The 56416-nt window shown below is 71.5% G+C and carries 53 protein-coding genes, 1 tRNA gene and 1 pseudogene (2 of these 55 running past the window's edge); 33 read left to right on the top strand and 22 right to left on the bottom strand.

Translation table 11 applies throughout. The features are described from left to right. A protein-coding gene (locus ACIP9H_RS26890; protein ID WP_401961233.1) for a BTAD domain-containing putative transcriptional regulator crosses the window boundary here: on the top strand, positions 1–1388 show its 3' end. 1927 nt of this gene lie to the left of the window's left edge; only the last 1388 of its 3315 coding nucleotides appear in the window; its start codon lies beyond the left edge, outside the window; its stop codon occupies positions 1386–1388. A 56-nt stretch (positions 1389–1444) separates the two neighbouring features. Beyond that, positions 1445–3040 carry an MFS transporter gene (locus ACIP9H_RS26885; RefSeq protein ID WP_401961230.1) on the top strand — a complete coding sequence of 532 codons (1596 nt, stop codon included), beginning with the start codon at positions 1445–1447 and terminating at the stop codon, positions 3038–3040. A 124-nt stretch (positions 3041–3164) separates the two neighbouring features. On the opposite strand, the gene ACIP9H_RS26880 is transcribed toward ACIP9H_RS26885, so the two are convergent. Next, the gene (locus tag ACIP9H_RS26880) at positions 3165–3932 is read right to left on the bottom strand and encodes a DUF5324 family protein (RefSeq protein WP_401588300.1); all 768 of its coding nucleotides are present in this window, start codon (positions 3930–3932) and stop codon (positions 3165–3167) included. A gap of 214 nt (positions 3933–4146) precedes the next feature. Here ACIP9H_RS26880 and ACIP9H_RS26875 point away from each other — a divergent pair, with 214 nt between their 5' ends. Together ACIP9H_RS26875 and ACIP9H_RS26870 are read left to right on the top strand one after the other, a co-directional pair. Further along, positions 4147–4674 carry a peptidylprolyl isomerase gene (locus tag ACIP9H_RS26875; protein WP_401588302.1) on the top strand — a complete coding sequence of 176 codons (528 nt, stop codon included), beginning with the start codon at positions 4147–4149 and terminating at the stop codon, positions 4672–4674. Between the two features lie 73 nt (positions 4675–4747). Then, positions 4748–5602 (top strand): rhomboid family intramembrane serine protease, encoded by an 855-nt coding sequence (locus ACIP9H_RS26870; RefSeq protein WP_401588305.1) that lies wholly within the window; start codon positions 4748–4750, stop codon positions 5600–5602. Positions 5603–5843: 241 nt separating this feature from the next. Here ACIP9H_RS26870 and crgA read toward each other — a convergent pair whose 3' ends face one another. Further along, entirely contained in the window at positions 5844–6098 is a 255-nt protein-coding gene (crgA, locus tag ACIP9H_RS26865; RefSeq protein ID WP_319663327.1) for a cell division protein CrgA, read from the bottom strand. A gap of 136 nt (positions 6099–6234) precedes the next feature. Here crgA and ACIP9H_RS26860 point away from each other — a divergent pair, with 136 nt between their 5' ends. Genes ACIP9H_RS26860 through ACIP9H_RS26835 form a run of 6 tightly spaced genes read left to right on the top strand, consistent with a single transcriptional unit; the run spans position 6235 to position 10742 of the window. Then, positions 6235–6993, top strand: a complete 759-nt coding sequence (locus ACIP9H_RS26860; protein WP_401961229.1) for a DUF881 domain-containing protein — start codon at positions 6235–6237, stop codon at positions 6991–6993. Beyond that, a complete protein-coding gene (locus ACIP9H_RS26855; protein ID WP_401588856.1) occupies positions 6993–7703 on the top strand; it encodes a class E sortase in 711 nt (236 codons plus the stop codon). Before ACIP9H_RS26860 ends, ACIP9H_RS26855 begins: the two co-directional genes overlap by 1 nt. Before the next feature lie 41 nt (positions 7704–7744). Then, the gene (locus ACIP9H_RS26850; protein WP_360904574.1) at positions 7745–7921 is read left to right on the top strand and encodes a hypothetical protein; all 177 of its coding nucleotides are present in this window, start codon (positions 7745–7747) and stop codon (positions 7919–7921) included. Further along, positions 7918–8553: an aminodeoxychorismate/anthranilate synthase component II gene (locus tag ACIP9H_RS26845; RefSeq protein ID WP_401588310.1), complete on the top strand. Its 636-nt coding sequence runs from the start codon at positions 7918–7920 to the stop codon at positions 8551–8553. The genes ACIP9H_RS26850 and ACIP9H_RS26845 overlap by 4 nt, the downstream gene beginning before the upstream one ends. 4 nt (positions 8554–8557) lie before the next feature. Continuing rightward, a complete protein-coding gene (locus tag ACIP9H_RS26840; protein ID WP_401961226.1) occupies positions 8558–9982 on the top strand; it encodes a class E sortase in 1425 nt (474 codons plus the stop codon). Between the two features lie 31 nt (positions 9983–10013). Next, the gene (locus ACIP9H_RS26835; protein WP_401961223.1) at positions 10014–10742 is read left to right on the top strand and encodes a class E sortase; all 729 of its coding nucleotides are present in this window, start codon (positions 10014–10016) and stop codon (positions 10740–10742) included. A 91-nt stretch (positions 10743–10833) separates the two neighbouring features. Here the strand turns inward: ACIP9H_RS26835 and pknB are convergent, their stop codons facing one another. The 6 genes from pknB to ACIP9H_RS26805 all read right to left on the bottom strand — a co-directional run bounded on the left by pknB (position 10834) and on the right by ACIP9H_RS26805 (position 18881). Then, positions 10834–12837 (bottom strand): Stk1 family PASTA domain-containing Ser/Thr kinase, encoded by a 2004-nt coding sequence (gene pknB, locus ACIP9H_RS26830; RefSeq protein ID WP_401961221.1) that lies wholly within the window; start codon positions 12835–12837, stop codon positions 10834–10836. 151 nt (positions 12838–12988) lie between these two features. Then, positions 12989–14452, bottom strand: coding sequence for a peptidoglycan D,D-transpeptidase FtsI family protein (locus tag ACIP9H_RS26825; protein WP_401588321.1), 1464 nt, complete (start codon positions 14450–14452; stop codon positions 12989–12991). Continuing rightward, a complete protein-coding gene (locus tag ACIP9H_RS26820) occupies positions 14449–15837 on the bottom strand; it encodes an FtsW/RodA/SpoVE family cell cycle protein (protein WP_401588324.1) in 1389 nt (462 codons plus the stop codon). The genes ACIP9H_RS26825 and ACIP9H_RS26820 overlap by 4 nt, the downstream gene beginning before the upstream one ends. Before the next feature lie 28 nt (positions 15838–15865). Beyond that, positions 15866–17437, bottom strand: a complete 1572-nt coding sequence (locus tag ACIP9H_RS26815) for a PP2C family protein-serine/threonine phosphatase (RefSeq protein ID WP_401588858.1) — start codon at positions 17435–17437, stop codon at positions 15866–15868. A gap of 57 nt (positions 17438–17494) precedes the next feature. After that, a complete protein-coding gene (locus tag ACIP9H_RS26810) occupies positions 17495–18013 on the bottom strand; it encodes an FHA domain-containing protein (RefSeq protein WP_360904592.1) in 519 nt (172 codons plus the stop codon). Positions 18014–18023: 10 nt separating this feature from the next. Next, positions 18024–18881: an FhaA domain-containing protein gene (locus ACIP9H_RS26805; RefSeq protein WP_401588327.1), complete on the bottom strand. Its 858-nt coding sequence runs from the start codon at positions 18879–18881 to the stop codon at positions 18024–18026. A gap of 363 nt (positions 18882–19244) precedes the next feature. Between ACIP9H_RS26805 and ACIP9H_RS26800 the strand changes: the two genes are divergently transcribed. Continuing rightward, a tRNA-Leu gene (locus tag ACIP9H_RS26800) sits at positions 19245–19328 on the top strand. A 193-nt stretch (positions 19329–19521) separates the two neighbouring features. Here ACIP9H_RS26800 and ACIP9H_RS26795 read toward each other — a convergent pair. Both ACIP9H_RS26795 and ACIP9H_RS26790 read right to left on the bottom strand, forming a co-directional pair. After that, positions 19522–20205, bottom strand: a complete 684-nt coding sequence (locus ACIP9H_RS26795; protein ID WP_401961216.1) for a hypothetical protein — start codon at positions 20203–20205, stop codon at positions 19522–19524. Between the two features lie 489 nt (positions 20206–20694). Then, positions 20695–21171 (bottom strand): ArsI/CadI family heavy metal resistance metalloenzyme, encoded by a 477-nt coding sequence (locus ACIP9H_RS26790; protein ID WP_401588332.1) that lies wholly within the window; start codon positions 21169–21171, stop codon positions 20695–20697. A gap of 91 nt (positions 21172–21262) precedes the next feature. On the opposite strand from ACIP9H_RS26790, the gene ACIP9H_RS26785 reads away from it, so the two are divergent. The 3 genes from ACIP9H_RS26785 to ACIP9H_RS26775 are packed head-to-tail and all read left to right on the top strand — an operon-like array spanning position 21263 to position 22769. Beyond that, positions 21263–21628, top strand: a complete 366-nt coding sequence (locus ACIP9H_RS26785) for an ArsR/SmtB family transcription factor (RefSeq protein WP_401588335.1) — start codon at positions 21263–21265, stop codon at positions 21626–21628. Next, complete coding sequence (locus ACIP9H_RS26780; protein ID WP_401588337.1) at positions 21625–22338, top strand: aquaporin; 714 nt, start codon at positions 21625–21627, stop codon at positions 22336–22338. Before ACIP9H_RS26785 ends, ACIP9H_RS26780 begins: the two co-directional genes overlap by 4 nt. 20 nt (positions 22339–22358) lie before the next feature. Next, positions 22359–22769, top strand: coding sequence for an arsenate reductase ArsC (locus ACIP9H_RS26775; protein ID WP_401588340.1), 411 nt, complete (start codon positions 22359–22361; stop codon positions 22767–22769). A gap of 50 nt (positions 22770–22819) precedes the next feature. Here ACIP9H_RS26775 and ACIP9H_RS26770 read toward each other — a convergent pair whose 3' ends face one another. Then, the gene (locus ACIP9H_RS26770; protein ID WP_401961213.1) at positions 22820–23839 is read right to left on the bottom strand and encodes a cation diffusion facilitator family transporter; all 1020 of its coding nucleotides are present in this window, start codon (positions 23837–23839) and stop codon (positions 22820–22822) included. 573 nt (positions 23840–24412) lie between these two features. Here ACIP9H_RS26770 and ACIP9H_RS26765 point away from each other — a divergent pair. The 4 genes from ACIP9H_RS26765 to ACIP9H_RS26750 all read left to right on the top strand — a co-directional run bounded on the left by ACIP9H_RS26765 (position 24413) and on the right by ACIP9H_RS26750 (position 29345). After that, entirely contained in the window at positions 24413–24784 is a 372-nt protein-coding gene (locus tag ACIP9H_RS26765; RefSeq protein ID WP_401588345.1) for a hypothetical protein, read from the top strand. Positions 24785–24901: 117 nt separating this feature from the next. Then, a complete protein-coding gene (locus ACIP9H_RS26760; RefSeq protein ID WP_401588348.1) occupies positions 24902–26056 on the top strand; it encodes a PLP-dependent cysteine synthase family protein in 1155 nt (384 codons plus the stop codon). After that, entirely contained in the window at positions 26053–27324 is a 1272-nt protein-coding gene (locus tag ACIP9H_RS26755) for an MFS transporter (RefSeq protein ID WP_401588351.1), read from the top strand. Before ACIP9H_RS26760 ends, ACIP9H_RS26755 begins: the two co-directional genes overlap by 4 nt. 944 nt (positions 27325–28268) lie before the next feature. Next, positions 28269–29345, top strand: a complete 1077-nt coding sequence (locus ACIP9H_RS26750; RefSeq protein WP_401588353.1) for a PP2C family protein-serine/threonine phosphatase — start codon at positions 28269–28271, stop codon at positions 29343–29345. Positions 29346–29458: 113 nt separating this feature from the next. Here ACIP9H_RS26750 and ACIP9H_RS26745 read toward each other — a convergent pair whose 3' ends face one another. From ACIP9H_RS26745 to ACIP9H_RS26730, 4 genes are all read right to left on the bottom strand, one after another. Further along, positions 29459–30064 carry a cadmium resistance transporter gene (locus tag ACIP9H_RS26745; RefSeq protein WP_401588356.1) on the bottom strand — a complete coding sequence of 202 codons (606 nt, stop codon included), beginning with the start codon at positions 30062–30064 and terminating at the stop codon, positions 29459–29461. A gap of 151 nt (positions 30065–30215) precedes the next feature. Further along, a complete protein-coding gene (locus tag ACIP9H_RS26740) occupies positions 30216–32294 on the bottom strand; it encodes a heavy metal translocating P-type ATPase (RefSeq protein ID WP_401961208.1) in 2079 nt (692 codons plus the stop codon). Then, positions 32287–32700 carry an ArsR/SmtB family transcription factor gene (locus ACIP9H_RS26735; protein WP_401588361.1) on the bottom strand — a complete coding sequence of 138 codons (414 nt, stop codon included), beginning with the start codon at positions 32698–32700 and terminating at the stop codon, positions 32287–32289. Before ACIP9H_RS26735 ends, ACIP9H_RS26740 begins: the two co-directional genes overlap by 8 nt. Positions 32701–33209: 509 nt before the next feature. Next, on the bottom strand, positions 33210–33827 hold the full coding sequence (locus ACIP9H_RS26730) for a TetR/AcrR family transcriptional regulator (protein WP_401961205.1): 618 nt from the start codon (positions 33825–33827) through the stop codon (positions 33210–33212). A gap of 141 nt (positions 33828–33968) precedes the next feature. Here ACIP9H_RS26730 and ACIP9H_RS26725 point away from each other — a divergent pair, with 141 nt between their 5' ends. Together ACIP9H_RS26725 and ACIP9H_RS26720 are read left to right on the top strand one after the other, a co-directional pair. Further along, positions 33969–34820 carry an alpha/beta fold hydrolase gene (locus ACIP9H_RS26725; protein WP_401588366.1) on the top strand — a complete coding sequence of 284 codons (852 nt, stop codon included), beginning with the start codon at positions 33969–33971 and terminating at the stop codon, positions 34818–34820. Continuing rightward, a complete protein-coding gene (locus ACIP9H_RS26720) occupies positions 34813–35274 on the top strand; it encodes a DUF4260 domain-containing protein (RefSeq protein ID WP_401588369.1) in 462 nt (153 codons plus the stop codon). The genes ACIP9H_RS26725 and ACIP9H_RS26720 overlap by 8 nt, the downstream gene beginning before the upstream one ends. Before the next feature lie 230 nt (positions 35275–35504). On the opposite strand, the gene ACIP9H_RS26715 is transcribed toward ACIP9H_RS26720, so the two are convergent. Then, positions 35505–37259 carry a hypothetical protein gene (locus tag ACIP9H_RS26715; RefSeq protein WP_401588371.1) on the bottom strand — a complete coding sequence of 585 codons (1755 nt, stop codon included), beginning with the start codon at positions 37257–37259 and terminating at the stop codon, positions 35505–35507. Positions 37260–37803: 544 nt separating this feature from the next. Here ACIP9H_RS26715 and ACIP9H_RS26710 point away from each other — a divergent pair. The 4 genes from ACIP9H_RS26710 to ACIP9H_RS26695 are packed head-to-tail and all read left to right on the top strand — an operon-like array spanning position 37804 to position 41579. Beyond that, complete coding sequence (locus tag ACIP9H_RS26710; protein ID WP_401961200.1) at positions 37804–38466, top strand: hypothetical protein; 663 nt, start codon at positions 37804–37806, stop codon at positions 38464–38466. Continuing rightward, positions 38453–39592 (top strand): hypothetical protein, encoded by a 1140-nt coding sequence (locus ACIP9H_RS26705; protein WP_401961198.1) that lies wholly within the window; start codon positions 38453–38455, stop codon positions 39590–39592. Before ACIP9H_RS26710 ends, ACIP9H_RS26705 begins: the two co-directional genes overlap by 14 nt. Beyond that, a complete protein-coding gene (locus tag ACIP9H_RS26700) occupies positions 39589–40362 on the top strand; it encodes an ABC transporter ATP-binding protein (RefSeq protein ID WP_401588379.1) in 774 nt (257 codons plus the stop codon). Before ACIP9H_RS26705 ends, ACIP9H_RS26700 begins: the two co-directional genes overlap by 4 nt. After that, entirely contained in the window at positions 40359–41579 is a 1221-nt protein-coding gene (locus tag ACIP9H_RS26695; RefSeq protein WP_401961195.1) for an ABC transporter permease, read from the top strand. The genes ACIP9H_RS26700 and ACIP9H_RS26695 overlap by 4 nt, the downstream gene beginning before the upstream one ends. A gap of 69 nt (positions 41580–41648) precedes the next feature. On the opposite strand, the gene ACIP9H_RS26690 is transcribed toward ACIP9H_RS26695, so the two are convergent. Then, positions 41649–42494: an alpha/beta fold hydrolase gene (locus ACIP9H_RS26690; RefSeq protein ID WP_401961193.1), complete on the bottom strand. Its 846-nt coding sequence runs from the start codon at positions 42492–42494 to the stop codon at positions 41649–41651. 187 nt (positions 42495–42681) lie between these two features. On the opposite strand from ACIP9H_RS26690, the gene ACIP9H_RS26685 reads away from it, so the two are divergent. Continuing rightward, the gene (locus ACIP9H_RS26685) at positions 42682–43173 is read left to right on the top strand and encodes a MarR family winged helix-turn-helix transcriptional regulator (RefSeq protein ID WP_401588388.1); all 492 of its coding nucleotides are present in this window, start codon (positions 42682–42684) and stop codon (positions 43171–43173) included. 85 nt (positions 43174–43258) lie between these two features. Here the strand turns inward: ACIP9H_RS26685 and ACIP9H_RS26680 are convergent, their stop codons facing one another. Then, positions 43259–44524 carry an ABC transporter substrate-binding protein gene (locus ACIP9H_RS26680; protein ID WP_401588390.1) on the bottom strand — a complete coding sequence of 422 codons (1266 nt, stop codon included), beginning with the start codon at positions 44522–44524 and terminating at the stop codon, positions 43259–43261. A gap of 371 nt (positions 44525–44895) precedes the next feature. Between ACIP9H_RS26680 and ACIP9H_RS26675 the strand changes: the two genes are divergently transcribed. From ACIP9H_RS26675 to ACIP9H_RS26660, 4 genes and pseudogenes are all read left to right on the top strand, one after another. Continuing rightward, entirely contained in the window at positions 44896–46125 is a 1230-nt protein-coding gene (locus ACIP9H_RS26675) for a PucR family transcriptional regulator (RefSeq protein WP_401961190.1), read from the top strand. Further along, entirely contained in the window at positions 46122–47345 is a 1224-nt protein-coding gene (locus ACIP9H_RS26670) for a PucR family transcriptional regulator (RefSeq protein WP_401961187.1), read from the top strand. Before ACIP9H_RS26675 ends, ACIP9H_RS26670 begins: the two co-directional genes overlap by 4 nt. A 47-nt stretch (positions 47346–47392) precedes the next feature. Continuing rightward, positions 47393–47842 (top strand): annotated as a pseudogene (locus ACIP9H_RS26665) (TetR-like C-terminal domain-containing protein); the annotation flags it as partial. A 131-nt stretch (positions 47843–47973) separates the two neighbouring features. Then, entirely contained in the window at positions 47974–48549 is a 576-nt protein-coding gene (locus ACIP9H_RS26660; RefSeq protein WP_401588398.1) for a TerD family protein, read from the top strand. A 166-nt stretch (positions 48550–48715) separates the two neighbouring features. Here the strand turns inward: ACIP9H_RS26660 and ACIP9H_RS26655 are convergent, their stop codons facing one another. Then, complete coding sequence (locus ACIP9H_RS26655) at positions 48716–49333, bottom strand: FMN-dependent NADH-azoreductase (protein ID WP_401588401.1); 618 nt, start codon at positions 49331–49333, stop codon at positions 48716–48718. Between the two features lie 129 nt (positions 49334–49462). Between ACIP9H_RS26655 and ACIP9H_RS26650 the strand changes: the two genes are divergently transcribed. After that, on the top strand, positions 49463–49849 hold the full coding sequence (locus tag ACIP9H_RS26650) for a winged helix-turn-helix transcriptional regulator (protein ID WP_401588404.1): 387 nt from the start codon (positions 49463–49465) through the stop codon (positions 49847–49849). 187 nt (positions 49850–50036) lie between these two features. Here the strand turns inward: ACIP9H_RS26650 and ACIP9H_RS26645 are convergent, their stop codons facing one another. Next, a complete protein-coding gene (locus ACIP9H_RS26645; protein ID WP_401961185.1) occupies positions 50037–50183 on the bottom strand; it encodes a hypothetical protein in 147 nt (48 codons plus the stop codon). A 38-nt stretch (positions 50184–50221) separates the two neighbouring features. Further along, on the bottom strand, positions 50222–52747 hold the full coding sequence (locus tag ACIP9H_RS26640) for a SpoIIE family protein phosphatase (RefSeq protein WP_401961183.1): 2526 nt from the start codon (positions 52745–52747) through the stop codon (positions 50222–50224). Positions 52748–52926: 179 nt separating this feature from the next. On the opposite strand from ACIP9H_RS26640, the gene ACIP9H_RS26635 reads away from it, so the two are divergent. The 3 genes from ACIP9H_RS26635 (at position 52927) to ACIP9H_RS26625 (ending at position 55787) form a co-directional block, all read left to right on the top strand. After that, positions 52927–54339 (top strand): DUF2252 domain-containing protein, encoded by a 1413-nt coding sequence (locus ACIP9H_RS26635; protein ID WP_401588410.1) that lies wholly within the window; start codon positions 52927–52929, stop codon positions 54337–54339. 257 nt (positions 54340–54596) lie between these two features. Further along, positions 54597–55406, top strand: a complete 810-nt coding sequence (locus ACIP9H_RS26630; protein WP_401588413.1) for a hypothetical protein — start codon at positions 54597–54599, stop codon at positions 55404–55406. A gap of 48 nt (positions 55407–55454) precedes the next feature. Further along, positions 55455–55787 carry a rhodanese-like domain-containing protein gene (locus ACIP9H_RS26625; RefSeq protein WP_401588416.1) on the top strand — a complete coding sequence of 111 codons (333 nt, stop codon included), beginning with the start codon at positions 55455–55457 and terminating at the stop codon, positions 55785–55787. A 53-nt stretch (positions 55788–55840) separates the two neighbouring features. On the opposite strand, the gene ACIP9H_RS26620 is transcribed toward ACIP9H_RS26625, so the two are convergent. Then, a protein-coding gene (locus ACIP9H_RS26620) for a 2Fe-2S iron-sulfur cluster-binding protein (protein WP_401588418.1) crosses the window boundary here: on the bottom strand, positions 55841–56416 show its 3' portion. The gene runs 504 nt beyond the window's last position; the window shows 576 of its 1080 coding nt (coding positions 505–1080); its start codon lies off the right edge, out of view — the gene reads right to left on this strand; its stop codon occupies positions 55841–55843.

Below are 56416 nucleotides of genomic sequence, written 5' to 3'. Positions count from 1 at the left end.
GGGAGAGCGAGCCGCTGCGCCGCGCGCACGCCGCGTACTTCCTCGGCCTGGCACTGACCGCCGACCCCCATCTGCGGCGCGCGGAACAGCTCGACTGGCTGGGCCGCCTGGCCGCCGACCACGACAACCTGCACTCCGCCCTGCGCGGCGCGGTCGCCGCGGGCGACACCGCCGCCGCCCTGCGGCTGCTCGCCTCCCTGTGCACCTACTGGATGCTCCGCGGCATGCGGTACGAAGGCGCCCAGCCCGCGGCCGAACTGCTCCGGGCGACCGGGACGGGCCCGCCGGAGGGGCTGGACGAGGAGTACGCCCTGTGCGTCATGACGGCCGCGGCCGCCACCGCGGACCAGGGCGAACTGGCCGCGCACTTCGCCTCCGTGGCCGAGGTCGTCCGCCGGCTCGGCGGCCTGCCGCGCCGGTTCCCCGTGCTCAACCTGCTGTGGGCGCCCTTCTCCGGCGTCCCCGACACCGAGACGTACGCGGTGTACCGGCGGGAGCTGGCGGGACAGGCCGAGGACCCCTGGCAGACCGCGCTCATGCACATCGGCTCGGGGTTCCAGCTGTGGATGGCGGAGGGCGACATCGACGCGGGAGAGGCGGAGTTCACCGCCGCGCTCGCGGCCTTCCGCACGCTCGGCGACCGGTGGGGCAGCACCATGGCCCTGACCCAGCTGGCCTGGCTCTCCGGGGCCCGCGGTGACCAGCCGCGCGCCCTGCGGCTCGTGGACGAGGCGCTGGCCGTCGCGCGGGAACTCGGCGCCACGGAGAACGTGGCCGAACTGCTCGGCGAGCGCGGCAAGAGCGCCGTCCACGCAGGCCGTACCGACCGGGCACGGGCCGATTTCACCGCGTGCCTGGAGCTCGCCCGCAGGTCCGGCGCCCGGGAGCTGCTCGCCGGCGCCCATCTCGGCCTGGGCGAGTGCGCGCGGCTGGAGGGCGACCTCGCCGAGGCGCGCCGGCTGTGCGAGCTGGCCCTGTCCGAGTGCCTCACCGGCTGGTACACCGGCGAAGGCGCCCGCACCGAGGCACTCATCGCCCTGGGCCGGATCGCCCTGGCGGAAGGCCGTCCCGAGCAGGCCCGCGCCCGATTCCTGGCCGCCGACCCCGCGCACGGCGCCCGGAACCTGCCCCTGGCGGCGGCCCTCGCCGCGGCCCAGGCCGAGCTCTCGCTCGCCGAGGGCGACCCCGCCGCGGCCGCCGAACGCCTCGGCATCGCCAGCGCCCTGCGCGGCCCGTCGGTGCCCGCGCTCCCCGATGCCGACCGCACCGACGCCGCCGTGCGGGCCGCCCTGGACTCCCCCGCGTACGAGGCGGCCTACGCACGCGGTGCCCGGCTCCCCGTGGACCGGGCCCTGATGACGCTGACCGGGCAGGACGCCGGCGCCTGACCGCCGGTCAGCGCGCGGTACGCGGCCGGTCAGTGCGCCCGGCCACCGTTGCCCCCATGACGACGACACACACCACCCCGACCCCGCGGGCCCCGGGCCCCGCCCGCCACCGGTGGGCCGCACTGGCCGTCTGCTGCCTGGCCGCCATGCTCCTCGGCATCGACAACAGCGTCCTCAACTACGCCATCCCGTCCCTGCTCAGGGACATGCACCCGAGCGGCACCCAGATCCTGTGGATCTCCGACGTCTACGGCTTCGCGATGGGCAGCCTCCTGGTCGTCATGGGCAACCTCGGCGACCGCCTCGGCCGCAAGCGCCTGATGCTGCTGGGCGCCGCCGCCTTCGGCGGTGCCTCGCTGCTCACCGCGTACGCCCCCGACCCGCAGCTGCTCATCGCCGGGCGGGCCCTGCTGGGCGTGGCCGGCGCGATGATGGTGCCCTCCACCCTGTCCCTGCTGCGCCACGCCTTCACCGACCCCAAGGAGCGCACCACCGCGATCGGCATCAGCAGCGGCATCGGCGCGGCGAGCTTCGCCCTCGGCCCGGTCGTCGGCGGGCTGCTGCTGGACCACTTCTGGTGGGGTTCGGTGTTCCTGGTCAACGTTCCGCTGATGGCCGTCGTCCTGGTCGCCGGGGTGCTGGTGCTGCCCGAGTCGCGCAACCCGCGTCCGGGGCGGCTGGACTGGCCGGGTGTCCCCCTGTCGATCGTCGGTGTGCTGGGTGCCATTTACGCGATCAAGACCGGCTTCCGGGACGGCGCCGGCCACGCGCCGGAGTGGATCGCGGCGGCGGTGGGGGTCGCGGCCCTGCTGCTCTTCGCCCGCCGCCAGGTCCGCGTGGAGGAGCCGCTGATCGACCTGCGGCTGTTCCGCAACCCCGCCTTCAGCGGTGCGGTCGGTGCCAACCTGGTGATGATCTTCGCCTCGTCCACGCTGTCGCTGGCCTTCGCGATGTACTTCCAGACCGTCCGCGGCTGGTCGCCGTTCACCGCTGGCCTCGCCCTGCTGCCCGGCCCGCTCGCCGCGGCGTTCGCCGCACCGCTCGCCACCGCCCTGATCCCGCGTCTCGGCCGGGCCACGGTCGTCGCGCTGGGCCTCGGCATGGTGGCCGTGAGCACCGCGGTCCTCGGGCAGCTGTCCGACCCGGGCACGTCCTACGGTGCGCTGCTGGCGCCGCTGGTCGTCAACGGCATGGGGATCATCCTGATCGTCTCGGTCACCAACGACACGATCCTGGCGAGCGCTCCCAAGGACCGCACCGGCGCGGCCGCGGCCGTCTCGGAGACGGCGATGGAGATGGGCGGCTCGCTGGGCATCGCCGTCCTCGGCTCCGTCCTCGCCTCGGTCTACCGCGACTCCTTGGTCCTGCCCGCCGGGCTGCCCGACGGTGTGGCACGGGCCGCCCGTGAATCGGTGGGCGGCGCGGTCGAGGCGGGTGCCCGGATCCCCGGCGCGGCGGGGACCGCGCTGACGGAGACCGCCAGGGACGCGTTCTGCCACAGCATCCAGGTCACGACGCTGGCCGGTGCGGTGCTCATCGCCTGCGGCGCCGTCGCGGCCCGCTGGGCCCTGCGAGGGGTGCCCGCGGAGATCGCCGACCCCGAGGCGGAGCCGGAGGAGGGGGAGGACCTGCCCGTGCCCGCGCAGCGGTGAGATGAGCCCCCGTACGCACAGCGGGAGGGCGGCGGACCACAGGGTCCGCCGCCCTCCCGCGTCATGACGACGTCACGCGGCGGTGGTGCCGGCACCGCACCGCCGCCGCTGCCCGGGCCCCGCCTCAGGGATACGTCTCCCCGTTGCCGGGGCGGTCCTTCGAGTCGGCCTCGGCCTGCTTGGCCTGCACCTCGGGGTCGAGGGCGTCGACGGGGGAGCCGTCGACCTTCCCGAAGGCGGCGTCGGAGCCGACCCCGCCGTTGAGCGAGGCGCGGTCGGCGACCTCGGTGGCCGGCGCGGGCTCCACCAGCCAGTCGGGGTTGGTCTGCCTGCTCCACCACTTCCAGGCCGCGAATCCGCCGCCCGCGACCAGGCCCACCAGCAGGAAGGTCCTGGCGAAGCGCCCGGAACGGGCACGCCGCACGCGGCGGCGCTCCAGTTTGCGGATGTCGGCGGCCGTGACATGGCTGCGCAGGGCGGCGACCGCGGCGGCCGCCCGGACCGCCGCCTCCTCGGCGGCCGGCTGGGCGACCGAGCGGACGGTGCTGACGGCCTGCTCCACGCGCGGGCCGGTGTAGTCCGCCGCCTGCCGGGCCGTCCTGCGGGTCCGCTGGGCGGCGGTGCCGACGGCCTGCTGCACTCCCGGTGGCACCGCCGCCAGGGCCTGGTCGACGCGCGACGCCAGGTAGGCGTCGTACTGCACACGGGCCGCGTCGCGGGCCTGCAGGGCGGCCGACGACACCCTGGGTGCCAGGTACAGCCGCGCCTCGTCCGCGTAGTGCGCGGCGCTGCCCTTCGCTGTGCCGGCGTACGGCGCCACCGCGTCCGCGGCGTGCCGCACGCTGTCCTTCGTCCTTCCGGCTGCGTCGCGCACGCTGTCGATGCGGGTCACGAGAACCTCCTCCTCGGTGGCGTTACGTTTTCGCCTTTCCACCCGGTTTGAAATCATGCCCGTGACGACGGGGAACGGCATGTGCGTACGGGCATCCGGGTCAAGCCGCGTCCGCCCGGGCCGTCGCCGCGGGGCCGGTTCGCGACAGGGCGCGGGAGAAGCCCCGACGTGCGAGGATTTGTCCCTGTCGTCGAGGACTGATGGAAGGTAGACCGTGGCCGAGCAGCTCCACGCCACCCTGAGGACCACCCAGGGGGACATCACCATCCGGCTCCTGCCGGACCACGCGCCGAAGACCGTCCAGAACTTCGTCGAGCTCGCCGAGGGCACCCGCGAGTGGACCGACCCGCGGACCGGTCTCTCCTCCACGGAGCCGCTCTACAACGGCACGGTCTTCCACCGCGTCATCTCCGGTTTCATGATCCAGGGCGGCGACCCGCTGGGCAACGGCACCGGCGATCCGGGGTACCAGTTCGGCGACGAGTTCCACCCCGAGCTGGCCTTCACCCGGCCGTACCTGCTGGCCATGGCGAACGCCGGGCCGGCGACCAACGGCTCGCAGTTCTTTATCACCGTGTCCCCCACGACCTGGCTGACCCACAAGCACACGATCTTCGGCGAGGTCGTGGACCCGGCCAGCCAGAAGGTCGTGGACGCCATCGCCACCACCCCGACCAACCCGCGCACCGACCGTCCGGTGGAGGACGTCGTCATCCAGAGCGTGGTCGTCGAGCGCCGGTAGGGCGACCCGGGAACTCAACCGCCCTGCCCGTCCGTCTGATGTGCGGGGCGATTCCGCGGTGAAGGGCTGAGAGATGACCGACCAGGCGGTCCGCTGCTACCGGCATCCGGACCGGGAGACCGGCATCCGGTGCTCCCGCTGCGAGCGGCCCATCTGCCCCGAGTGCATGGTCAACGCCTCGGTCGGCTTCCACTGCCCCGAGTGCGTGCGCGACGCCCGCCGGGAGACGCAGGCCACCGGTCCGCGCACGGTCGCGGGCGGCAGCGTGGCCGGCGACCCGCGCCTGGTGACCAAGGTCCTGATCGGGCTGAACCTGGCGGTCTTCCTGCTCGTCCAGGCGGTCGGCGACCGGGTGGTGACCGACCTGGCGCTGCTCGGGGCGGCCTGCGACCGGTCCGGCTGCTTCGGTGTGGCCCTCGGCGCGGACCAGTGGTACCGGCTGATCAGCTCGATGTTCCTGCACCAGGAGCTGTGGCACATCGGCTTCAACATGCTCTCGCTGTGGTGGATCGGCGCCCCACTGGAGGGGCTGCTCGGCCGGGCCCGCTACATCGCGCTCTACCTGATCTCCGGGCTGGGCGGCGGTGCGCTGGTGCTGCTGCTGGCGGCGCCCAACACCGCGACGCTCGGCGCGTCGGGCGCGATCTTCGGACTGTTCGGCGCCACCGCGGTCTTCATGCGGCGCCTGCGCTACGACATGCGCCCGGTCCTGATCCTGCTCGGGCTGAACCTGGTCTTCACGTTCTTCTGGGCGGGCATCAGCTGGCAGGCCCACATCGGCGGCCTGGTCGCGGGTTCTCTCGTGGCGGTCGGGATGGCCTACGCGCCGCGTGAGCGCCGCGCGCTGGTGCAGTGGGGGACGGCCGCGGCCGTGCTGGCCGTGGTGCTGGTCGTCGCGTGGGTGGGCGTCGCAGGAATCACTGGTTAGGCCGTAACCCGCTCTGTTGATCTGACGTTATCCACAGCGATGGACCGCTCCCCTGTGCATCCTGTGGGCAAGTCGTGCACGGACCCGCACACACCGTGTCTGACCTGCAAGATCAATGAAAGACCGGTGGCCCGTACATCGGACCACCGGTCACACCGGCGTCAACCCGGTAGTGGTTATCCACAGATCATGCGACCTTTTCAACACTGTGGATGACGCTTGTGGATAACTGTGCGATCGACTACTTCCACTGCGTGGAGACGACGAAGCCACCCGCGATGAAGCCGAAGCCCACGGCGATGTTCCAGTTGCCCAGCTGCTCCACCGGCCAGCTGCCCTGCGTCACATAGAAGATGACGATCCACGCCAGGCCGACGAGGAAGAGCGCCAGCATCAGCGGTGCGACCCAGCCCCTGCCGGTGCTCAGCTTTATGGCGGCGGTCTTCGCCGGCGGCGGGGTGAAGTCTGCCTTCTTGCGGATCCGTGACTTCGGCACGAGGGACTCTCCTGTCGATGCGCTGCGTGACCGCGCGTGTGACGTGTGGTGTGAACTGGCGGGCGGCGAGGCGAACCAGGCCGCCAGGCGTCCGTTAGCGTAGTGCTTCCATGGGTTGGAAGGAGATAAGGCTACGGTGAGCAGTCCGGTCCATGCCTCCCCCACCCGCCGTTCTGCCCGGTCTGTGGTGCTTCGCCTGCTCAGCGCGGCTGTCTTCGCCCTCGCCGGCCTGCTGTTCTGGGTGAGTTTCGACACTGCCAAGGGTGTGGACATCCGCACCGACGAGCCCCTGCTGCGGCTGTCGGACCGGGTTCAGGAGAAGAGCCGGCAGAACGAGAAGCTCGACAACGAGCTCTCCGGCGTGCGCAAGGACGTCGACTCCCTCGCCCACGCCGACAGCGGGGTCAGCGACGCGACCCGCGACCGGCTCTCCGCCGAGGCGGGCACGAGCAAGCTGAGCGGCCCCGCCGTCTCCGTCACCCTCAACGACGCGCCGCCGGACGCCGCACCGCTCATCGCCGGCGTGCCCGACCCGCAGCCCAACGACCTCGTGATCCACCAGCAGGACCTCCAGGCCGTCGTCAACGCCCTGTGGGCGGGCGGCGCCTCGGGCATCAAGGTCATGGACCAGCGGCTGATCTCCACCAGCGCGGTGCGCTGCGTCGGCAACACCCTCATCCTGCAGGGACGCGTCTACTCCCCGCCCTACAAGATCACGGCGGTGGGCGACCCCGGCAAGCTGCACAAGGCGATCGACCGCAGCCCGGCGATCCAGAACTACCTGCAGTACGTCGAGGCCTACGGACTCGGATGGAAGGTCGAGGACGACAAGCGGGTGACTCTGCCCGGCTACTCCGGCACAGTGGATCTGCACTACGCCAAGCCTGTGGGGTGATCGCCGTGCGCCTGGTGGTGCGGACGCTGAGCGAGTTGTGCGTCACCGCGGGCGCGCTGATGGTCCTCTTCGTGGTCTACGTGCTCTTCTGGACCGGCTTACGGGCCGACAGCGCCATGGACGGCGAGATCCACCGGCTCCAGGACAGCTGGGCGACACAACCGGCGGGCACGGCGCGGCCGTCCACCGCGCACAAGGTGCCGGATTCCGCGAAACCCGCCCCCAAGGTGACGCCGTACCCGCAGGGCAAGGCCTTCGCCGTCATGTACGTCCCCCGCCTCGGGCGGGACTGGCACAAGCCGGTGCTCCAGGGCACGGAGACCGGCACCCTCAAGCGGGGCCTGGGCCACTACGCGGACACCGCCCGTCTCGGCGGGGTCGGAAACTTCGCCGTCGCCGGCCACCGGCGCACCTACGGGGACCCGTTCAAGGACTTCCCGCTGCTGCGCAAGGGCGACGAGGTCGTCCTCACCGACGGCCGGACCTGGTACACGTACGAGATCGACCGCGCACCCTACCGCACGGTGCCCACCGACGTCGCGGTCGTCGATCCCGTGCCGGAGAAGTCCGGCTACACCGTTCCCGGGCGCTATCTGACCCTGACCACGTGCGATCCCGAGTGGGGCCACAGCCACCGGCTCGTCACCTGGGGGCACCTGGAATCCACACAGCCTGTGGAGGACGGCATGCCGGAGGGACTGTCGGGCTAATCTTGGCGTGGCACGGGGAGCAGGGAGCAGGAAGGCAGCGCATGTACGGCTTCATCTGGAGGCACCTGCCGGGCAACGCGTGGGTGAGGGCGGCGATCTCGCTCGTCCTCGTCCTCGCCGTCGTGTACGTCCTCTTCCAGTACGTCTTCCCGTGGGCGGAGCCGCTGCTCCCCTTCAACGACGTGACCGTGGACCAGGGGATGGCGGCTGTACGGTGAGCGCCCGCATCCTCGTCGTGGACAACTACGACAGCTTTGTCTTCAACCTGGTCCAGTACCTCTACCAGCTGGGCGCCGAGTGCGAGGTGCTCCGCAACGACCAGGTCGCCCTCGCGCACGCGCAGGACGGCTTCGACGGGGTCCTGCTGTCACCGGGACCCGGCACCCCCGAAGAGGCCGGGATCTGCGTCGACATGGTGCGGCACTGCGCGGCCACCGACGTCCCGGTCTTCGGCGTCTGCCTCGGCCTGCAGTCCATGGCGGTCGCCTACGGCGGTGTCGTGGACCGGGCGCCCGAGCTGCTGCACGGCAAGACCTCCCCGGTGTTCCACGAGGGACGCGGGGTCTTCGCCGGGCTGCCGACGCCCTTCACCGCCACCCGGTACCACTCCCTGGCGGTCGAACGTGACACCCTGCCCGAGGAGTTGGACGTCACCTCCTGGACGGAGAACGGCATCGTGATGGGCCTGCGGCACCGCACCGCCCGGGTGGAGGGCGTCCAGTTCCACCCGGAGTCGGTACTCACCGAATGGGGACACCGGATGCTCGCCAACTGGTTGGCCGAGTGCGGCGACCAGGGCGCCGTCGAGCGCTCCGCGGGCCTCGCGCCTGTGGTCGGAACCAGGGCGTGATTGCGTGACCGCGCATCGGCACTTCGGTGACACCGCCGAATTCGCCGCCGCGGTGGAGCAGTTGGCCGACCCGCTCAACGACCCGCTGCCGAGCACCTCGCCGCGCGCGGAAGGGCCCGGGGAGCCCCCGGCCCAGGAGCAGGAGCCGCCTGCCCAGGAGCCGCGGCGGACACCGCAGGAGAGCCGGACGAGCGCGCGGCACGCGCAGCCGTCCGCGTACGAGCCCGCGGCCCGGGCCGCCGAGGCCCCGCCGGTCGACGCCCCGTCCGCCCAGGTGCCGACCGCCCCGGTCTCCGTGCCGCCGTGGGAGGAGCAGGCGCCGCAACCGCCCGAGGCCGCCCGCGTCGTACGCCGCCGGCCCACCGAGGAGGAGCGGGCCGTCGCCCGCCGCAGGGCGGCCGGTGCCCCCGGCGACACGATGGCGCTGCCTGTCGTGGACGCCCCCGGCCCCGTCCCCCGCCGCGACAAGGACACGGACACCGCGCCCGGCGACGGACCGGAGGAGGACCCGGGGCCGCCGCGCCCGGAGCGCGAGGACGACGGCATGCCCGCGGTCGGCGGCCGTGCCGCCCGCCGCAAGGCCGCCCAGGAGGCCGCACGGCGCGGTGGCAGAGGACGCAGGCGTTCCGGTGCCGCCCCGGGCGCCCAGGACGCCACAGGGGCGCTCACGGCCCCGGACGCGTCCACCTCGGCGATGGTCCCCGCCCCCCGCTCCCGTATGGAAGCCCGTCGCGCGGCCCGCGCGGCCAAGGAGAGCCCCGGTGTGATCGCCAGCCGCGTCGTGGGTGAGCTGTTCATCACCTTCGGCGTGCTGATGCTGCTGTTCGTCACCTACCAGCTGTGGTGGACCAACGTCCTGGCCCACCAGCAGGCCGGCGGGGCCGCCAACAACCTCCAGAAGCAGTGGGAGGGCGAGAAGACGACGCCCCGCGACCCCGGCGCGTTCTCGCCCGGCCAGGGCTTCGCGATCATGTACATCCCCAAGCTGGACGTGAAGGCCCCCATCGCCGAGGGCACCGACAAGCACAAGGTGCTCGACAAGGGCATGATCGGCCACTACGACGGCCAGTTGGAGACGGCGATGCCCTGGGACAAGCAGGGCAACTTCGCGCTCGCCGCCCACCGCAACACCCACGGCGAACCGTTCCGCTACATCAACAAGCTGGTGGACGGCGACAAGGTCGTCGTCGAGACGGAGTCGACCTACTACACGTACGAGGTCACGAGCATGCTGGCCTCGACCCCGCCGTCCAACACCTCCGTGATCAAGCCGGTCCCCAACGGATCCGGGTTCACCAAGCCGGGCCGCTACATCACGCTGACCACCTGCACACCGGAGTTCACGAGCACGTACCGCCTGATCGTCTGGGGCAAGATGGTCGAGGAACGGCCGCGTGCGAAGGGCAAGCCGGACGCGCTGGTCGAGTAGGCCGGGTACGTACGCACAGATCGGGGCAGCGGTGACGACCACCCAGCAGGACCACCAGTGGGAGACGGCGCCCTACCCGCGGCGCACCCGCGACGGCGTCGCCGCCGTCGTCAGCCTGATCGGTGAACTCCTCATCACCGCGGGCCTGGTGCTCGGGCTCTTCGTCGTCTACTCCCTGTGGTGGACCAACGTCCTGGCCGACCGCCAGGCCCAGCGCGACGGCGACGACGTCCGCCGCCAGTGGGCCGTCGAGCAGCCGGGCAAGCTCGACACCAAGAACGGCATCGGCTTCCTCCACATCCCCGCGATGGGCAAGAACTTCGAGGTCCTGGTCCGCAAGGGCACCGGCACCGACGTCCTCAACGAGGGCGTCGCCGGCTACTACACCGACCCCGTGAAGTCGGCCCTGCCCTGGGACAAGCAGGGCAACTTCTCGCTCGCGGCCCACCGAGACGGCCACGGCGCCAAGTTCCACAACATCGACAAGATCAAGAAGGGCGACGCGGTCGTCTTCGAGAACCGCGACACCTGGTTCGTCTACAAGGTCTTCTCCGTCCTGCCGCAGACCTCGAAGTACAACGTCAAGGTGCTCGCCCAGATCCCCGCCGAGAGCGGCAGGACCAAGGCCGGCCGCTACATCACCCTCACGACCTGCACCCCGGTCTACACGTCCCGCTACCGCTACATCGTCTGGGCCGAACTCGTCCGCACGCAGAGGGTCGACGCGAAGCGGACGCCTCCGGCGGAGCTGGGCGGCTGAGGGGGCCGGCAGAGCAAAAGGGGAGGGGCCCCGGACATCGTGTCCGGGGCCCCTCCCCTTTTGCTCTCGCCCGGCAGGCGGCGTCGGCGCGTCAGCCGCCGTTGCCGCCTCCGTTGAAGAAGCCGCCGCCGTTGTTCCCGCCGCCGTTCGGGTCCTGGACCCCGACCGTCAGCGTGTCACCCGGCTTCATCTGGGAATCGCGGGGCGGGTTCTGGTTCTGGACGATGGCGTTGTCGTTCCCTGCCAGGTTGGGCGGGAACACCACCAGGTTCAGTCCCATCTCGCTGGCGATGCCCTTGACCTCGCCGAGCGACTTGCCCGTCAGGTCGGGGATCGCGTTGGTGGACGGGGGCTTCGCGATCACGATCGTGACCGTGTCGCCCGCCTTGACTGTGCTTCCGGCCCCCGGCTCCGTCCTGATGACCGTGTCCTGGGCGTGGTCGGCGGACTCCTCCTGGGTAACGGTCACCTTGAGACCGTCTGCCGTGAGGATCTGCGTGGCCTCGTCCTTGGACTTGTTGCCGACGTCCTTGATCGTGACCTCTTGCGGGGCCACCGCCACGGTCAGCGTGATCGTCACGCCCTTGGCGCGCTTCTCGCCGCCCTTCGGGTCCTGCTTGAGGACCGTTCCCTCTTCCTCGTCAGTGGAGGTCTGGGACTGCTTGTCGACCTCGAAGCCCGCCTGCTTGAGCTCCTGCTGGGCGTCCTCGAACTTGTCCCCGGTGACGTCCGGAACGTCGATCTTCTCGGCGCCCTTGGAGAGGTTCAGGGTGACCGACTGGTCCTTGGGGATGCTCGTGCCGGGCTCGGCCGACTGCTTGCAGACGTTGCCCTTGGGCTGGTCGGCGCAGAAGACCTCCTCGCCGAAGGAGATCGTCACATTGGCGTTCTGGGCCTTGGTCTCCGCCTCGGCCTTGGCCACGCCGACGAACGCCGGAACGGAGACGGTGTCGCCCCCGCTGTCGCCCCCGGAGAAGAGCGCCTTGCCCATGAAGATCGCGCCGATGAGGACCAGGACGGCCGCGACGACGAGCAGGATGGTCGAGGTGTTGCTCTTCTTGGGCTTGCGCCGGCCACCGCCGCCGGGCCCCTGCTGGTCGTAGCCAAAGCCGCCGTCGTCGTCGCGCATGGGCGGCAGCATCGAGGTGCCGGCGTCGTGCTGCGGCGGCATGGCCGTGGTGGCGGAGTCGTTGCCGTAGCCGCCGTAACCGCCGCCGTAGCCGACGGAGCCGAGGGCGACCGTGGCGCCGACCGGCTGGCCGTCGAGGCAGGCCTCGATGTCGGCCCGCATCTCGTCGGCGGACTGGTAGCGGTAGTCAGGGTCCTTGGTGAGCGCCTTGAGGACGATGGCGTCCATCTCGGGGGTGACCTCGGGGTCGTACACGCTCGGGGGCTGCGGCTCCTCCCGGACGTGCTGGTACGCCACCGCGACCGGGGAGTCGCCCACGAAGGGCGGCCGCACGGTCAGCAGCTCGTACAGCAGGCAGCCGGCGGAGTACAGGTCGGAACGGGCGTCGACGGTCTCGCCCTTGGCCTGCTCCGGCGAGAGGTACTGCGCGGTGCCGATGACGGCCGCGGTCTGCGTCATCGTCATGCCGGAGTCGCCCATGGCGCGGGCGATGCCGAAGTCCATGACCTTGACCTGGCCCTGGCGCGTCAGCATGACGTTCGCGGGCTTGATGTCGCGGTGCACGATGCCGGAGCGGTGGCTGTACTCCAGTGCCTGGAGGATGCCCACCGTCATCTCGAGCGAACGCTCCGGCAGCAGCTTGCGGCCGGAGTGCAGCAGCTCACGCAGGGTGGAGCCGTCCACGTACTCCATGACGATGTACGGGATGGAGACCCCGTCGACGTAGTCCTCGCCGGTGTCGTACACCGCGACGATCGACGGGTGGTTCAGCGAGGCGGCCGATTGGGCCTCACGGCGGAACCGGGCTTGGAAGGACGGGTCGCGGGCGAGATCCACCCGGAGCGTCTTCACGGCGACGGTGCGGCCGAGCCGGGTGTCATGGGCGATGTACACCTCGGCCATACCACCGCGGCCGAGCACCGAGCCCAGCTCGTACCGGCCGCCGAGGCGACGCGGCTCTTCCATAGCGCTTGCCCTTCCTAAACCGTCCGTGTGGCTGCTCGGGCATACCGTACCCGCCGCCGCGTACCGATCCCGGCCCTGGCCGGTAGCCGATATACGACCGGTATCGCAACGTGCGTTTTGGCGCACATACAGAGATACGGCGTGACCGGCATCACTTGTTCAGCACGGCCTCCATGACGCTCTTGGCGATCGGGGCCGCGAAGCCGCCACCGGAGATGTCCCCGCGGTTGGCGCTCGCGTCCTCGACGACCACCGCGACCGCCACCGGGGAACCGGAGTCCGTCTTGGCGTATGAGATGAACCACGCGTAAGGAGACTCACTGTTGTCGATACCGTGCTGGGCGGTACCGGTCTTGCCGCCCACGGTGACGCCGGAGATCTGTGCGTTCTTGCCCGTACCGTCGGTGACGACGGTCTCCATCATCTGCTGGAGCTTCTGGGCGTTCTCCGGGCTCAGCGGCTGCGAGAACTCCTTGGGCTTGGTCTGCTCGACCACGGCGTTGTTCGGGGCCTGCAGCTTGCTCACCATGTAGGGCTGCATCAGCGTGCCGTCGTTCGCGATCGCGGCGGCCACCATCGCCATCTGCAGCGGGGTGGCGGCGGTCTCGAACTGGCCGATCGAGGACAGCGCGGTCTGCGGCTTGTCCATGGTCTTGGAGATGTTGCTGGCCGCGGTGCGGACCGGGATGAAGATCTCCTGGTTGAAGCCGAACTTCTGGGCCTCGTCGACCATCTTGTCGCGGCCGAGGTCGGCGCCGATCTTGCCGAAGACCGAGTTGCACGAGTACTGCAGGGCCACCCGGAGCGTGGCGTTCTTGCAGGGGATGGGCCCCTCGTTCTTCAGCTCCTGGTGGTTGGTGTCCGGGAGGATGTACGGCACCGGGGAGTCCGTCGGGTCGTCGATGTTGCTGTACAGCCCGTCCTGGAGGGCGGCGGCGGCGGTGACGACCTTGAAGGTGGAACCCGGCGGGTACGTCTGGCGCAGCGCCCGGTTGAGCATCGGCTCGTCCTTGTTGTTCTCCTTCAGCAGCGAGCTCCAGGCCTTGCTGTCCTTCTTGGAGTTGCCGGCGAAGGAGGACGGGTCGTACGACGGCGTGCTGGCCAGCGCGAGGATGGCGCCGGTCTTCGGGTCGATCGCGGCGACGGCGCCCTTCTTCTTGCCCAGGCCCTCGAAGGCGGCCTTCTGCGCCTTGGCGTTCAGCGTCGTGACGACGTCGCCGCCCTGCTTCTGCTTGCCGGACAGGATGTCGACGGTGCGCTTGAAGAACAGCCGGTCGTCGTCGCCGGTGAGGATCGAGTCGTAGATCGACTCCAGCTGGGTGGAGCCGAAGGCCTGGGACGCGTAGCCGGTGACCGGCGCCCACAGGGGGCCGTCCTTGAAGGTGGCCTTGTACCGGAAGTCGCTGCCGTTGGTCTCGGCGTGGCCGGTCACGGCCTTGCCGTCGACGAGTATGTCGCCGCGCGGGCTCGCGTACTGGTTGATGGCGACGCGGCGGTTGTTGGTGTCGGTCCTGAGCGCGTCGGCCTGGACGAACTGGATGTAGTTCACCCTGATCAGGAGGGCGAGCACGAGCAGCCCGCAGAAGACAGCGACTCGTCGCAGGGGCTTGTTCACTGGACGCGCACCACCTGGGTCGGCTCGGCATCGGGGGACGAGGCGGGGGTCGGCGCCGGACGGCGCGCGGTGTCGCTGATTCTCAGCAGGATGGCCACCAGCGCCCAGTTGGCGATCACGGAGGAACCACCCTGGGCGAGGAACGGCATCGTCATACCGGTCAGCGGGATCAGACCGGTGACGCCGCCGGCCACGACGAACACCTGGAGCGCGAACGCGCCGGACAGACCGATCGCCAGCAGTTTGCCGAAGGGGTCGCGGGCGGCGAGGGCGGTGCGGGCGCCGCGCTCCACCAGGAGTGCGTAGAGCAGCAGTATGGCCATCAGACCGGCCAGGCCCAGCTCCTCGCCGACGGTGGCGAAGATGTAGTCGCTCTTGGCGGCGAAGCCGATGAGCCGGGAGTAGCCCTGGCCGAGGCCGGAGCCGAAGAGGCCGCCGGAGCCGAAGGCCCACATGGCCTGGGCGGGCTGGCTGGCGCCCTGCCCGGCCTCGATGGTGCGGAACGGGTTGAGCCAGTCCTCCACACGGCTGTGGACGTGCGGCTCGAAGCTGCCCACGACCACGGCGCCGCCCACGGACAGCAGCAGACCGAAGACGATCCAGCTGGTCCGCTCGGTGGCGACGTAGAGCATGATCACGAAGAGGCCGAAGAAGAGCAGCGAGGTGCCCAGGTCGGTCTCGAAGACCAGGATCAGGATGCTGAGGCCCCAGATCACCAGGATCGGGCCCAGGTCGCGGCCTCGGGGCAGGTACATGCCCATGAAGCGGCGGCTGGCGAGCGCGAGGGCGTCCCTCTTGACCATCAGGTAGCCGGCGAAGAACACCGCGATGATGATCTTGACGAACTCACCGGGCTGGATGGACATACCGGCGACGGTGATCCAGATCCGGGCGCCGTAGACGGCCGGGAAGAACACCGGGAGGATCAGCAGGACCAGCGCGACCACCATCGAGATGTAGGTGTAGCGCTGCAGGATGCGGTGGTCCTTGAGGAAGATCAGTACGCCCAGGAAGAACGCGACGCCCAGCGTCGACCACATCAGCTGCGTCGGCGCGGAGGACCCGCCCGGCAGCGACGGCTCCTGGTCGAGACGCCAGATGAAGACCAGCCCCAGGCCGTTGAGCAGCGTGGCGATCGGCAGCATCAGGGGGTCGGCGTACGGCGCGAACCGGCGCACCACAAGGTGCGCGACACCGGCGATCGCGCCCAGCCCGAGGCCGTACGCGAGCATGCCCGCGGGCAGCGCGTCGTTCTTCGCCAGGCCCACGTTCGCGTACGCGAAGACCGGGATCAGCACCGCGAAGGCGAGAAGCGCGAGCTCCGTGTTGCGACGGCTCGGCGCGCCGACGGATGTGATGGTCGTGGTGTTCGTGACAACGCTCATGCTGGACTGACGGCCCTCCTGCAGACTGCTAGCTGCCCGTGGGGCACTGCTCGGCCAGCGCCTGGTCCTCGGCGGTGAGGGTGGGGCTGGTCGACGGACTGGTGGTCGCGCCCGCGGACGGGCTGCTGGGGGGCGTGCTCGCGGTGCCGCCGGCGGTCGGGGAGCCCGAGGGCTTGCCCGTGGCCTTGCCGGATGCGGTGCCCGCGCCCTTCTGCTGGTCCTTCTTGGCCTTGTCGGCGGCGTCCGCCCGGGCCTTGTCCAGGGATTCCTTGGTCTGGCAGACCTTGGCCTGGTGCTCCAGCTCGTCCGCGGTCTTGCGGGCGTCGGCGAGGTTGCCGGCGGCGATGGTGGCCGTCACGTACTTCCGCTGGTTCTGCGGTAGGTACTTGAGTTCGATGCCAGGGCGGTCCTCATGGACCTTCGACAGGTTGACCCAGGCCAGCTTCTGCTCGATGCCCTGGTAGATCGCCGCGTGATCGCCCTTGACCCCGACGTAGTACTGCGTCTGCGTCCAACGGTACGCGCCGTACAGACCACCGCCGACGACACCGAGGGCGACCAGCAGCACGAGGGACCGCTTGAGCCACCGGCGCGACTTCACCGGCTTGTCGAGTTCCTCGTCCTCGAAGGCGCCGAAGCTGCCCATGGGCGAGCCGGCCGCCGGGTCGGCGCTGCCGGGGGGCCCGAAGGAGCCCTCCGGGGCCGGCGGGCGGCCGAGCTCGGAAGCGCGGCCGGCCGGGGTCTGCAGGTGCCGCGGGTCGGACATCGGGAGGTGGTGACGGCTGTCGGCGACGGCGCCCACGACGACGGGCGTGTCGTGCAGCTGCACGGCCAGGGTGTCCCCGTCGTCGATGTCCAGGACGTCGGCGACGATGCAGGTGATGTTGTCGGGGCCGCCGCCGCGCAGGGCGAGCTGGATCAGCTCCTGCACGGTCTCGGCGGGCGCCTGGTACCCGGCGAGGGTGTCCTCCAGCGTCTGGTGGCTGACCACGCCGGACAGGCCGTCCGAGCAGATCAGGTACCGGTCGCCGGCGCGGACCTCGCGGACGGACAGGTCGGGTTCGACCTGGCCGCGGCCGTCGAGCGCGCGCATCAGCAGCGAGCGCTGCGGGTGCGTGCCGGCCTCCTCCTCGGTGATCCGGCCCTCGTCGACCAGCCGCTGCACCCAGGTGTGGTCCTGGGTGATCTGGGTGAGCACGCCGTCGCGCAGCAGATACGCGCGCGAGTCGCCGACGTGCACGAGGCCGAGCCGCTGACCGGTCCAGAGCAGGGCGGTGAGCGTGGTGCCCATGCCCTCCAGCTGGGGGTCCTCCTCGACCATGACGCGCAGCTGGTCGTTGGCCCGCTGCACGGCGGTGGCGAGCGAGGTCAGGAGGTCCGAGCCGGGGACGTCGTCGTCGAGCGTGACGAGGGTGGAGATCACCTCCGACGAGGCGACCTCACCGGCGGCCTGGCCGCCCATGCCGTCGGCAATGGCGAGCAGCCGCGGGCCGGCGTAGCCGGAGTCCTCGTTGCCCTCCCGGATCATTCCCTTGTGCGAACCGGCGGCGAAGCGCAGCGACAGAGTCATGCGCACCTCGCCCGTCGGCTCCGGGTACATCCGCACGCTGCCCACCCTCTCGCTCGCGCTCGCTGGCTGTGCTCGCCCATGGTGCGACTACTTCCGCAGCTCGATGACGGTCTTGCCGATGCGGATCGGGGCACCGAGCGGGATCGGCGTCGGCGTGGTCAGCCGGTTCCGTTCCATGAAGGTCCCGTTGGTGGATCCCAGGTCCTCGACGATCCAGTTGCCGTCCCGGTCCGGGTAGATCCTGGCATGCCGGCTGGACGCGTAGTCGTCGTCGAGCACGATTGTGGAGTCGTGGGCCCGGCCGAGCGTGATGGTCTGGCCCTGGAGCGCGACGGTGGTCCCCGCCAGCGAGCCCTCGGCGACCACGAGCTTGGTCGGGGCCCCGCGACGGGCCCGGTTGTTCTGCGGCTGCTGCCGCTGGGCCGCCGCCTGTGTCTGCTGCCGCTGCTGCGGCGGCCGCGTCTGGTCGCCGCGGCGGCCGGCCGCGCGCTGGGTCACCCGGGTCCCGAACAGGTCGCTCCGGATGACCTGTACGGCCACGATGACGAACAGCCACAGTACGGCGAGGAAACCCAACCGCATGACCGTCAGGGTCAGCTCTGACATTGCCCCCGCTTCACCCTTCGGCTTGCCGGTACACGATGGTGGTACTGCCCACGACGATCCGTGAACCGTCGCGGAGCGTAGCGCGCTGGGTGTGCTGCCCGTCCACCACGATGCCGTTCGTGGACCCGAGGTCCACGACCGTCGAGGGCGTGCCGACCCTGATCTCGCAGTGCCGGCGGGACACACCGGGATCGTCGACCCGCACGTCGGCCTCGGTGCTGCGCCCGAGGACGAGGGTGGGCCGGGAGATCTGGTGGCGGCTGCCGTTGATCTCGATCCAGCGGCGTACGTTCATGCCGGCACCCGCGCCGGGGCCCGTACCGGTGCCCGGGAGCCGGGTCACGGGGGCGGCCGCGGCGGGCGGCGGTGCGGCGGGCATCGGGGGCGCCCCGGAGGGGCGCTGGGGGGCCTGCGGCGGGTAGCCGTAGCCGCCGCGGCCCTGGGGCGCGTTCCGGTCCTGCGGCGGCGACTGCTGGAGCTGCTGCTGCGACTCGCTGGAGGCCAGCGTGCGACTCCGTACCCGGTACAGACCGGTGTCGAGGTCGTCGGCCTTCTCCAGATGGACCTTGATCAGGCCCATGAACGTGTAGCGCTGCTGCTTGGCGTAGTCGCGCACCATGCCGGCCAGCTCGTCGCCGAGCTGGACCGCGTACGGGCTCAGCCGCTCGTAGTCCGAGGTACTGAGCTCGACGATGAAGTCATTGGGGACCACCGTGCGGTCCCGGTTCCAGATGGTGGCGTTGTTGTCGCACTCGCGCTGCAGCGCGCCCGCGATCTCCACGGGCTGGACCTCGGACTTGAACACCTTGGCGAAGGTGCCGTTCACGAAGCCCTCGAGACGCTGCTCGAACTTCTTGAGTACTCCCACGGTGCACCTCCTTCCTCAAGGCCCTGCGGTTGTCGCGGGCTCACGCCGCGATCCTTCCCCTTCGATCCTTCCGGTACTGCTTACTGATCGTATCCACGCACCGGGAAAACCGGTGGTTCCCCGATCGGTCCCTCGGGACCGGTGTCAACGCTCACAGGCGCCGCCGCCGCTTCCCCACAGGGATGGTAGAGGCGCCTCAAGCCAGTGTCCCGCAACAGAGGACGGTTCCCGCCCCGTGGGGGTGCCCGGAAACGGATGTGAATCCACCCTGAACAGCGTGCTAGTGTTCTGGGTGTCGGAAGGCGCTGACGCACCGAACGGGAAGCCCCGCAGAGTGTGACAGAATCTAACGGCAGCACCCATGCGCGGGTGGCGGAATAGGCAGACGCGCTGGATTCAGGTTCCAGTGCCCGAAAGGGCGTGGGGGTTCAACTCCCCCCTCGCGCACAGACAGATGAAGCGGGTCTCCCCGGTGGCGAAAGTCACCGAGGGGGCCCGCTTCTCGCGTTGATCCAGGCATCCGCAGGCCGGGTTGGCCGAACGTAACGTCCCTCACACGCCGAAGCCTCCTCGCCGGCCGTCACAGGGCGGCGAGGGGACTTCCTTGTCTGGGCGATGTCCTGGGTGTGATGCCTGTCACTCAGGTGGCGGGCGTCAGGTGGCCGATCGGGGTCCAGGTACCCAGGGGCCTGGTCCTGCGTCTGCGGTTCGTGCGCCTGACGGGTCGTTCACCGCCGAGGGCCAGGCTGTCCAGCCATCTTGTGATCTTGCGTCTGTTGGCGTGGGCGAGCTGGAACACAAGAAGGACGGTCCAGGCGGCGAGTCCGCGGATGGGCCGGGACCGTGAGGACTCGATGGCTTCGGCGAGGGGGCTCTTGGCGAAGCCGTTGAACCCTCGACGCTGTTGCGGAGGCGGAAGTAGATCTTTGAGGGGGCACTGGACCTTGCCGGCCTCGGCGGGGCAGTACCAGGTGCCCTCGACGGGGATCGCTCCTTGGGTTCCGCCCTGGTTGCCGAGCTGGTCGACGCGGTAGTCGTAGACGGGCCGGTAGCCCAGGGCCCTGACAGGCAACTGCCATCCTGTGGCCCCGGAGTTGTCGTAGGCAAGGTAGCCGGGTGCGTAGCCGCGCTCCTGGAGCCGGGAGATCGTTTTCAATCCGTTGTATCCGGGCCGCTCTCCGGGCTTGTCCAGGCAGAGGCCGAGAACGAGTGCCGGAGGGACCTCGGGGTCGGGCGTGCCGTCGTCCAGGAGCGGCTTGTCGTGCCGGGTGTCCCTGGTGACGGCGAGATGGGCGTCGGAGCCGAAGAGACACCGCTTCCTCACGGAGGGCTTCTTCCCCGGGTCGGCTGGGGGCCTTCGCGTCCTCCTGGAGGGCTCGGCGTCGTCGGCGACGGGCGAGGCGTCCGAGTCATCCGGCGCTGCAGATGCATTGCATCGCCGCCGGTCTGCTGTTCTTCCGGGCGATCATCGGAGTGGACCCGGGGCCCCGACGGCTGCCCTTCTTCGCCCGGCTGATCCTGAGTTCCACGGACAGCCTGGGGACGAGCCGGTGGCAGGCACCGGGCCGCCCGTGGGGCCCCTTACTGGCCGACGATCAGTAGGACCGTGCGATCGACCGCGGCGACGCCAACGACCCGCTCGCCGCCTACAACGCCTGTCCGGCGGCCCCGCACGCGCGAGAGGGGCGAAGGAGCCCTGATGCCGGTTGATCCCTCTGGCAACGGCTGGGGGTGTGTCAGACGTCCACATCCCCATGGGTTTCCCGGTCCCTGCGCAGTCGTGGCAGCCGCGCGGGGACCGGGGGCAACGAACTCAGCTGTCGCAATTGCATGTGGTTCCAGCGTTGGCGGGTTCAGTCCTGTCGGTGCTCCGGTCGGTGCAGCAGGCGTCGCCGCCGGCGACGGGGGGCTCGCCAAGGGTGTCGGTGTCGGCCTTGACGACATAGACCTCCCAGGGCTCCTTGCCGGGGCCGGTGACCCAGACCTTGTCCTGGAGGGCGTAGCAGCAGGAGGTGTCGTTCTCCTCGAAGGTGGCCAGCCCGGTGCCTTGGAGTCGGTCGGTGGCGGCGGTGACCTGCTCGGTGGAGGCGACCTCCACGCCGAGGTGGTCGAGACGGGTGTCCTGGCCGGGCTCGCCCTCGATGAGGACGAGCTTGAGCGGGGGTTCGGTGATCGCGAAGTTCGCATAGCCGGGCCGGCGCTTGGCGGGCTCGGTGCCGAAGAGCTTGGAGTAGAACGCGATCGATCCCTCCAGGTCGGCGACGTTGAGGGCGAGCTGGACGCGGGACATGGCGGTGCCTCCCGAATCGAATCCGGTTGAATCGATGTCTGTCGATACAAGCGACCTTGTCGTTTGATTCGACTGCTGTCAATATCGATGCATGTCGAAGTCAGAGTTGTCGGTGATCCAGCCCGAGGCGGTGTGCTGTTCGCCGATGGTCCGGGAGCCGCTGGACGAAGCCGCCGCCGTGGACCTGGCCAGGATGTTCAAGGCCTTGTCGGACCCGGTCCGGCTGCGGCTGCTGTCGCTGATCGCCTCGCATGAGGGCGGCGAGGCCTGCGTGTGTGACCTGACCGGCCCGTTCGACGTGTCCCAGCCGACGATCTCGCATCATCTGAAGGTGCTGCGGGGGGCCGGCTTGGTCGGCTCCGAGCGTCGCGGGACGTGGGTCTATTACTGGGTTCGGCCGACCGCGCTGGCGAAGCTGTCGAGCTTGCTGCAGGCCCCTGTTGGGGCCGGTGGGTGAGCCCCTCGCTCGGACGCCGGGCGGCTGCCGAGGCGGCCGGGACGGCTGCCCTGGTGGCCGTCGTCGTCGGTTCGGGGATCCAGGCGACCGAACTGTCCCGGGACGTGGGGGTGCAGTTGCTGGCGAACTCGCTGGCGACCGTGTTCGGCCTCGGGGTGCTGATCGCCTTGCTCGGCCCGGTCTCGGGGGCCCACTTCAATCCGGTGGTCAGCTTGGCCGCTTGGTGGAACGGCCGTCGCGACGGCGGCATGAGCCTTGGCGAGGTCGGGATCTATGCGTTCGCGCAGACCTGCGGGGCGATCGGCGGGGCGATCGTCGCCGATGGCATGTTCGCCCGGCCGCTGGTCGGCTTGGCTTCGCATGACCGCTCGGCGCCGCAGCTGTGGCTGGGCGAGGTCGTCGCGACCGCGGGCCTGATCGCGCTGATCTTCGGCCTCGCCCGCAGCGGCCGGGACCATCTCGCGCCGGTCGCTGTCGCCTCGTGGATCGGCGCGGCGTACTGGTTCACCTCCTCCACCAGTTTCGCCAACCCCGCCGTGACCATCGGCCGCGCGTTCACCGACACCTTTGCCGGGATCGCCCCCGGCTCGGTTCCCGGGTTTGTCGCTGCCCAGCTCGGCGGGACCGTGATCGGCCTGGTGCTGGTCGCGGTCGTCTTCGGCCGGGCCGCGGCGCCCGAAGTTGAACCCGAGCTTGCTCCCACCCTGTGACCTGCAAAGAAAGCCAAGCCATGAGTGCTGATCGTCCGTCCGTGCTGTTCGTCTGCGTCCACAACGCGGGCCGGTCCCAGATGGCCGCGGCGTTCCTGACCCATCTGGCCGGGGACCAGGTCGAGGTCCGCTCGGCCGGCTCCGCCCCCGCCGACTCGGTCAACCCGGCCGTGGTCGAGGCGATGAGGGAAGCGGGCGTCGACATCTCCGCCGAGACCCCGAAGGTGCTGACCACGCAGGCCGTGCAGGACTCCGACGTCGTGATCACGATGGGCTGCGGAGACGCCTGCCCGTTCTTCCCGGGCAAGCGCTATCTGGACTGGCAGCTGGACGACCCGGCCGGGCAGGGCGTCCACGCGGTCCGCCCGATCCGCGACGAGATCGAAGCCCGCATCCGCGGCCTGATCACCGAACTCGGCGTTCAGGCCTGACCCTGACCATCCGCGGCGTGAAGGCCCCGGTCGTGACGCCGCATCAGAGATCAATGCGTATGAGGTCCTTCACGGTGGACCGGGCCGTGGGCATCGTCGCAGTGGCCGGTGTCGCCGGGACTGGTGTCTCCGGGACCGGTCAGCGTCAGGACGTCCGCCGCCGCATGGTCGACCTGCAGTGTGGTGTGCGTCAGGCCGTAGTCCGCGGCCAGCAGGGACTCCAGGCCGCGGCGGACGGCGTGGCAGTCACCACTCGGTTCGACCAGGACGTGAGCCGACAGGGCCGGCTGACCCGAAGTGATGGTCCAGATGTGCAGGTCGTGCACTTCGGTGACGGCGGGCTGGGCCACGAGCTTGTCGCCGATCTCGTTCGGGTTCATGCCGGCGGGTGCCGCTTCGAGGAAGATCCGCCCGGATGCGCGGACCAGGCCGTAGCCGGCCTTCAGCATGAGGACGACGATCACCAGCGTGGCGATGGCGTCGATGCGGGCATAGCCGGTGAGCAGCACGATCAGTCCGGCCACGGCTGTGCCGATGAAGGCGTAGAGGTCGTTGAGGATGTGCTGGAAGGCGCCTTCGACGTTGAGGGAGGACCGGTTGGCCTTGGACAGGCACCACGCGGCCGCGATGTTCACGACGATCCCGGCCAGTGCGGTGATCAGGACCAGGCCGCCGTGCACCTCGGGAGCGGAGATCAGACGGCGCACGGCCTCGTACGCCAGCCAGGCGGCGAGCAGCAGCAAGGTGATGCCGTTGGCCTGGGCGGACAGGATCTCGGCACGCTTGAGCCCGTAGGTGAAGCCGCCGCGGGCGGGGCGGGCCGCCAGGCGCATGGCCACGAGGGCCAGCACTATGGAGGCGGCGTCGGTGAGCATGTGCGCGGCGTCGGACAGCAGGGCCAGGGAGCCGGCCAGGACGCCTGTGACGACCTCGACCGCCATGAATCCGGCGATGAGGATCAGGGCGATGGCGAGCCAGCGGCGGTCGGCGTCCGCGGCGACGCCGTGGGAGTGGCCTGCGTGGCCGTCCGCTCCGTGGTGATCGTCGTGCTCGTGGTCATGCGTGGCCATGGCCGGACGCCCTCCTGAGATCCGAGTCCGGCTGCGCAGCGAAACACACCTGTGCCCAGCTCGGCAAAGGCTGCATCGGTGACCGTTGTCAACACCGATAAGACGCCGCTGACCTGCGGTGATGCCGGACGGTCGGAGGTGCTGGGACGCATGCCGATCGCGGTGCGGCGCCGCGTTGCTCGAGGGCGCAAAGTGATTTTTGGCTACGTTGCTGAATCCGACGGGACCCTCGCCCGTGCACAGAGGCGCGCACCCCGGCGGCTGGAGGCTCCATGCCGCTGCTGCCCTGGCGCCGGAAGGTCCTTGCCGCCCTGTTGCGCCGCCACCAGGACCATGCGGGCGGCGTGGCCTTGCGGAGCTGGGCCGGGCGGCACCACGCCCCCGGCGCCGCAACGGTACGGCCGGCGCCTGCCACGTGAACTGCCGTGGCTCCGGGGGCCGCAAGTGCCCCGGACCTCCGGAGCCACCGGTTCCGTCATCGCGGAGAGTCCTTGTTCGACTACTATGGGTGACATGCGGTGTCGCGCGGCAGTCCAGCGGAACTCCCCCGGCAGGGTTCTCGTCCTGCTGGCGATGCTGCTCCTGACGGTCCTTCACCAGCTCGCGTGCGCGCACGGCCCGAACCACACCGGTGGCGACACCATCATCGCTGTGGCCGCCGGCGAGGCGCTTTGTCAGCCCTCAGGTCAGGCCTCGGAGGAACCTGGCCTGACCAGCGCGGACGGCCCGGGCGACGGCCACCACGCGCTGTGCGGCGTGGCGGTGGACCGCACTGCCGATCCCCGCCCGCGCCTGGCGCAGGCTTCTCAGACATCCGTGCTCGACGTGACGGGTTTTGGCATGCCCGCGTCCGCACCGTGGTCCGGGGGCGCCGCGGGCCGCTGTGCACCACCCTCCGTCCCGAAGCAGGACACCCTGACATTGCTGTGCGTGTCACGGACCTGACCGTGCCCGACGGCCGCTCGGTGCGCCTCGCGCGCCGGGCCGCCGTTCCTGCCCGCGCGTCAGATTCCTTACGACACAGCGGCGGCGCGGCATGCGCCGGCCGCAGGAGACCCACGCATGAGCACAGTGCCTTCCCCGATCACGCCCTTCTCCCCGGCCGAACTGCTGGCCGCCACCGCGCCGCCGCGGCGCACACCGGCGGGGCTGGTGGGCAACACCCCCGTCCTGTGGGTGGGCTCGCCCTTCGTTCCCGGCAGCCGCGGCTTCTGGGCCAAGCTGGAGGGATTCAACCCCGGGGGCATCAAGGACCGTCCGGCCCTGTTCATGGTCGAGGCCGCCCGGGCCCGGGGCGAACTCCTCCCCGGTGCCCGGATCGTCGAGTCCACCAGCGGCACCCTCGGGCTCGGGCTCACCCTGGCCGCGGCCGTCCACGGCCACCAGGTCACGCTGGTCACCGACCCCGGCATGGAGCCGCCTATGGTCGGTCTGCTCACCGCCTACGGTGCCACCGTCGACATCGTCCGGCAGACCCATCCGACCGGTGGCTGGCAGCAGGCCCGCCGTGAACGGGTGAGGGAGATCCTGGCGGCCGATCCCACGGCCTGGTGTCCGGACCAGTACAGCAACCCCGACAACGTGGCCGCCTACGCCGTCCTCGCGCACGAACTGGTCGCGCAGCTCGGCCGCATCGACGTCCTGGTCGCCAGTGTCGGCACCGGGAGCCACTCGGCCGGCGTCGCCGGGTCCCTGCGGACGTTCTTCCCCGACCTGCGGCTGGTCGGCGTGGACACCACCGGCTCCACCATCTTCGGCCAGCCGCCCGCCACCCGCCTGATGCGCGGACTGGGCAGCAGCATCCATCCCCGCAACGTGGACTATCCCGCCTTCGACGAGGTCCACTGGGTCGCGGCCGCCGAAGCGGTGTGGGCCTGCCGCCGCCTGGCCCGCGACCACTACGCCACCGGCGGATGGAGCGTCGGCGCGGTCGCCCTGGTCTCCCGGTGGCTGGCCCGTACGCTGCCCGCCGAGACACGCATCGTGACGATCTTCCCGGACGGACCGCAACGCTACATTGGCACCGTCTTCGACGACGCCTACTGCCGGAGTTACGGTCTGCTCCACCACGAACCCGCCGACCACCCGCAGGAGATCACGCACCCCGGCGAGGCGGCGGTCGACCGCTGGACCCGGTGCACCACCGTCCGCGATCCGCTCGCCGACTCCGCGGGTGGCGACGACAGCCCGCTCGCCGTCGTCCGGGACGCGCAGTGACGGGGCTGTGGGGGCAGGTCCGCTCCTTCGACCGCGCCGCGCAATTGCTGATGGCCAACCAGTTCGCCATCAACCTCGGCTTCTACATGCTGATGCCCTACCTCGCCGACCATCTGGCCGGCGGCCTCGGCCTGGCCGCGTGGGCCGTCGGCCTCGTGCTGGGCGTGCGGAACTTCTCCCAGCAGGGCATGTTCGTCCTGGGCGGCACCATCGCCGACCGCTTCGGCTACAAGACCCCGATTGTGATCGGCTGCGCCCTGCGGACCGTGGGATTCGGGGTGCTCGGACTGGTCGACTCCCTGCCCGCGCTCATCGCCGCCTCGGCGGCGACCGGCTTCGCCGGGGCGTTGTTCAACCCGGCCGTCCGTGCGTACCTCGCGGTCGAGACCGGCGACCGGCGTGTGGAGGGCTTCGCCCTGTTCAACGTCTTCTACCAGGCCGGTGTCCTCATCGGGCCGATCGTGGGCCTTCTCCTGCTGGCCTGGGACTTCCGCGCGGTGTGCACGGTCGCCGCCGCCGTCTTCGCGGCACTGACCGTCCTGCAGTGGAAGGCCCTGCCCGACCGGCACGCCGGCACAACCGGAAAGTCGGGCCCGGCGGTGGGGATGACGGGCTCCTGGCGGCAGGTACTGGGCAACCGGCCGTTCATGCTGTTCTCCCTGGCCATGATCGGCTCGTATGTGCTGTCCTTCCAGGTCTACCTCGCGCTGCCCCTCCAGGCCCACCAACTCCTCGGAGACGGCGGCCAGGCGGTCACCAGCGGCCTGTTCATCGTCTCCGCGGTCGTCGCCGTACTCGGCCAGCTCCGCATCACCGCCTGGATCCGCCGGCGGTGGACGGGCCCCCAGGCGATCGTCGGCGGAATCACGGTCATGGGCCTGGCCTTCGCACCGCTGGCCGCTACCCCGGCCGCATCGGCGGGACCGATCGGCACGGTCGTGTCGGTGGCCCTTCTCGTGGCGGCCGTGGTGCTGCTGGCGGTGGGCACCGCCGTGGTCTACCCCTTCGAGATGGACACCATCGTCACCCTGTCCGGTGAGCGCCTGGTCGCCACCCACTACGGCTGGTACAACACCCTCTCCGGCCTCGGCATCACCCTGGGCAATCTCGCCACGGGAGCCCTGTGGGACGTGGCCGCCCGCCACCACGCCGCGTGGCTGCCCTGGCTGGCCCTGACCGCCACCGGCCTCGTGTGCGCGGCCTGCGTACACCTGCTGTCCCGCACCGGCGGGCTGCGCATCGCCACAACCGAACCAGTACCCGCCTGATCCGTTGACGGTGCCGGCCCGCTCCCGGGCGGGCCGGCACCGATCTCCTACCGCCCTCTCGTGTCCGGGACCGCCGGGCCGCTGGAGAGGGGAGGCCGCGAACTCCTTCGGGCATCACCTTGTCGCCGAGGCGGAAGTCCCTCCCGGTTTTGTGAAGGTGCCGAACTATTTTCGGGACATCAAATCCCGGTAATGAGATGGTCTCGATCCCTATTTTGCCGCGCGGGTCTTTCCGTGAGTGAAAGCGTGGGCATGTGATCGATTTTTGCGAACTTGCCATTGTTTTACTCTCGCCCAACTTCCCGACCAGAGAACGGCGTTGAATGACACATCATGCCTGCCGTGCCGGGCTCGGCGGCTGGGCGGAGGAATTCGCTTGACGTGCCGAAAGGCGCGTCGCACAGTTGATTTGCTCAGCGAAGACTGGCTTCCGTGATACGGAAGAGTAAAAGGACGGCGGAGTCGTGATCCCAACAGAGCCGTGCGTATGCCGAGGACACCACCGAGTCGGTGTCGGTTTTCATATGGTCTCGCTGTCCCCCCGGGGCACAGGACATGCGACCCTCACCGGGTTCACGGGACGTAGTGAGCCGCGACGTGGCCCCGGGCTCCCCGCCAGGGCCGCCTCCCCGTCCGGACGGTCGGCGGCCTGACCTTCGGCCAGGAGACCGTTCACCGGCATCGCGGTGTATTCGGCGGACGCGTCGAGTTTCCACCCGTCCTGTCCGGCGGTGATGCCACGAAACTCTGCGCGCCGGCTCGGTGCAGCCCTTCCACGAACATCCGAACAATCGCGGTTCGCCATGTACTTCTACTCGCTTACCCCTGTCGCAGAACATCCGGCAGGTCGTGGAGCCCGCTTGCTCCAAGCCTCCTGCCTGGACCGCCGTGTGGGTCGCCGGAGCAGCGGCGCGAGCGCCGGACCCTGGAGGAAACGCGGTCAGGTGCTGCCGCCCCTCCTGCTGATTGTGGCGATCACTTCGGTCGCGTTGCCCGCCTCCTTGGCGGTGCACCTGTCACCGCTGCTGGTGGCGGCCCCCATATGCGCGGGAACCCATGCGCGAGCGCGAGCGCGCTTCACAGCCGCCGTCGCCCTCGTCGCCGTCGCGGGAGTGGTGGTCGTCGACCGGCGCGACGGCCTGCTCCACTCGCCGCTGCTTCCCCTTCACATCGCGGCAACACTGGCTGTCTCGGCCTTCGTTCTCGCGTACGGGGCTCTGCGCGACCGCGACCTGAGAGATCTGGCCCAGGTACGGGCGGTCTCGGAGGCGGCCCAGCGGGTACTGCTCCGGCCGATCCCGCAGGAGATGGGTCCCTTCCGTGTCGCGTCGACTTACCGCACCGCGACGGCACACGCCCTGGTCGGAGGCGGGCTGTACGCCGCCTCCCGTAAGGACGACATCACCCGCATTCTCATCGGCGATGTTCGCGGTAAAGGCCTTCCCGCCATCGAGGACGCTTCGGCTGTCCTCGATGCGTTCCGTGAAGCGACCCACCAGCACCGCACACTTCCGGAGCTGGCGGCCGCGCTCGAACGCAGCGTCCGCTGGCACATGGGCGAGCTGGCGGACGGCGGTGCTCCCCACAGCAGTGAGCGATTCATCACGGCCCTGCTCATCGAACTCGCCGATGGGGAGCGGACCGTCAGGACGGTCAGCTGCGGCCATCCGGCACCACTCCTGCGACACCGCGGTCAGGTGACGCCGTTGCGCACGGCCCGCCCGGCCCCGCCGCTCGGACTCGCGGGTGACACTCCCTGCGCGTTCCATCCCGACGTCACCGACTTCGACTGCGGCGACACTCTCCTGCTGTACACCGGTGGCCTTCCCAAGGCCCGCAATGCCGCCGGAGACTTCTTCCCCGTCCTCGACCGCGCCACCACATGGACGTGGGGTTCCCCCGGCGCGCTCCTGCAGCACATCAGTACCGACGTGGACCGCTATGCGGGACGGCAACTCCGGGGCGACCTCGCCCTCATCGCCGTCCGTCGCCCACGGCCTGAGCTTGTGCGTCACACCTGACGCGGGCCGGCCGCAAGGGCCGTACGAATGACGCAAGCCTTCGGACCAGGCTCCCGTTGGCTTTGTTCGCGACGATGAACAGCACTTGTTCACCGCGAACGAGCCCTGCCGCCTCACAGGCCGAAGGCGCCGCCTTCGATGAGGATGAGCAGGCCGATGGCGATGAGGACCAGAGGCAGCAGGATGTGCCCCCAGCGGGCGAGGGCCTTGGCGATGACGGGGCGAGTGGCGAAGAACCGTCCAGCGAAGCACCACACCGCCACCAGGACGAGGAACACCACGGCGTAGACGGCCATCCCGCCGGTGCCGGCGGTCGCGAGGACGGGGACGTAGACGCCGATGTTGTCGCCGCCGTTGGCGAAGGTGACCGCGGCGACCTCCAGCGGGCCGGGGCCGCCTTCCTTGGCCTGTGCTTCGCTTTCGTCCGTGCCGCCGTCCCGGTGGTCCTTCCACGACTGCCAAGCGGCCTTGAGACCGAGTGCGAGGGGCAGCAGGCCGAGGTAGGGGATGGCCGACCCGGGCAGGAAGGTGGCGCCGAACGCGGCAGCCACGGCCACGGCGAGGATCGCGGCGAAGCCCAGGTACTGGCCGAGCACGATGCGTCGGGTGGAGCCCGGGTACCCGGCTCCCTGGGCGAAGAACAGCGCCAGGATCAGGATGTCGTCGATGTTCGTGACGGCGAACAGCCCGGCGGCCTGCCCGATGATGCCCAGGTCCACGAGTGGATGCCCTCTCCTTCGGTACGGATGAACCCGGTGACGCTACCGGGCGCCCGCACCACCCCTCGCACGGGGCCGAAACCCAGTGCTGTCGCTCCTCGTGGACATCGAACACGACGCCGTCGAGGCGATGCGTCTCCTGCGGACGGTGTCAGTCCTCGCAGCCGCAGCTGTCGGAACAGCAGCCCCCCGCATTTCCCGGTGCCGCCCCTATAGGGATGAGGTCGCGGCCGGGCGGGAGGAGCCGCAGAGGGAGGGCGGCGGGTGCGACGGGGACGGTGGTGGCGGCGGCATGTCGTGCGACGGCCGCGCGCAGGGGCGCGTGCGCGGGCAGGTTCTTCCTGCGTCCGGCGCGGATGCCGTTGCCGATGACGAGGACTTCGGCGAGTTCGTGGCCGGCGACCACGGCGGCGAGCCCCAGTACACCGGTGCCGGCCAGCGGGACGAGGGCCAGCAGGATGCCGCCGGACAGCAGCAGGTTCTGGGTGAACACGCGGTGGGCCGCTCGCGCGTGGGCGAACGCGTCCGGCAGGCGCCGCAGGTCCTCGCCCATCAGGGCGGTATCAGCGGCCTCGATGGCCACGTCGCTCCCCATCGCTCCCATGGCGATGCCGGCATCGGCCGTGGCCAGTGCGGGCGCGTCGTTGATGCCGTCACCGACCATCGCGACCGGCCCCAGGGCCTGGAGCTCGGTGACGATACGGGCCTTGTCCTGCGGGAGGAGTTCTGCGCGTACGTCGTCGATGCCGGCCGCGGCGCCGATGGCGGCGGCGGTGCGGGCATTGTCGCCCGTGAGCATGACCACCTTGACGCCCTGCGCGCGTAGTGCCTTGACGGCCTCCGCCGCCTCGGGGCGGATCTCGTCGCGGACGGCGACCGCTCCCAGGAGCTTTCCGTCGCGTTCGACGAGGACGACGGTGGCTCCCTCGTCCTGAAGCCGCTGGACGTCGGGGGTCAGGGCGCCGGGGTCGACGAAACCGGGCTTGCCCAGACGGGCGTTGCGTCCGTCCACCATGCCTGTCAGACCGTTTCCCGGCACGGCCGCCACGTCTGTCCCGGGGGTCAGGGCCCGGTCGCCGGCTGCGGTGAGGACGGCTGCGGCGAGCGGGTGCTCGCTGCGGGCCTCCAGCGCGGCTGCCACGTCAAGGACGTGGGACCGGTCTGTGTCGTGCGTGGTGACGACGTCGATGACGACAGGTTCGTTGCGGGTGAGAGTGCCGGTCTTGTCGAGCGCGACCACCTTGACCTTTCCCAAAGCCTCGACGGCGGCACCCCCCTTGACCAGGATGCCTGCCTTGGACGCCGCGCCTATGGCCGCGACGACGGCCACGGGAACCGACAGGGCGAACGCGCACGGGGCGGCGGCGACGAGGACGACCAGGGACCGCCCGATCCACACCCCGGGGTCACCGAAGAGACTGCCCAGCCCCGCGACCAGCGCCGCGAGCACCAGCACGCCCGGCACAAGCGGCCTGGCGAACCCCTCGGCAAGTCGCTGGCTGGAGCCCTTGCGGTCCTGGGCCTCATGGACGATGTGCACGAGGCGCGCGAGCGAGTTGTCCTCGGCGGTCGCGGTGACGGTGATCTCCAGGGCTCCCGCACCGTTCACGCAACCGGCGAACACCTCGGCGCCCGGGCCCACCTCGACCGGCACGGACTCACCGGTCACCACCGAGGTGTCCAGCGCACTGCGCCCGGAGGACACGACGCCGTCGGTGGCGATCCGCTCACCGGGCTTGACGAGCAGGGTGTCGCCGACCCGCAGGTCGGACGGGGGAACCTCCGTCGTGACGCCGTGCCTGCGCATCACAGCAGTGGCCGGTACGAGGTCGAGCAGGGCGCGCAGTCCGTGCTGGGTGCGGGCGACGGCGTATCCCTCGAGGCCCTCGGCCACGGAGAACAGGAAGGCCAAGGTGGCCGCCTCCCCGTATTCGCCCGACACCACGGCGCCGACGGCGGCGATGGTCATCAGCAGGCCGACGCCGAGCACTCCGCGTACCAGCCCACGCAAGGTGCCGGGGACGAAGGTCGCCGCACCGACGACAAGGGCCGCCAGTTCGAGCGCCGTGTCCCAGGGTCCGGGAAGGAACAGCGCGGACAGCAGGAGGACGCCTGCCGCTGCGGCCGCTTGGAATTCGCGGACCTGCCGGACGGCGGCGGGGGCAGCCGCCGACTCCGCGGCGGAGGGAGTCCGTGTCGAAGTGTCGGTACCGCAGCACGCGTCAGCCATGCTTCCCTTCCTCAGGGTCGAGGGTCGCGGTGTTCTCGACATCGAGGCTGTCGTAGTCCTCGGGCGCGCACGCCGGCTCGACGGATTTCCCGGTGTCCACCAGCAGGACGAGCGCGGCCAGGTCGGCAAGGGCGTGGGCGAGTTTGGGATCGGCCAGCTCGTAGCGCACCCGGCGGCCGACCGCGACGGTCTTCACCAGTCCGCAGCCCCGCAAGCAGGACAGATGGTTCGACACGTTCCCTCGGGTCATGCCGAGCGACTCGGCGAGATCCGAAGGGTAGGCAGGGGCCTCGAGCAAGGCCAGCAGCAACCGCCGACGATTCTCATCGGCGAGTGCTGTACCGACACGGGCAAGCGCAGCCGCGTTCACGGCGACTGCTGGGGTTCTCGACTGGCTTGTCTGCACCACTCGACGGTACAGCCAATCCTGAATTAAGCACAGGGTGAATCAATGAGTACTCGGTCTCGCGGTGTGAGACCGCTGTGGGCCGTTCTGACAGGCCCGAAGCTGCAGGCCGGCCCAACTCGGCGTGAAGGACCCCCGTGCCACGGCACGACACGGTCACACACCGCCCGAAGCCGCCCACCCGTCACGGCAGGGACCGTTGCAGCACCAGGCCACGTCGACGAAGTCCGAAGCAGCAGGCCATTGCCGCACTGTCAGATCGGATTCCGCCCGTACCCACCCTCTCCCGACCATGTGCGAGAGGTGCGACGCCACAAGCGTCAGCGGTCGCACCTCTCCCACCTGTGCGACAGCGTTCCCGTCAGTCGCGCCACTCTTGCCTGCCCACGGCGCTGAGCCCTTGTTCCGAGCCGCTCGGACGGACGCGGTCTGCCTGTGCTCAGCGGTGATACCCCCCGTCGGTGGTATCACCCCCGAGATCGAGTCGTTCAGCCGCTAGAGGTTCTGTCTCATCGGGGCAGGACTCCGTTGAGGATGAGGTCGACGGTTCCGGTCATCTCCGCGGTGAGGTCGAAGGGTGCCGGCTCTTCGGCGGCCCATGCGGTGAGGATGACGTAGTACGACGAGGACAGGAGCAGCCCGACCCGGTCCGCGTTGACGGCCGGGTCGATCTCGCCTTTCTGTTGTGCCCCGCTGATGATGCCGGCGAACTCGACGGCGAGCGGCGACCGCTGCCAGATGTTCGTCGAGTGCACCGACCCGAGGATCACGGCCACGCTCTCCGGCCGGGACGCGTCGCTGAGCCGGCCCATCTCGGTGAAGTACCGCACCAGGATCTCCCGGGCGGACGAGTCCGGGCCTGCGGCGTAGGCGGCTTCGATGGCCTTCTCGCGGCGGCGGACGGCCCATTCCTGCAGGAAGGCGACCTTGCGGGGGAAGTGGTTGAAGACCGTGGTCCGGGCGACGTCCGCCCGCTCGGCGATGTCCTCCATCGTCGTTCCCTCATACGTCTTCTCGACGAACAGCGCCAGGGCGACGTCGTACAACTCGGCGCGGCGCCGCTCCCGTTGACGCGCGCGGCGGTCCTGCGGAGGCGATTCGGGGGCTGCTGAAGTTCCGTTCTTCATGATCGATATCTACTCTCTTCCCACTTGACAAGTGTACTCCAGTCCGTAACTGTACTCGAGTACAGACTTGAACCCGGAAGCAATGTTGGACCGGGAGGCAATCTTGTATCCGGATTCATCTCAATGCGCCAGGAGACGACTATGATCATGTCCCTCGACCAGCAGACCCACTACCTGACCGTCGACGGCGGTCGCATCGCGTACGAGGTGGCCGGTGACGGTCCGCTGGTGGTGCTCGCCCACGGCATGGGGCAGAGCCGCGCCGCCTACCGGTTCGTCGCGCCGCAGCTGGTCGCGGCCGGATACCGGGTCGCCGCGGTGGACCTGCGCGGCTGCGGCGAGTCGGCCGCGGCGTGGCCGTCGTACTCCCGTACCGACATCGCCGGCGACCTGCTCGCCCTGATCCGTCACCTCGGCGGCCCGGCGGTGCTGATCGGTCACTCCATCGCCGGGGGCGCCGCCACCATCGCTGCCGCTCAGGAGCCCGGCCTGATCACCGCAGTCGTCGAGATCGCGCCGTTCACCCGCGCCCAAGCCATGAAGCTCGGCGACCTCGGCAACAGGTCGTACCGCCGGGGCGCCTACCGGATGGCCGGCGCGATGCTGGGCAGCGTGACGCAGTGGCTCGGCTACCTCGACCACGCCTACCCGGACCGCAAGCCCGCCGACTGGACCGACCGGCAGGCCCGCATCGCGGCCGAACTGCGAGAGCCCGGCCGGATGAAGGCACTCCAGTCGATGCTCAAGACCTCACCGGCCGACGCCGGGGCGAAGCTCGCCGATGTGCGCTGCCCGGTGCTGATCGTCGAAGGCTCCCTCGACCCCGACTGGACCGACCCGCGGGCCGAGGGCGAGGCCATCGTCGCGGCGCTGCCCGCCGGGATCGGCCGGCTCGCGATGGTCGACGGCGCCGGTCACTACCCGCACGACCAGTTTCCCGAGCAGACCGCGGCTCTGATCACCTCGTTCCTGCAGGAGAACACCCGTGCCTGAGCTCACTGACGTCCCGGCCGCAACCACCGTGGACAACCCGCACGGGCCGAACGCCGATGACCGGGACTTCCATGGCGTGGTCACCGGCCGGCCCGCGGTCTGGCTGCGCGTCGAAGGTCTTGCCGTGGCCATCGCCGCACTGGTGCTCTTCGCCACGACCGACGAAGCATGGTGGCTGGTTCCCGCACTGTTCCTCGTGCCGGACCTGTCCTGGTTCGCCTACCTCGCCGGCCCGAAAGTCGGCGCCTGGGTCTACAACCTCATGCACACCGCGCCGCTGCCTCTCGCCCTGATCGTCGCGGGCACCACGTGGGAACAGAACTCACTGATCGTGGCCGGTGCCATCGGCCTCTTCCATCTCGGCTTCGACCGCGTCCTCAAGTACGGGGTCAAGTACGACCACAGTTTCATCGTCACCCACCTCGGCATCCACGGCCCCGACAAGCACCGGTAGACCAGGGCCGACCGCGCACCGGCGGGCGACAGACGTCAACGGAGTCCAGAACTGCCCCCCTGCGGAACCGCAGGGGGGCAGTTCTGGGAGCGGCTTCCGTGTACCTCTCGCCCGTACCGGCCTGGCGACGACGGGCCATCCGCGCATCGGTGGACTCTCCGGGTCTGTCCGGGCGGAGACCGAGAACGAGTGCCTCGTCTGTGGGGAGTCGGTGCACGCCGCGGACCTGCTCAGCGTGTGACGGTGAAGTACTGCCAGGCGCCCCAAGTGTCGAGGTTTCCGGTGTCCTTGCTGCTGTGGACATATTCGGCCCGCATCCGGAACCTGCTGTTGACCGCCTTGGTCAGGCCCAGCGTCGCGGAGGCGCCGCTCTTTGTGCTGAGCGTGTGGCATGTGGTGGTGCTCTGGGTGTGCCAGGCCCCTCCGTAGTACCGCTGGGTCTGGAATCGCACGCACTGGCCGGCCTTGCCGGGGGTGACCGTGACGTTCAGCTGTGCCTTGGCGGTGTGGTGGTACAGGCGGTACGTGATGCTGCCGCTGTGGGTGTTCCCGTAGGAGCCGCTCAGGGAATCGGACACCTTCGCGTGGACCGACGCGGTCCGGGTCGCCTTGGCCGGGGCGTAGCGGTAGTCACCGGCAAAGGACGCCGTGAAGGTGGTCTTTCGGATGATCTTGTAGCCGGCGGCCAGGTTGCCGTGGCTGTCCACCGTGCCGGTTTTGATGAGCGTCCTCTTGCCGCCGTAGGGCTGGGCGTAGAGGGCAACGATGCGGCCGTTGTAGGTCGTGCCCAGGTGGGATGTGATCTTCGCGGTCGCCCCGTAGGCGTACAACGAGGCGTTGGCCGTGACGGTGAGCGCGGTGGCGGCGCGTGAGACCTGGACGCTGGTGGAGGCGGTCGACGCCTGGTGAGTGGCGTCACCCGGGTAGGTCACGGTGTAGGTGTTGATGCCTCCGACCTGCGGGACGTCGGCGATGCCGAAGGTGCCGTCCGCGGAGAGCGGTACATCGGGCAGCGCCGTGCCGCTGGGGTGGGCCTGATCGCTCTTGGTGACGTGAACGATCTCGCCGGCCGGGTAGGGGCTCGCCGACAGCTGTCCGGTGATGAGCAGTCGGGTTCCTCGGCCGCTTTTCGCCGGGCCGGTCAGGCCGAGGGTGGTGGGGCTCGCCGGCGGGAGCTGCCACGGCACCGAGAACTCGTAGCCACCCGCCGGCGAACGGTTCCCGGCCTTGTCGACCGCGATGACGCCGAGGCTGTAGGCGCCCCAGCCCAGTGCCACCGTCAGGCTGCCGTTGCCTTCGGCGTCGACCGGGACACTGTGGGCGCCGATGCCGGGCTCGCTGCCGAAGGCGTACTCGAAGTGGTCCAGGCCGCTCGCCCGGCAGTCCGGAGTGCCTGCCTCGGCGCATCCGGTGGGCAAGGGGTCGGCAGGTGCGCTGAAGAAGAACGTCGTGGGCTGCCCGTCGGCCTTCGTGGGCGTTCCGGGGCTCCCCACAGGCGGGAAGTCGGGGTTGGTGACCACCGGGGTGAGGGGCATGCCCGCGTCCACCCTGAAGTAGCAGGGCTCGGTCGGGTTCGAGTACGCCGTCCCGTCGTACGTCGACGCGTGCCAGCCGTACGTGTGCCCGTCCGCCAACGGCAGGGGTACGTACACGGATTGGGAGAGGATCGGCAGCGCGGCGACGGATCCGTCGGCCGCCTGTGATCCGTCCGCGTCCCAGGCGTGGACAACTCCCTGGTAGGACACCCCGTTCATAGTGGGCCGCGGTATGCCGATGGTGACGCTCATGCCCTGGGGGAGGGTGGGAGTGCCCTTCCAGACGGGGTTGTCGTCGCTGCCGCAGACAGTGCCGGACGGCACCGTGGGCATCGGCAGTCCCGCATCGATCGGGGTTTCGTCGGCGGCCGCTGCCGTCGGAAGCGCTGCCACGAACGCGCCGGCCATCACGAGCGCGAGCCAGCCGCGCCGGTGCGCGGTTCGATTCACGGATGTCATCCCCTCCGGGCGTCGCCGCCCGTACGACAGTGTCGAGTCCCCGCGAACAGGGAACGGTGCCGAGGGAATCGGCGGAGGGCACGACGAATACCGCAGCGGTATGCGTCTCCCCACGCACGCCTTTTTGCCGTTCCCGCGGCCGCGGTACTGGACCGCGAGGACCGGACGCTAACACCGCGTCGGATGCACTCGACGTTCCTTGATCAACTGTTTACTGCGTGCACAGACGGATGAAGCGGGTCTCCCCGGTGGCGCGAGCCGGTCTCGTTGCGTCCCTCGCATCGGTGGGCTCCCTCGCGTGGGCGATCACGATGTGATGCCCGCCACAGGAGGCCCTTCCGCGGCGGCGGTTCGTGCACCTGACGGGTCGTTCCCCGCGCGGGGCCGCCGGGCCGCCCGGGCCGCGGTCACGTGACGCACGCCACGCGGGTGGTGGCGCGGGAAGTGCGGGCCGCCGACAACCTCGTCGGGGGCCGGACGTCTGGCAAGTCGGGAGCGACAGCAGAGCCTCCCGAACCGACGACCGAGGAACGCGATGCCCCTCACCCGATCCCGCCCCGCCGGCAGGGCCTGCGGCCATGTCGCCGTACTGGCCGCCGTCACGCTGGCCGCGCTGGCCGGCCTCACCGCCTGCGGCGGCACGGCGGATCCGTCCGCCGAACGCCAGGTGGCCTCCCTGCCCGCGTCCGACGCCCCCGCGCCCCCCGCCGGCGACGCCGACGGCACCGGCACCGGCACGGAGACCCAGGCCGGCACCGGCGACGCCGGGCCTCCGCAGATGCGGCTGGACGACACCGACGAGCGCCGCAACCGTCTCATCCGGGCCTGGGACGACTGCCTCGTCGCCCACGGCGCCCAGACCGGCGGCCCGGGACCCGCCGGCCCCGTACGGGAAGGGCAGCCCCTGAACCTCGTCGAGCCGATCCCGGACAGCGCGAAAAGACCCTGCGCCGGCAAACTGCCGCTCGGCCCCAAGGAGGAGAACCCCGCGCTCAACCCCCACTACCGGGAGAACGCCCAGGCACGCGTGCAGTGCCTGCGTGCCAAGGGGGTCATGGTGCACCTCGTGAAGGACACCAGCGTCTACCCGAACGGCCTGGGCTACACGTACGACGACGACTACGTCGAGAACGACCCCGTGGGCGAGTCCGCGATCGAGCACGCGTGTGAACTGGAAGCCTTCAGTGGCAAGAAGTGACGTCGCGCGCGGTGCGCGAAGGCGGCCCGGCCGCCGCAGGACGGTGGCCGTGGTCTCGGCCCTGGTCGCCGCGGCCGGGCTGGCCGCCGGCGGATACGCCGTCACCTCCGGGACGCACGCACGCGGCGACTCCCCGGCGCGGGCGGCCTCCGCCGCCACCGCCACGGTGGTCAGGACCGACCTGTCCGACAGCAGGACGCACCGCGGTGTCCTCGGCTTCGGATCCGGCATCACCGTCAAGGGCGCCGGCAGCGGCACGGTCACCGAGCTCCCCTCCACGGGATCCACGGTCAAGCGCGGCCGGCAGCTGTACGCGGTCGACGACCGGCCGGTGATGGTCTTCTACGGCAGCACGCCGCTGTTCCGCACCCTGGACAAGCCGACGCTGCGGGGCCGGGACGTGACCGTCGTCGCCGACAACATGGAGGCCCTCGGCTACGACATCGGTCCCCGGACGAACTCCACCGCCTCGGGGCCCTACACGGGCGGCAGCCTCGTGGACCGCACCGGCGACGTCTGGACCCCCACGCTGGCGGCCGCGGTCAAGCGGTGGCAGAAGCGGGTCGGCATGACCCCGACCGGGCGGCTGGAGGTGGGGCAGATCGTGGTGCTGCCCGGGCCGGTCCGGGTGGGGGCGGTGACGGCCCAGCTCGGGGATCCCGTCGCCGGTCCACTGATGACGGTCACCCGTACCACCAAGGCCGTCAGCGTGCCGGTCCCGGCGACCGACACCGACGGCATCACCAAGGGCGCGCATGTGACCATCACGCTCCCGGACTCCCACGAGATCCCGGGAACCGTCACCGCGATCAGCCAGTCCGTGCAGGGAGGCGGCGACTCGCCCGTGGGCGAGAACACCCCGCCCACCCTGGACGTCACCGTCGCTCCCTCGGTCCTGCCGAAGTACGACACAGCGAACGTGGAGGTCCGGTTCACCTCCGTGGCCCGCAAGCACGTCCTGGCCGTTCCCGTCGGCGCGTTGGTCGCCCTCAGCGGGGGCGGCTACGCCGTGCAGCGGACCGACGGCGGCTACCTCGCGGTGACCACGGGGCTCTACGCGAGCGGCATGGTGGAGATCAGCGGGAACGGCCTGACCGAGGGGCTGCGGGTGGTGACAGCCTCATGAGCCGGGGCCGCCGCCGGGCCGGACACGCGGTCCCCGGCACCGGTACCGACCTCGCGCGGCCGGCCGCGGCGCTCCCCCCTTCGGACCGCACCGTGCTGAGGGTCGACGGCGCGAGCAAGGTCTACGCCGGCGGGGTCCGCGCCCTGGACGACGTCTCGCTGACCATCGACCGGGGTGAACTGCTCGCCATCGTCGGCCCGTCGGGCTCGGGGAAGTCCACCCTGCTCAATCTCATGGGCACGCTCGACCTGCCCAGCAGCGGCACGGTGGAGATCGCGGGCCGGAACGCGGCCGAACTCCGCGACCGGCAGCTGTCGGTGCTGCGGGGACGGTGGCTGGGCTTCGTCTTCCAGCAGTTCCACCTCACCGACGGGCTCTCGGCGGCCGAGAACGTCGCCACCGGTCTGCTCTACGCCGGCGTGGCCCGGCGCCGGCGCAGGCCGCTCGCCGTCGAAGCACTCGGCCGGGTCGGGCTGTCGCACCGGGTGGACCATCTGCCGCACCAGCTCAGCGGGGGCGAGAAGCAGCGGGTGGCCATCGCCCGCGCCCTGGTCAACACGCCGGCGCTGGTGCTGGCCGACGAACCCACCGGCGCGCTCGACACCGCCAACGGGCAGGCGGTCCTGGACCTGCTGGTCAGACTCAACGACGAAGGCACCACCATCACCGTCATCACCCACGACCGCGACATCGCCGCCCGGCTGCCGCGGCGGGTGGAGATCCGCGACGGCCGCATCGTCCGCGACACCCGTGCGGAAGGAACCCCATGACCAGCCCACCGGAGGACCGGTACATCCGCGCGGTGCGACTGCCGCCCGGCGACTTCCTGCGCCTGGGGTTCCTGGGCATCCGCATCCGTGTCATGCGGGCGGCGCTGTCCGCGCTGGGCATCTCCATCGGCATCGCCACCGTGATCGTCGTGACGGGCATCCCGGCGTCGAGCCAGCGGCACCTGCTCGACGAGCTCAACGCTCTCGGGCCCAACCTCCTCCAGGCGCAGGCCGTTCCCCAGCCGGGGGAGGAGTCGGCGCCGCTGCCCGAGGAGGCGGTGGCGATGGCCCGCCGGGTCGGCCCCGTGACGTCGGTCAGCGAGGTGGCCAACACCCATGCGCAGGTGCGGCGTTCGGACCGGGCCCCCTCGGACGCGGGCATCGGCATCACGGTACTGGCGAGCCACGAGGACCTGTTGCGGACGATCCACGCCACGGTCCGCTCCGGACGGTTCCTCAGCCGGGACTCCGACCGCTTCCCCACCGCCGTCCTGGGCGACCAGGCCGCGGCGTGGCTCGGCATCACCCGTCTGGAACCCCGCGGGCCCGTCCCGCTGGTCTTCGTCGGCGGGCAGTCGTTCACGGTGACCGGCATCCTCGCCCCGATGCCGCTCACCCCGGAGCTCGACCAGTCCGTGCTGGTCGGATGGGGGGCGGCCCGCACGTACCTGGGCTTCGACAACCACCCCACCGTGGTCTACGTGGAGGCGAGGGACGACGCGGTGGAGGCCGTACGCGCCGTGCTGCCCGCCACCCTCGACCCGCAGACGCCGGAACTGGTGCAGGTCAGCCGGCCCTCGGACGTCCTGGCCGCCAAGAAGGCGACCCAGAACACCTTCTCCTCGCTCTTCCTCGGACTGGCGGGGGTGGCCCTGCTGGTCGGCGGCATCGGCGTGGCCAACACGATGTTCATCTCGGTCCTGGAACGCCGCAAGGAGATCGGCCTGCGCCGGGCGCTCGGCGCCAACAAGGGCCAGATCCGGGGCCAGTTCCTCATGGAGGCGGTGATGCTGTCGGCCCTGGGCGGCATCGCGGGCACCGTGCTCGGCGCACTGGCCGCGATCGGCTACAGCCTCCACCAGGGCTGGCCGCCCGTGGTGCCGCTGCCCGTCGTCACGAGCGGCGTCGCGGGCGCCGTGGTCGTGGGCGTGCTCGCGGGCGTCTACCCCTCGGTCCGGGCCTCCCGGCTGCCCCCGACGGAGGCGCTCGCGCTCTGAGGCGCAGGGGGATCGCGGCGCGGGCCCGCACCAGGGGTCGGTTCCCGGTGCGGGCCCGCGCCGCGGCGGTCAGCGCTGGGTGGTCCGTGCGGCCTGCTCGATGATGCGGGTGACGGCGCCGGGCCGGGAGACCGAGACGGCGTGGGAGGCCTTGATCTCGGTGGTGTGCGAGTGGGCGCGCTCGGCCATGAAGCGCTGGGCGGCCGGCGGGATGTTCTTGTCCTCGGTGGTGATCAGGTTCCAGGAGGGGACGGTCTTCCACGCGGCCCAGGTGGCCTTCTCCTCCAGGGCCGAGGCGGCGACGGGGCGCTGGGTGGCGGCCATCAGGTCGGTGACCCGGGTGGGGACGTCGGCGGCGAACTGGTCGTGGAACTTGTCGGCCTTGATGTAGAGGTCGGTACCGGTGCTGCCGTCGGGGAGCGGGAAGGACACGGGGTTCAGGGCGTCGCCGAGGGTGCTGCCCGGGAACTTGTTGGACAGTTCGAGCGCGCTCTCGCCCTTGTCGGGGGCGAAGGCGGCTATGTAGACCAGCGCCTTGACGTTCGGGTCGCCCGCGGCGGCCTCGCTGATCACGGCGCCGCCGTACGAGTGGCCGGCCAGCACGACCGGGCCCTTGACGCTCTTGAGGAAGCCGGCCAGGTACTGCGCGTCGCTGTCCAGGCCGCGCAGCGGGTTGGCGGGTGCCACCACGGGATAGCCGTCGCGCTTCAGGCGCGCGATCACGTCGTTCCAGCTCGACGAGTCCGCGAACGCGCCGTGCACGAGCACCACCGTCGGCTTCTTCTCCTCCGCGCGGTGCTCCGGCGCGGCGTGGGCCTGCGCCGTGACGGCGAGGGAGGCGGCCGCCACTCCCGCGGCGGCGGCCACCGCGGCGGCGGACTTGCGGGTGGGGCGGACGACGGACTTCGCGTTCATGGGGATCTCCTTCGGTGGCAGGGGTGATCGTCACGGGCGTTGCCGTCCGGGGCGACGACAAGAAATCTAGCGCGCGTTTCTCTCGTGCACAAGTTAAATGGGTGCGAGTTTGTCGTGCTCGCTATGATGGTGGACGGAAGGAAGCGGACCGACGAACTCAAGGAAGCTCAGGAAAGGGGACGCCGTCATGAGCGACGACCGCCACGTGCCCGGGGCCGGCCGGCCAGCGCCGCTGCTGGACGAGCACCTCTGCTTCACCCTGTACGCGGCCTCGCGGGCCGTCACCGGTGCCTACCGGCCGCTGCTCGACCCGCTGGGACTGACCTACCCCCAGTACCTCGTCCTGGTCGCCCTCGGGGAGCACGGCACCGCGACCGTCAAGGAACTGGTCGCCGCCCTGCAACTGGACTACGGCACCGTCACCCCGCTGATCAAGCGCCTCGAAGCCAACGGCCTGCTCAAGCGGGAACGCCGGGCCGACGACGAACGCGTGGTCGAGGTCGCGCTCACCCCGCAGGGCGTCACCGTGCACCAGCACATCGCGAGCGTCCCGCCCGCCATCGGGGAGGCCATGGGGCTGACCCCCGAGGAGATCGCCACCACGCAGGAGCTCGTCCGCCGCATCACCGTCAACGTCAACCGCCACAACGCCGGCGTCCAACCGGCGGAGCCCGCCTGACCGTCGGCCCCGGACGGCTCCGTACGACGGCCGTCCTTGTCCCGTCCCCGGTGAAGGGGACGGGACAAGGACGGGCCGCGGACCGTCAGAACATGGAGAGGTACTCCTCCACCGCCTTCACCTTGAAGGGCCCCTTCACGTCGACGAGGCCGCCGGGAACGTCCTTCTCCGGCTTCAGGATGTAGCTCGCGGTGGCGCTCGGCCGCCACGGGTCGGAGAAGTCCAGCGCCGGGCCCATACCGGGGTCGAAGCCGGTCAGCTTGCGGTGGGCGGCGATGATGCCCTCCCGGCTGAGGTCCTTGTCGGCGCAGGCCTCCTTCAGGTCCTGGACGGCGACCGCCATCGTGTTGTGGCCGTTCTCCACGCCCTGGTCCAGCGGCTGGCCGGGGTACTGCTTCCTGTAGTCCGCCACCAGCTTCTCGATCTGGGGCGCGTGGTTGGTCAGCGCGGGGGTCGGGGCGACCAGGTGCAGCATGCTCAGCACCGCCGGGGCTGCGGGGCTCTCGAGCATCTGCGGGTGGAAGCCGGCGGCGCTGGACAGGAACGGCACCACCAGGCCCTGCGCGGCGGCGCTCCCGACCGCCGAGGCGGTCTGCTGGGGGCTCGCGGTGATCAGGACCGCCTTGACGCCGGCGTCGGCGAGGTCGTGCACCTGCGGGCTCAGGTCCTGCTGGTCCTCGGAGAGCTCCCGGGTGACCAGGTTCAGCCGCTTCTCGTGGGCGACGAACTTCGCCCCGCGCAGGGCGTTGTGCCCGTAGTCGCCCTTCAGGTAGAGGTAGCCGACCTTGTCCCCGCGCTTCAGGCCGTACGTGCCGGCCGCCCAGTCCAGGCCGTTGATCATGTCGATGTCGTAGGTGGCGCTGATGGTCTGCAGGGTGGGCTGGCCCAGGAGCGTCGAGGAGTAGCCCAGCGCCATGGTCATGACCTCGTCGGTCCCGATGTCGGCCATCAGGGCGTTGATGATGGACGAGCCGAGCAGGCCGGGCATCGCCGCGATCGACGGCTCCATCTTCATGTACTGGACGACGGCCTTGTCCACGCTGTAGCCGTGGTCGCGGACGATCAGCTTCAGCCTGCGGCCGCACACGCCGCCCGAGGCGTTCACCCCGTCCACGTACAGCCGCTCGGCCTGAAGCACCGAGCGGCCCAGCGGGGCGTACGGGCCGGACAGATCGGTGAGGACGCCCAGCTGGATGGTGCTCGGGGTGATACCGGGACCGATGGCCGTCCCGGTCCTGTCGACCGGACCGTCGTCGGGCTTCGGCGCGGCCTCCAGGGTGCCGCAGCCGGACAGCAGGGTGACGAGGGCGGCCGCGAGGGCAACGGCGGAACCGAGGGGTTTCCGGGTCACGGGGGGTGCTCCTTGAGGGGACGGGCGCCGGCGCCGACGCCGCCGGGAGAGCTCGGGACGAGCCGCTCGACCGGAGCCTCCATGGGAAGAGATCCCGCGGCGGCCGGGCGAGGGGCGGGACCGTTTCTGGTGGCGGTTCCCAACGACGGCGGTGCCCGGCTGTGCGGCGCCACCGCCGGGGGCCGGGGACCGGCGGGTCCCGCGCGGTCGACAGCGTGTTCGGCGACCTGCGGAGATCCCTGGTGACCTGCGGAGATCCCCGTCGGAATGGGTAAGGGTTGCGTCGGTTGCCTACCGGCCCCGGTCGCGCGGCGGGTAGAAACGCGTGACGCCCCCGGACCGCCGCTCCCCGGGCACCGGGAGGAGAACGGATGACCGCCCCTGCGCCGACACGCCCCGCACCCGACGCGGACGGCCTCGAGCACGCCGAACTGCTGCGGTCGGCGGCGCGCGAGGTCCGCAAGCGGGTCGTGCCGCTCGCCGACCGGATCGTCGACCGCATACGCGAACGGCACCCGGCCTACCGGGAGCCGGGGCTCGTGCCGCCCGGGTTCCGGGAGGAGGCGGGAGGCGCCGTCGCCGCGGTGCTGGACGCGCTCGCCGACCCGGCGCACACCATGGTGTCCGCCGAGTACCAGTCCTGGGTGGGCGAGCGCAGGGCCTGGCAGGACTTCCCGCTCCGTTCGATGATCGGCGCCTACCGCACCGGCGGCGACGAGCTGTGGCTGTCCCTGGTGCGCGCCGGTGAGGGCCGCGGGCCGCGCGGAACCCAGCTGATGGCCCGCGCCGCGGCGGAGGTCTGGGACCTGTTCGAACGCGACAGCCGGCTGATGGCGGACGCCCACGGCCGGGCCCGCACCGAGGCGACCCACCACCGGCAGCGCGGACGCCGCGCGCTGGAGGCGCTGCTGGCCGGGCGGGTGGGCCCGCACGACGTCGCGGAAACAGCGCGGGCACTGGACCTCCCGGAGACCGGCCGTTTCGCGGTCGCCGTCGTACGCAACACCTCGCGCCGCCCGCGGCCGGGCCCGGCGCGCAGCGGCACCCCCGCCGGGGTGCGGGTGCGCCGCGCCTTCCCGCTGGGCGGCGAGATGCTCCTGGCCGAACTGGGCGAGCTGCCGGTCGGCGCGTTCGCGTCGGCGCTCGGCGTGCCGGACGGGGCCCGGGCCGGGCTGAGCCCCCAGGTGGCGCGGCTCGCCGACGCCGGGCACGCCCGGGACCTCGCGGAACTCGCCCTGCGCACCTGCACCCGCGACGGCGAGGTGGCGCTCCTCGACCGGCGCTGGCCGGCCGCCCTGCTCGCCCGCCGTCCCGAGGTGGCGGCCGAGGTCGCCTCCGGCGTGCTGGGCGGACTGCACGCGGTCGACCCGGGCGAGCGGACCGTCCTGCTGGAGACGCTGGAGACCTGGCTGGACTCCGACGGCTCCGTCGAGCGGGCCGCGGCCGCCCTCTTCTGCCACCCCAACACCCTGCGGCGGCGGCTGCGGCGGCTCGAGCGGCTCACCGGCCGCTCGCCGTCCCGGCCGCACGACGTCGTGCACCTGGCGCTCGCCCTCGACGCCGAACGCATCGCCCCCGCCGCCGGAGGGACCCCGCGGTGAGCGTCCGCACCGAGGAGGCGGCCGCCGCGCGGGACGAGGCGGCGGCCAGCGCGCTGCTGCGGGCGGCGGCGCTGCGCATGCGGGGACGGGTGGACGAGCTGGCGGCGCGGGTCACGGCACGGCTGCGCACCGAGGTCCCCGGCTTCATGGACCACGCGGGCAACCCCGACTGCTCGCCCGAGGGCTTCGCGACGATCATCCGGATGCACCTGGACCGGCTCGTGGACTCGGGCTGCGACGTCGCCGCCGCCCTGCACATGGGCATGGTGGGACGCCGCCAGGCCGCCCTGGGGATGCCGCCGGAACTGCTGCTGCACGTACTGTCCGTGGGCGGCGCGGTCCTGTGGCAGGAACTCGTGGACACCGTCGCCGCCCACGACCCCGACCGGCTGTCCCTCATGGTCCGCGTCGCCCCGCGGATGTGGGGGTTCAGGGAACGCAACGCCGCGATCCTGGCCGAGGCCTACCGCGAGACGTCCGACGACGGCACGGCCGCGGACGGGCCGCCGGCCGCGACGCTGCTGGCCGCGCTCCTGGAGGGCCGCTCGGACGGGATGGGCGTGCGCGCCGTGGCGCAGGCCCTCGGCGTCCCCGTGGACGGGCGCTTCGCGGTGGCCGCGACCACGGCACGGACCGCCGTCCGTACGGCTGTTCCCGCCGCCGCGTCCGGCACCGGCGGGCGGCTGCTGCGGGTGCCGCGGGAGGGGGCGGGCGAGTACCTCGTCGTGCTGCTGGGGGAGCGGCAGCCGCCGACCGCGTTCACCACGTTCGCCGCGTTCCTGCGGACGGTGCCGGGGCTGCGCGCGGGGGTCGGGCCGGTCGTGACGGGCCTGTCGGAGCTGCACCGCTCCCGGGCGCTGGCCGAACTGGCGCTGCCCGCCTGCACGGCCGACGGGGAGGTGGTGCTCTGGGAGGAGCGCATCCCGGACGCCCTCGTCGCCTCGGACCGGCCGTTCGCCGGTGAGCTGGCCGACCGGGTGCTCGGTCCGCTGCGGGACCTGCCGGACGGCGAACGGGACTGCCTGCTGGGCACGTTCGCGGCGTGGATGGACTGCGGCGGATCGCCGCGCGCCGCCGCGGAGCACATGGACTGCCACCGCAACACCGTCCTCAACCGGCTGCACCGCCTCGAACTGCTCACGGGGCGGCGGCTCACCCACCCCCGGGACCTGGTGGACCTGACGCTGGCCCTGGACGCGCTCCGTACGGACGCCGCCTGAGCGGCCCGGGCGGGTGACAGGTTCTCGCTCCGCTGTGCGGGTACAGCTCGGATGGCCCCGGCGGTGCGGCGGCCGCCCGGGCGGAGCCTGGGCTCCCCGGCCTGGCGCACACCCTGCGCCACTGGGCCCTGGAGGACCCGCAGCGCCACTTCCTCGTGTACGGCACGCCCGTGCCGGGCTACCAGGCGCCCGACGACATCACCGGCATCGCCCGGGAGATCATGGCGACGCTGCTCGACGCCTGCGCGGAGCCCTCCGCCGCGGCGCCCGGCGCCTCCCCCGGCCCGGCCGGTGCGGCCCTGGACGAGCACCTTGCCGCGCACCGGGAGTGGACCGGCGGCCACCCCGCCCCGGAGGCGGGGCTGCGCCGGACCCTGGCGGTGTGGACGCGGCTGCACGGCGTCCTCTCGCTGGAACTCGCCGGCCACTTCACCGGGATGGGCTTCGATCCCGCGGTGCTGTTCGCGGCGGAGCTGGAGAGCGTACGGGCGCTGTGACGAGCCGCGCTGCGGCACTCAGGTGAAGCGGTGCGGCGGCGGGAACCCGCGCGCGCGGCGGCCCGTTGTACGCGATGGGCAAAGGAATCGTCAAGGGGCGCGGCCCGCGCCGGATTGAGCAGGGAGATCCCATGGGTGTCAGCCTTTCCAAGGGCGGCAATGTCTCGCTGACCAAGGAGGCCCCGGGACTGACCGCGGTCACCGTCGGTCTCGGCTGGGACGTGCGCACGACCACCGGCACGGACTTCGACCTCGACGCGAGCGCGCTGCTGGTCAACGCCGAAAGCAAGGTCGTCTCGGACAAGCACTTCATCTTCTTCAACAACCTCAAGAGCCCCGAGGGTTCGGTGGAGCACACCGGCGACAACCTCACGGGTGAGGGCGAGGGCGACGACGAGCAGGTCAAGGTGAACCTGGCGACGGTCCCCGCCGAGGTCTCCAAGATCGTCTTCCCGGTGTCGATCTACGACGCCGAGAGCCGCCAGCAGTCCTTCGGCCAGGTCCGCAACGCGTTCATCCGCGTGGTGAACCAGGCCGACAACAACGAGCTCGCCCGCTACGACCTCACCGAGGACGCCTCCACCGAGACCGCCATGGTCTTCGGCGAGCTGTACCGCAACGGCGCCGAGTGGAAGTTCCGCGCCGTCGGCCAGGGATACGCCTCCGGCCTGCGCGGCATCGCACAGGACTTCGGCGTCAACCTCTGACGTCCCGCGCCCCCATGGGCGCACGTACGACACGCGGGCCCCGGGCCCGCGGTGACGACGGCGAAGGGCCGCGTGGCAACTGCCACGCGGCCCTTCGCGTGTCGGGGGTCCGCGGCTCGGGGGTGCCGCGGCCGTGCGGGGTGGAGCGGGTCGCGCGCCGCCGCGGTCAGGCGGCGATGCGCGAGGCGAGCTCCTTGGCCTTGGCGCCGGCCTGCTCGTGGGCGGTGGCCTTGGAGGCGTCGGAGAGGTCGACCAGGTCGGCCATCGCGGGCACGACCCGGGCCAGGGTCAGCTCCGGAACGATGAAGTGCAGTTCCTTGATGCCGAGGCCCCCGGTGAGCACCTTCTCCAGGTAGTTCGTGACGAACTCGAAGTCGGCGCGCGGCGTGCCCGGGCCGTAACCGCCGCCGCGGCTGGCGACGACGACCACCGGGGTGTCGGCCGCGGAGGGGTGCTCGCCCGCGGTGCGGCCCAGGATGATCACCTGGTCCAGCCAGGCCTTCAGGGTCGACGGAATTGTGTAGTTGTACATCGGCGCGCTGATCAGCACGGCGTCGGCGCGCTCCAGCTCGTCGGCGAGCTCGTTGCGGACCGGGTGCTCGGCGCCCGCGGTGTAGGCGGCGGCGTCGATGTGCGGCACGGGCTCGGCGGAAAGGTCCCGGTAGATCACCTCGCCGCCCGGGTGCTGGGCCTCCCACTCCTTGCGGAAGGTGGCGGCGACGTCCCGTGAGGCGGAGCTCTCGGCGGGCCAGATGGACGAGTCGATGTGCAGCAGCGTGGGCATGGGGGTGCTCACTTCCTTTTGCTTCGCTGTGAATGAAAACTTCGCAGCTATGTCTTCGTGCGCAGCTATTGCTATCACAGGAGCTTACTTTTTTGCAGCCGCTAGTGACAAGGGCGGTATCGTGGGGGCATGGCACAGGGGATCGAGCAGGCGGACCATCCGCCCGAGCAGTGCGCACGCGTGGACAGCGGCCTGACGCGCGTGTTCGGGCTTCTCGGCAAGCGCTGGACCGGCCTGGTCGTGGCGGTTCTCACACAGCGGCCGGCCTACTTCGCCGAGCTGCGCCGAGCCATCCCCGGCATCAGCGAGCGCATGCTCTCCGACCGGCTCACGGAGCTGGCCGAGGCCGGGCTGGTCGTCCGCGAAGTGGATGCCGGGCCGCCGCTGCGGGTCAGCTACCGGCTGACCGAGGCGGGCGAGGCCCTCGGCCCGGCCCTGGGCGAACTCGGCCGCTGGGCGGAGAACCACCTGCCCGGCGAGAACCCCTGCACCGAGCTCCGGCCCGACGCCCGCTGAGCCGCGCGTGCCGGGCGTCGCTGTCCGGCTTCCGGGCGGGGCGGCGGTCGTACGAACCCAGCGGCCCTGCCGACGGCCTTGCGGCCGGGCTGGTCGTTCGCGAGGTGGATGCGGGGCCGCCGTTGCGCGGGTCAGCTACCGGCTGACCGAGGCAGGCGAGGCCCTCGGTGCGGCCCTGGGCGGAGAATCACCTGCCGGGTGAGACCCCTGCACCGAGCTCCGGCCCGATGGCGGCGGCGGGCTCCTCGGCGAGCATCCCCATCAGCTGGCCGCCCTCGGTGGGTTTGCGGGAGCCGGAGACCGGCCGCCTCGACATACGTGCCGTCTCCGGCACGGGCGTCACTGTCCCGGTTCCGGGCGGGGCGCTGCCGTTCAGGAGGGCAGTGGCAGCTCGAACCAGACGACCTTGCCGACGGCCTTGCGGCTGGTGCCCCAGCGCCGGGAGAGGTTGCTCACCAGCGCCAGCCCGCGGCCCTCCTCGTCGTCGGCGTCCGCACGCCGCAGTTGCGGCAGGTTGTGGTCGTCGTCGCTCACCTCGACCAGCAGTTTGCCGACCCGCATCAACCGCAGCGAGACCTCGTGCGACGCGGCCCGCAGCGCATTGGTCACCAGCTCGCTGACCAGCAGCTCCGTTAGCTCGCCGAGCGCCTCCAGCCCCCATTCGGCCAGCTGCGCGCGGGTGAGCGCCCGCGCCCTGCCGACGTCGGACGGGTCCAGCGACAGCCGCCACTCGGCGACGTCCTGCGACGGAATGCCCTGGAAGTTGGCGACCAGCAGTGCCACGTCGTCACGCCGGTCGTCGGAGTGGACGCGGCTGAGGATCTGCTCGCAGACGTCCTCCGGGGTCTGCTGCGGCTCGATGACGTTCGCGCAGAGCGCCGCCAGACCGGCGTCTATGCCCTGCCCGCGCACCTCCACCAGCCCGTCGGTGCACAGCACCAGCCAACTGCCGTCCGGGACCGGGATCTCCACCGTCTCGAAGGGCACGCCGCCCACCCCGATCGGGGCGCCCTTGGGGATCTGCAGCAGCTCGCTGCGGCCGTCGTGCCGGGCCAGCACCGGCGGGATGTGACCGGCGTTGGCCAGGGTCAGGGTGCGGTGGATCGGGTCGTAGACCGCGTACACGCAGGTCGCCAGGTGCTCGGCGCCGAGCCGGTGGGCGAGGTTGTCCAGGTGGCGCAGCAGCTGGGCGGGCGGCAGGTCGAGCGCGGCCATGGTGATCACCGAGGTCCGGAACTGGCCCATCACCGCGGCCGACAGCAGTCCGTGCCCCATCACGTCGCCCACGATCAGCGCGACCCGGCCGCCCGGCAGCTGGATGGCGTCGAACCAGTCGCCGCCGACCTGCGCCTGGCGGTCACCGGGCATGTACCGGTGGGCGATCCGCACCCCGGGCAGGCGCGGCGGCCGGGTTGGCATCATGCTGCGCTGAAGGGTGGCCGCGGCCCGCGACTCCATCCGGTGCAGCCGCGCGTTGTCCAGGTGGACGGCGCCGCGCGCGGCCACCTCGGAGGCCGTCGCGGCGTCCTTGGCGTCGAAGGGGCGACGGCCCGGGTGCCGCAGGAAGCACATCCGGCCCAGCACCGTGCCGCGCGCCGTCAGCGGCACCACGATCATCGAGCGGTCCGGCAGCAGCGGTCCGAGTCCCGGCACTCCCAGGTCCACGGCGATGTCGCGGGCGATCGCGGGGTCTATCACCGGCACGACCAGGGGCTCCCCGATGCGCGGGGTGCTGTCGGCGGGCAACGGGATCAACTCGCCCTCCGGCAGGGCGGCCGCCCACGAGCCGGGGGTCGCCGCGGTGTGCGCGACCGCCACCCGGCGGGCGATGATCGTGTCCCCCGCCCGGTCGTCCTTGGGCAGCTCGGTGTCGGAGAACAGCTGGTCCACGACGAGCACCGCCGCGAAGTCGGCGAACCGCGGCACGGTGACCGCGCACAGCTCGCGTGCCGTTGTCTCCAGGTCGAGGGTGGAACCGACCTTGGCACCCGTCTCGCGGAGCAGCGCCAGCTGCTCGTCCAGCACATGCCCGGGGGCGAGCGCCGGAGCGGGAGCGGGGGCGAGCGCCGGCGGGGCCCCGTCGGTGCGCGGGCCCGGGAGCAGCTCGCGGTAGGCCGGACGGGTCGCCCGGGCCGTGCGGCCGGTGCCGGGGTTGGCGGGCGCCGCCCGCACCGCGCCGGCCTCGTACTCCTCGGGCAGGACGGGCAGCGGCAGCGTGCCGTCCACCTCGACCGCCGGGTATCCCAGCGGAACGATCTGCTGCATGATCCGCTCCAGCCGCCCCGCACTGACCCGGGGCAGCACCGAGCCGAGCCGTGCCGCCAGATGCCCGGCGTGCCCGGGATCGGGGACCGGTGCGAGGCGCGCGGCGACACGGACGCCCCCGCGCAGCGCCGAGCTGTCGGCGGCGTACGGCAGGAGGCGGTCGCCGAGCGCGAGCCGGGGCCCGGTGTCGCGCAGCGGGCGGGCGTTGGCGGCGATCAGCAGCAGGCTGCGGCCGGCCGGCTCCATGATCCGGTACGACCACCACATCACGTCCTTGACGGCGCCGTCGCGGTCGGTGGCGGGCAGGCTGCCCGCCCACGCGGGCTCCGTGAGGTCGTCCAGCAGCTCCAGGACGTCCTGCCCGGTGGCCGTGGACCGGCCGGGCGGCCCCGGCGGGACTGCCGGTCCCGGCACCCCGGACGGCCCGGCCGGGCCCGGGGCGTGGGGCAGCAGACCGGTCGACGGGCGGCCGAACACGCCTTCCCAGCGGTGCCCGAACAGCTCCTCGGCGCCGCGGTTCCAGTACGAGATGTCCCCGTCGGGGTCGACGCACACGACGGCGAGGCGCAGCAGGGCGGACACACCCGTGGCCGCGAGCGCGGTGGTGGTGGCGGTGGCAGGGAGCCTGGTCATCTCATCCAACGTCGGGTACCTGCGGTTCGGCTGCGGTTCGGCGCGGAAGGCTGAAGGAGCAATCAGGGTCGGTTCGTTCGTGTTCAGGCAAGCATGAAACAACGGACGCGGTCCGGTAAATGGCTAGATTGCCCCCAGGAGTGACCAACCGGGCATGGCCCGAAGGGGTGGAGAGGCGCGTGGAGCAGGTGCAGCAGGCGGAGCACAGAATTCCGCACATCCCCGGGTTCGCGCGGTGGCCGCACGACGGCGCCCCCAAGGAGCAGGGCCGGGCTCTGCGCCGGCGGGTGCCGCGCGAGACGCACGCCGAACTCGCGTCCGAGGACGGCCGGCAGGGGGCCGTGGAGTCGGTGCTCGCCTCCGGCGAGGGGCGCATCCCCGGCCTGGTGCCGCTGCGGGTGGGGCGGATGGCCGCGAGCCCCTTCGCGTTCCTGCGCGGCTCGGCCGGACTCATGGCGGGCGACCTCGCCGGCACCCCGGTCACCGGCGTCGGCACCCAGATCTGCGGCGACGCCCACGCCGCCAACTTCGGCCTGTACGGCGACCACGGCGGCCGCCTGGTCATCGACATCAACGACTTCGACGAGACCGTGCACGGCCCCTGGGAATGGGACGTCAAACGGCTCGCCGTCTCCCTGGTGCTCGCCGGACGCGAGGCCGGCGCGGACGAGGACATCTGCCGCGGTGCCGCCTTCGACGCGGTCGGCGCGTACCGGCGCACCATGCGGCTGCTGGCCAAACTGCCGGTCATGGAGGGCTGGCACGCCATCGCCGACGAGGAACTGGTCACCCACGCCGACGCCCGCGACCTGGCCGGCACGCTGCGCCGGGTCGGCGAGAAGGCGCGGCGCAACACCAGCGCCAAGTTCGCCGCCCGTGCCACCGAGCCGGACGGGGGCGGCGGACGGCGCTTCGTCGACGCGCCGCCGGTGCTGCGCCGGGTGCCCGACGCGGAGGCGGCGGCCGTCGCGGGCGCGCTGTCCCTGGACGGCTACCTGGCCACGGTCGGCGAGGACCGGTGGCCGCTGCTGTCCCGCTACGCGGTGCACGACGTGGCGTTCCGGGTGGTCGGCACCGGCAGCGTGGGCACACGCTCGTACGTGGTGCTGCTCCTGGACCACCACGGGGAGCCGCTGGTGCTCCAGGTGAAGGAGGCGCGGCGGTCGGCGCTGGTGCCGCACCTGGCGCGGGCCGGCTTCGACACGCCCGCGGCCGGGCACGAGGGGCGGCGCGTGGTGATGGGGCAGAAGCGGATGCAGGTCGTCAGCGACAGTCTGCTGGGGTGGGCGGACGTGGAGGGGCGCCCGTACCAGGTGCGGCAGTTCCGCAACCGCAAGGGCAGCGTCGACCCCGCGTCGCTGCGGGCCGGGTTGATCGACGACTACGCGCGGATGACGGGGGCGCTGCTGGCCCGGGCGCACGCGCACAACGCGGACCCGCGGCTGATCGCCGCCTACTGCGGCAAGGGGGAGCAGCTGGACGAGGCGGTGGCGGCGTTCGCGGTCGCGTACGCGGACCGTACGGAGGCGGACCACGCGGAACTGCTGGCGGCGGTCCGGGCGGGGCGGATCGCGGCGGAGACGGGCATCTGAGGCGGATCCCGGGTCTGGGTGGCGAAGGGGCGCGGAGGGGCCCGCGGGGGCCTGGGGGGGCTGGAGGGGCCTGCGCGGGCGGTCCGGGAGTGCGCCGGGGGCACGTCTTCCGCGGGGCGGCGGTGGGGCGTCCGAGTGCGCTCATGTGCGCGGGGCGCGCGCCGGAGCGCACAGGAGCGCGCCGACGGGGCACGCGGGGCGTGAGCAGGCTCACGGACCTTGTGACCGGCACCCGTTCGGCCTCGTAGGCTGGACCGGTGAAGAAAACCTCCGGCACTGAAACGACCGCCGCCTCCTCCGATCCGCAGGACCGGCTGGCGCAGGCCGTGCGGGCCGCCGAGCACGCACTGATCGAGTTCGAGATCGCGGTGGAGACCTTCCGGGTGGAGGTCGAGAACTTCTCCCGGCTGCACCATCAGAAGCTCGGGCCCATGTACGCCCGGCTCGACGAGCTCGACGCGCTGATCGCCGAGGCGGTCGCCGCCAAGAGCGGCGACCGGGACGACATCCGGCGTGCCTGGGAGGCCCGGGCCCTTGTGATGCCCATGCCGGGGGTCGAGGAACTGTTCGGGGGGCTGCTCGGCTCCGACGGCGTCCGGCCCAGCGAGGACCCCCACCCGCCGCGCCGCGTCCGGCCCGGCAAGGAGGCGCAGCGCCTCTACCGTGAGCTGGCCCGCAAGGCGCACCCCGACCTGGCGCAGGACGAGGCGGAGCAGGAGCGCCGCAGCGAGTTCATCGCCCGGGTCAACGAGGCGTACGCCTACGCCGACGAGGAGCGGCTGCGCGAGCTGGCGGCCGAGTGGGAGGCCGGGCCGGTGCCGGAAGAGCAGCAGCCCAGCGAGGGCGAGGTGCTCTACGCCCGGCTGGAGTGGCTGGCGCAGCGCAAGGAGCAGCTCGCCGCCTCGGCGGCGGAGCTGGAGGAGAGCGCGATCGCGCAGATGATGAAGCTCTCCCCGGACGATCCGGACAGTCTGTTGAACGAGATCGCCGAGAGCCTGCTCAACCAGGTCGCCAACCGCGAGGCGCGGCTCGCGGAGCTCGTCCGGTCCGAGAAGGGCCCCGAGTAGCGTCCGGGGTACCGTCGGACCGCACGCCCTATCGAAGGAGTCCTTGCCATGTTCAACGCCCAGCTGCCCGCGGTGGACCCCGTGCAGGTGCCGGCCGACGGCTATCTGCTGGACGTCCGCGAGCACGACGAGTGGAACGCGGGGCACGCCGAGCACGCGGTGCACATCCCGATGGGCGAGGTCGTGGCCCGTCTCGCGGAGCTGCCGGAGGACGGCCGTGTGCACGTGGTCTGCCGGGTCGGCGGCCGGTCGGCGCAGGTCACGCAGTACCTGGTCGCGCAGGGGATCGACGCGGTGAACGTCGACGGCGGCATGCTCGGCTGGGAGGCCGCGGGCCGCCCGCTGGTGGCGGACGGCGGCGACCAGGCGTACGTGCTCTGAGCCCTGCGGCCGGGCGGCCCCGGCCGCGGGGTCAGGCGTCGTGAGGGGGCCGGTCAGGCGTCGAAGTCCACCTCCACTGAGGAGGTGACCGGGCGCGACTGGCAGGCCAGCACGTATCCCGCCTCGATCTCCTCGGGCTCCAGGGCGAAGTTCCGGTCCATCCGCACCTCGCCGGAGACCAGCTTTGACCGGCAGGTCCCGCACACTCCGCCCTTGCAGGCGTAGGGCGCGTCCGCCCGGTTGCGGAGCACCGTCTCCAGCACCGACTCACCGCCCTGCGAGGGCCAGCTGCCGGCCCGCCCGTCGAGGGTCGCGCGCACGGTGGCGCCCTCGTGGGCACCGGCGGCCGCGGCGCTCACCGGTGCGGCGTCCACATGGAAGATCTCCTCGTGGATGCGGCCGCGGGTCACCCCGAGGCCGCGCAGCGCCCGCTCGGCGCCCTGCACCAGCCCGTAGGGGCCGCACAGGAACCAGCCGTCGATCCGCTCGACCGGCAGCAGGGACGGCAGCAGACCGGTCAGCCGCTCCTTGTCGAGCCGGCCGGACGGCAGCCCCGCCTGCTGCTCCTCGCGGGAGAGCACCGTGACCAGCTGGAAGCGGTCCGGGTAACGGTCCTTCAGGTCGGCGAC

The sequence above is a fragment of the Streptomyces sp. NPDC088732 genome (assembly GCF_044751205.1).
Classification (GTDB): Bacteria; Actinomycetota; Actinomycetes; order Streptomycetales; family Streptomycetaceae; genus Actinacidiphila.
The sequence above is the reverse complement of the archived record's forward strand: the minus strand, read 5'-3'. Positions and strand labels throughout refer to the sequence as shown.

Bases quoted from the DNA above. Each gene is read 5' to 3' on its own strand.
- ACIP9H_RS26885 (WP_401961230.1), top strand. From the start codon at position 1,445: ATGACGACGACACACACCACCCCGACCCCGCGGGCCCCGGGCCCCGCC.
- ACIP9H_RS26870 (WP_401588305.1), top strand. From the start codon at position 4,748: ATGACCGACCAGGCGGTCCGCTGCTACCGGCATCCGGACCGGGAGACC.
- ACIP9H_RS26850 (WP_360904574.1), top strand. From the start codon at position 7,745: ATGTACGGCTTCATCTGGAGGCACCTGCCGGGCAACGCGTGGGTGAGG.
- pknB (WP_401961221.1), bottom strand. From the start codon at position 12,837: ATGGAAGAGCCGCGTCGCCTCGGCGGCCGGTACGAGCTGGGCTCGGTG.
- ACIP9H_RS26820 (WP_401588324.1), bottom strand. From the start codon at position 15,837: ATGAGCGTTGTCACGAACACCACGACCATCACATCCGTCGGCGCGCCG.
- ACIP9H_RS26815 (WP_401588858.1), bottom strand. From the start codon at position 17,437: ATGTACCCGGAGCCGACGGGCGAGGTGCGCATGACTCTGTCGCTGCGC.
- ACIP9H_RS26810 (WP_360904592.1), bottom strand. From the start codon at position 18,013: ATGTCAGAGCTGACCCTGACGGTCATGCGGTTGGGTTTCCTCGCCGTA.
- ACIP9H_RS26790 (WP_401588332.1), bottom strand. From the start codon at position 21,171: ATGTCCCGCGTCCAGCTCGCCCTCAACGTCGCCGACCTGGAGGGATCG.
- ACIP9H_RS26785 (WP_401588335.1), top strand. From the start codon at position 21,263: ATGTCGAAGTCAGAGTTGTCGGTGATCCAGCCCGAGGCGGTGTGCTGT.
- ACIP9H_RS26775 (WP_401588340.1), top strand. From the start codon at position 22,359: ATGAGTGCTGATCGTCCGTCCGTGCTGTTCGTCTGCGTCCACAACGCG.
- ACIP9H_RS26770 (WP_401961213.1), bottom strand. From the start codon at position 23,839: ATGGCCACGCATGACCACGAGCACGACGATCACCACGGAGCGGACGGC.
- ACIP9H_RS26765 (WP_401588345.1), top strand. From the start codon at position 24,413: ATGCTGCTCCTGACGGTCCTTCACCAGCTCGCGTGCGCGCACGGCCCG.
- ACIP9H_RS26760 (WP_401588348.1), top strand. From the start codon at position 24,902: ATGAGCACAGTGCCTTCCCCGATCACGCCCTTCTCCCCGGCCGAACTG.
- ACIP9H_RS26740 (WP_401961208.1), bottom strand. From the start codon at position 32,294: ATGGCTGACGCGTGCTGCGGTACCGACACTTCGACACGGACTCCCTCC.
- ACIP9H_RS26730 (WP_401961205.1), bottom strand. From the start codon at position 33,827: ATGAAGAACGGAACTTCAGCAGCCCCCGAATCGCCTCCGCAGGACCGC.
- ACIP9H_RS26725 (WP_401588366.1), top strand. From the start codon at position 33,969: ATGATCATGTCCCTCGACCAGCAGACCCACTACCTGACCGTCGACGGC.
- ACIP9H_RS26710 (WP_401961200.1), top strand. From the start codon at position 37,804: ATGCCCCTCACCCGATCCCGCCCCGCCGGCAGGGCCTGCGGCCATGTC.
- ACIP9H_RS26700 (WP_401588379.1), top strand. From the start codon at position 39,589: ATGAGCCGGGGCCGCCGCCGGGCCGGACACGCGGTCCCCGGCACCGGT.
- ACIP9H_RS26695 (WP_401961195.1), top strand. From the start codon at position 40,359: ATGACCAGCCCACCGGAGGACCGGTACATCCGCGCGGTGCGACTGCCG.
- ACIP9H_RS26690 (WP_401961193.1), bottom strand. From the start codon at position 42,494: ATGAACGCGAAGTCCGTCGTCCGCCCCACCCGCAAGTCCGCCGCCGCG.
- ACIP9H_RS26685 (WP_401588388.1), top strand. From the start codon at position 42,682: ATGAGCGACGACCGCCACGTGCCCGGGGCCGGCCGGCCAGCGCCGCTG.
- ACIP9H_RS26675 (WP_401961190.1), top strand. From the start codon at position 44,896: ATGACCGCCCCTGCGCCGACACGCCCCGCACCCGACGCGGACGGCCTC.
- ACIP9H_RS26660 (WP_401588398.1), top strand. From the start codon at position 47,974: ATGGGTGTCAGCCTTTCCAAGGGCGGCAATGTCTCGCTGACCAAGGAG.
- ACIP9H_RS26655 (WP_401588401.1), bottom strand. From the start codon at position 49,333: ATGCCCACGCTGCTGCACATCGACTCGTCCATCTGGCCCGCCGAGAGC.
- ACIP9H_RS26650 (WP_401588404.1), top strand. From the start codon at position 49,463: ATGGCACAGGGGATCGAGCAGGCGGACCATCCGCCCGAGCAGTGCGCA.
- ACIP9H_RS26640 (WP_401961183.1), bottom strand. From the start codon at position 52,747: ATGACCAGGCTCCCTGCCACCGCCACCACCACCGCGCTCGCGGCCACG.
- ACIP9H_RS26625 (WP_401588416.1), top strand. From the start codon at position 55,455: ATGTTCAACGCCCAGCTGCCCGCGGTGGACCCCGTGCAGGTGCCGGCC.